The 56944-nt window shown below is 55.3% G+C and carries 59 protein-coding genes and 1 riboswitch (2 of these 60 only partly in view); of the genes, 11 read left to right on the top strand and 48 right to left on the bottom strand.

From position 1 onward, the window contains the following. Window positions 1-144, bottom strand: the beginning of a protein-coding gene (locus PSAB_RS03355; RefSeq protein WP_025333184.1) for a sirohydrochlorin chelatase. It extends 648 nt beyond the left edge of the window; the window shows 144 of its 792 coding nt (coding positions 1-144); it begins with the start codon at window positions 142-144; its stop codon lies beyond the left edge, outside the window. 3 nt (window positions 145-147) lie between these two features. Further along, window positions 148-438 carry a YerC/YecD family TrpR-related protein gene (locus PSAB_RS03350; RefSeq protein ID WP_025333183.1) on the bottom strand — a complete coding sequence of 97 codons (291 nt, stop codon included), beginning with the start codon at window positions 436-438 and terminating at the stop codon, window positions 148-150. A 365-nt stretch (window positions 439-803) separates the two neighbouring features. On the opposite strand from PSAB_RS03350, the gene PSAB_RS03345 reads away from it, so the two are divergent. Beyond that, the gene (locus PSAB_RS03345; protein ID WP_025333182.1) at window positions 804-1349 is read left to right on the top strand and encodes a hypothetical protein; all 546 of its coding nucleotides are present in this window, start codon (window positions 804-806) and stop codon (window positions 1347-1349) included. Window positions 1350-1401: 52 nt separating this feature from the next. Here the strand turns inward: PSAB_RS03345 and corA are convergent, their stop codons facing one another. The 25 genes from corA to PSAB_RS03220 all read right to left on the bottom strand — a co-directional run bounded on the left by corA (window position 1402) and on the right by PSAB_RS03220 (window position 23622). Continuing rightward, entirely contained in the window at window positions 1402-2361 is a 960-nt protein-coding gene (corA, locus tag PSAB_RS03340) for a magnesium/cobalt transporter CorA (protein WP_025333181.1), read from the bottom strand. Continuing rightward, on the bottom strand, window positions 2358-3257 hold the full coding sequence (locus tag PSAB_RS03335; RefSeq protein WP_025333180.1) for a response regulator: 900 nt from the start codon (window positions 3255-3257) through the stop codon (window positions 2358-2360). Before PSAB_RS03335 ends, corA begins: the two co-directional genes overlap by 4 nt. A gap of 3 nt (window positions 3258-3260) precedes the next feature. Then, on the bottom strand, window positions 3261-4544 hold the full coding sequence (locus tag PSAB_RS03330) for an ATP-binding protein (RefSeq protein WP_025333179.1): 1284 nt from the start codon (window positions 4542-4544) through the stop codon (window positions 3261-3263). A 95-nt stretch (window positions 4545-4639) separates the two neighbouring features. Continuing rightward, on the bottom strand, window positions 4640-5290 hold the full coding sequence (locus tag PSAB_RS03325) for an amino acid ABC transporter permease (RefSeq protein ID WP_025333178.1): 651 nt from the start codon (window positions 5288-5290) through the stop codon (window positions 4640-4642). Between the two features lie 219 nt (window positions 5291-5509). Further along, window positions 5510-6154: an amino acid ABC transporter permease gene (locus PSAB_RS03320; protein WP_025333177.1), complete on the bottom strand. Its 645-nt coding sequence runs from the start codon at window positions 6152-6154 to the stop codon at window positions 5510-5512. 235 nt (window positions 6155-6389) lie between these two features. Next, the gene (locus tag PSAB_RS03315; protein WP_025333176.1) at window positions 6390-7223 is read right to left on the bottom strand and encodes a glutamate ABC transporter substrate-binding protein; all 834 of its coding nucleotides are present in this window, start codon (window positions 7221-7223) and stop codon (window positions 6390-6392) included. 31 nt (window positions 7224-7254) lie between these two features. After that, the gene (locus PSAB_RS03310; protein ID WP_025333175.1) at window positions 7255-7983 is read right to left on the bottom strand and encodes an amino acid ABC transporter ATP-binding protein; all 729 of its coding nucleotides are present in this window, start codon (window positions 7981-7983) and stop codon (window positions 7255-7257) included. Window positions 7984-8272: 289 nt separating this feature from the next. Continuing rightward, window positions 8273-9262 (bottom strand): inorganic phosphate transporter, encoded by a 990-nt coding sequence (locus PSAB_RS03305; protein WP_025333174.1) that lies wholly within the window; start codon window positions 9260-9262, stop codon window positions 8273-8275. Window positions 9263-9275: 13 nt separating this feature from the next. Beyond that, window positions 9276-9890 carry a DUF47 domain-containing protein gene (locus PSAB_RS03300; RefSeq protein ID WP_025333173.1) on the bottom strand — a complete coding sequence of 205 codons (615 nt, stop codon included), beginning with the start codon at window positions 9888-9890 and terminating at the stop codon, window positions 9276-9278. A gap of 226 nt (window positions 9891-10116) precedes the next feature. Then, window positions 10117-11205 (bottom strand): DUF3048 domain-containing protein, encoded by a 1089-nt coding sequence (locus tag PSAB_RS03295; RefSeq protein WP_025333172.1) that lies wholly within the window; start codon window positions 11203-11205, stop codon window positions 10117-10119. A 297-nt stretch (window positions 11206-11502) separates the two neighbouring features. Then, a complete protein-coding gene (locus PSAB_RS03290) occupies window positions 11503-12420 on the bottom strand; it encodes a hypothetical protein (protein ID WP_025333171.1) in 918 nt (305 codons plus the stop codon). After that, window positions 12417-13256 carry an ABC transporter permease gene (locus tag PSAB_RS03285; protein ID WP_025333170.1) on the bottom strand — a complete coding sequence of 280 codons (840 nt, stop codon included), beginning with the start codon at window positions 13254-13256 and terminating at the stop codon, window positions 12417-12419. The genes PSAB_RS03290 and PSAB_RS03285 overlap by 4 nt, the downstream gene beginning before the upstream one ends. Continuing rightward, entirely contained in the window at window positions 13253-14443 is a 1191-nt protein-coding gene (locus PSAB_RS03280; protein ID WP_025333169.1) for an extracellular solute-binding protein, read from the bottom strand. Before PSAB_RS03280 ends, PSAB_RS03285 begins: the two co-directional genes overlap by 4 nt. A gap of 24 nt (window positions 14444-14467) precedes the next feature. Then, window positions 14468-15505, bottom strand: a complete 1038-nt coding sequence (locus PSAB_RS03275; RefSeq protein ID WP_025333168.1) for an ABC transporter ATP-binding protein — start codon at window positions 15503-15505, stop codon at window positions 14468-14470. A gap of 51 nt (window positions 15506-15556) precedes the next feature. Then, window positions 15557-16381 (bottom strand): ABC transporter permease, encoded by an 825-nt coding sequence (locus PSAB_RS03270; protein ID WP_025333167.1) that lies wholly within the window; start codon window positions 16379-16381, stop codon window positions 15557-15559. A 128-nt stretch (window positions 16382-16509) separates the two neighbouring features. Beyond that, on the bottom strand, window positions 16510-17511 hold the full coding sequence (locus PSAB_RS03265; protein ID WP_025333166.1) for a LacI family DNA-binding transcriptional regulator: 1002 nt from the start codon (window positions 17509-17511) through the stop codon (window positions 16510-16512). A 2-nt stretch (window positions 17512-17513) separates the two neighbouring features. Then, on the bottom strand, window positions 17514-18245 hold the full coding sequence (locus tag PSAB_RS03260) for a glycerophosphodiester phosphodiesterase (RefSeq protein ID WP_025333165.1): 732 nt from the start codon (window positions 18243-18245) through the stop codon (window positions 17514-17516). 81 nt (window positions 18246-18326) lie between these two features. Next, entirely contained in the window at window positions 18327-19316 is a 990-nt protein-coding gene (locus tag PSAB_RS03255; protein ID WP_025333164.1) for a CehA/McbA family metallohydrolase, read from the bottom strand. After that, window positions 19304-19777, bottom strand: coding sequence for a hypothetical protein (locus PSAB_RS03250; protein ID WP_038595507.1), 474 nt, complete (start codon window positions 19775-19777; stop codon window positions 19304-19306). The genes PSAB_RS03255 and PSAB_RS03250 overlap by 13 nt, the downstream gene beginning before the upstream one ends. Window positions 19778-19981: 204 nt before the next feature. Then, the gene (locus tag PSAB_RS03245; protein WP_025333162.1) at window positions 19982-20758 is read right to left on the bottom strand and encodes a DODA-type extradiol aromatic ring-opening family dioxygenase; all 777 of its coding nucleotides are present in this window, start codon (window positions 20756-20758) and stop codon (window positions 19982-19984) included. An 84-nt stretch (window positions 20759-20842) separates the two neighbouring features. Then, a complete protein-coding gene (locus tag PSAB_RS03240) occupies window positions 20843-21673 on the bottom strand; it encodes an alpha/beta hydrolase (protein ID WP_025333161.1) in 831 nt (276 codons plus the stop codon). A gap of 174 nt (window positions 21674-21847) precedes the next feature. Beyond that, window positions 21848-22042, bottom strand: a complete 195-nt coding sequence (locus tag PSAB_RS03235) for a hypothetical protein (protein ID WP_025333160.1) — start codon at window positions 22040-22042, stop codon at window positions 21848-21850. 127 nt (window positions 22043-22169) lie between these two features. Continuing rightward, entirely contained in the window at window positions 22170-23054 is an 885-nt protein-coding gene (locus PSAB_RS03230; protein WP_226991757.1) for an IS3 family transposase, read from the bottom strand. Then, the gene (locus PSAB_RS03225) at window positions 23003-23320 is read right to left on the bottom strand and encodes a helix-turn-helix domain-containing protein (RefSeq protein ID WP_025333158.1); all 318 of its coding nucleotides are present in this window, start codon (window positions 23318-23320) and stop codon (window positions 23003-23005) included. The genes PSAB_RS03230 and PSAB_RS03225 overlap by 52 nt, the downstream gene beginning before the upstream one ends. A gap of 110 nt (window positions 23321-23430) precedes the next feature. After that, window positions 23431-23622, bottom strand: a complete 192-nt coding sequence (locus tag PSAB_RS03220) for a hypothetical protein (RefSeq protein WP_025333157.1) — start codon at window positions 23620-23622, stop codon at window positions 23431-23433. Window positions 23623-23884: 262 nt separating this feature from the next. Between PSAB_RS03220 and PSAB_RS03215 the strand changes: the two genes are divergently transcribed. Then, entirely contained in the window at window positions 23885-24547 is a 663-nt protein-coding gene (locus tag PSAB_RS03215; protein WP_025333156.1) for a DUF1129 family protein, read from the top strand. 33 nt (window positions 24548-24580) lie between these two features. After that, on the top strand, window positions 24581-25528 hold the full coding sequence (locus PSAB_RS03210) for a hypothetical protein (protein WP_025333155.1): 948 nt from the start codon (window positions 24581-24583) through the stop codon (window positions 25526-25528). Window positions 25529-25618: 90 nt separating this feature from the next. Here PSAB_RS03210 and PSAB_RS03205 read toward each other — a convergent pair whose 3' ends face one another. Beyond that, window positions 25619-25993, bottom strand: coding sequence for a hypothetical protein (locus tag PSAB_RS03205; protein WP_025333154.1), 375 nt, complete (start codon window positions 25991-25993; stop codon window positions 25619-25621). Window positions 25994-26131: 138 nt separating this feature from the next. Between PSAB_RS03205 and PSAB_RS03200 the strand changes: the two genes are divergently transcribed. Beyond that, window positions 26132-26431 (top strand): LysM peptidoglycan-binding domain-containing protein, encoded by a 300-nt coding sequence (locus tag PSAB_RS03200; RefSeq protein WP_025333153.1) that lies wholly within the window; start codon window positions 26132-26134, stop codon window positions 26429-26431. A gap of 129 nt (window positions 26432-26560) precedes the next feature. On the opposite strand, the gene ilvA is transcribed toward PSAB_RS03200, so the two are convergent. The 15 genes from ilvA to purE all read right to left on the bottom strand — a co-directional run bounded on the left by ilvA (window position 26561) and on the right by purE (window position 46229). Next, window positions 26561-27823: a threonine ammonia-lyase IlvA gene (ilvA, locus tag PSAB_RS03195; RefSeq protein WP_025333152.1), complete on the bottom strand. Its 1263-nt coding sequence runs from the start codon at window positions 27821-27823 to the stop codon at window positions 26561-26563. 150 nt (window positions 27824-27973) lie between these two features. Further along, on the bottom strand, window positions 27974-30241 hold the full coding sequence (locus PSAB_RS03190; RefSeq protein WP_084266417.1) for a methyl-accepting chemotaxis protein: 2268 nt from the start codon (window positions 30239-30241) through the stop codon (window positions 27974-27976). Window positions 30242-30576: 335 nt separating this feature from the next. Beyond that, window positions 30577-31905 carry an SEC-C metal-binding domain-containing protein gene (locus tag PSAB_RS03185; RefSeq protein WP_025333150.1) on the bottom strand — a complete coding sequence of 443 codons (1329 nt, stop codon included), beginning with the start codon at window positions 31903-31905 and terminating at the stop codon, window positions 30577-30579. A 277-nt stretch (window positions 31906-32182) separates the two neighbouring features. Next, complete coding sequence (gene purD / locus PSAB_RS03180) at window positions 32183-33451, bottom strand: phosphoribosylamine--glycine ligase (protein WP_025333149.1); 1269 nt, start codon at window positions 33449-33451, stop codon at window positions 32183-32185. Window positions 33452-33475: 24 nt separating this feature from the next. Further along, window positions 33476-35023: a bifunctional phosphoribosylaminoimidazolecarboxamide formyltransferase/IMP cyclohydrolase gene (purH, locus tag PSAB_RS03175; RefSeq protein ID WP_025333148.1), complete on the bottom strand. Its 1548-nt coding sequence runs from the start codon at window positions 35021-35023 to the stop codon at window positions 33476-33478. A gap of 275 nt (window positions 35024-35298) precedes the next feature. Beyond that, on the bottom strand, window positions 35299-35913 hold the full coding sequence (purN, locus tag PSAB_RS03170) for a phosphoribosylglycinamide formyltransferase (RefSeq protein WP_025333147.1): 615 nt from the start codon (window positions 35911-35913) through the stop codon (window positions 35299-35301). Continuing rightward, window positions 35913-36956: a phosphoribosylformylglycinamidine cyclo-ligase gene (gene purM, locus PSAB_RS03165; protein ID WP_025333146.1), complete on the bottom strand. Its 1044-nt coding sequence runs from the start codon at window positions 36954-36956 to the stop codon at window positions 35913-35915. The genes purN and purM overlap by 1 nt, the downstream gene beginning before the upstream one ends. 573 nt (window positions 36957-37529) lie before the next feature. Then, a complete protein-coding gene (purF, locus tag PSAB_RS03160) occupies window positions 37530-39026 on the bottom strand; it encodes an amidophosphoribosyltransferase (RefSeq protein WP_025333145.1) in 1497 nt (498 codons plus the stop codon). Continuing rightward, window positions 39011-41257 carry a phosphoribosylformylglycinamidine synthase subunit PurL gene (gene purL, locus PSAB_RS03155; protein WP_025333144.1) on the bottom strand — a complete coding sequence of 749 codons (2247 nt, stop codon included), beginning with the start codon at window positions 41255-41257 and terminating at the stop codon, window positions 39011-39013. Before purL ends, purF begins: the two co-directional genes overlap by 16 nt. Next, the gene (gene purQ, locus PSAB_RS03150) at window positions 41235-41924 is read right to left on the bottom strand and encodes a phosphoribosylformylglycinamidine synthase subunit PurQ (RefSeq protein WP_025333143.1); all 690 of its coding nucleotides are present in this window, start codon (window positions 41922-41924) and stop codon (window positions 41235-41237) included. The genes purL and purQ overlap by 23 nt, the downstream gene beginning before the upstream one ends. Before the next feature lie 5 nt (window positions 41925-41929). After that, a complete protein-coding gene (gene purS, locus PSAB_RS03145) occupies window positions 41930-42175 on the bottom strand; it encodes a phosphoribosylformylglycinamidine synthase subunit PurS (protein WP_025333142.1) in 246 nt (81 codons plus the stop codon). Between the two features lie 83 nt (window positions 42176-42258). Continuing rightward, a complete protein-coding gene (locus tag PSAB_RS03140) occupies window positions 42259-43152 on the bottom strand; it encodes a phosphoribosylaminoimidazolesuccinocarboxamide synthase (protein ID WP_025333141.1) in 894 nt (297 codons plus the stop codon). 27 nt (window positions 43153-43179) lie between these two features. Next, window positions 43180-44475: an adenylosuccinate lyase gene (purB, locus tag PSAB_RS03135; protein ID WP_025333140.1), complete on the bottom strand. Its 1296-nt coding sequence runs from the start codon at window positions 44473-44475 to the stop codon at window positions 43180-43182. A 6-nt stretch (window positions 44476-44481) separates the two neighbouring features. Beyond that, window positions 44482-45717 (bottom strand): 5-(carboxyamino)imidazole ribonucleotide synthase, encoded by a 1236-nt coding sequence (locus PSAB_RS03130; RefSeq protein ID WP_025333139.1) that lies wholly within the window; start codon window positions 45715-45717, stop codon window positions 44482-44484. Window positions 45718-45743: 26 nt separating this feature from the next. Beyond that, on the bottom strand, window positions 45744-46229 hold the full coding sequence (gene purE / locus PSAB_RS03125; RefSeq protein ID WP_025333138.1) for a 5-(carboxyamino)imidazole ribonucleotide mutase: 486 nt from the start codon (window positions 46227-46229) through the stop codon (window positions 45744-45746). A 230-nt stretch (window positions 46230-46459) separates the two neighbouring features. Further along, window positions 46460-46561: riboswitch (purine riboswitch) on the bottom strand. A gap of 324 nt (window positions 46562-46885) precedes the next feature. On the opposite strand from purE, the gene PSAB_RS03120 reads away from it, so the two are divergent. The 6 genes from PSAB_RS03120 (at window position 46886) to PSAB_RS03095 (ending at window position 51515) form a co-directional block, all read left to right on the top strand. After that, window positions 46886-47653, top strand: coding sequence for a hypothetical protein (locus PSAB_RS03120; protein WP_025333137.1), 768 nt, complete (start codon window positions 46886-46888; stop codon window positions 47651-47653). Further along, a complete protein-coding gene (locus PSAB_RS03115) occupies window positions 47650-47850 on the top strand; it encodes a hypothetical protein (protein WP_025333136.1) in 201 nt (66 codons plus the stop codon). Before PSAB_RS03120 ends, PSAB_RS03115 begins: the two co-directional genes overlap by 4 nt. A gap of 25 nt (window positions 47851-47875) precedes the next feature. Beyond that, window positions 47876-49318: an NAD(P)/FAD-dependent oxidoreductase gene (locus PSAB_RS03110; protein ID WP_025333135.1), complete on the top strand. Its 1443-nt coding sequence runs from the start codon at window positions 47876-47878 to the stop codon at window positions 49316-49318. A 22-nt stretch (window positions 49319-49340) separates the two neighbouring features. Then, a complete protein-coding gene (locus tag PSAB_RS03105; RefSeq protein WP_025333134.1) occupies window positions 49341-50369 on the top strand; it encodes an NAD(P)/FAD-dependent oxidoreductase in 1029 nt (342 codons plus the stop codon). Further along, window positions 50366-50776: a DUF1667 domain-containing protein gene (locus tag PSAB_RS03100; protein WP_051529707.1), complete on the top strand. Its 411-nt coding sequence runs from the start codon at window positions 50366-50368 to the stop codon at window positions 50774-50776. The genes PSAB_RS03105 and PSAB_RS03100 overlap by 4 nt, the downstream gene beginning before the upstream one ends. Window positions 50777-50942: 166 nt before the next feature. Beyond that, on the top strand, window positions 50943-51515 hold the full coding sequence (locus PSAB_RS03095; RefSeq protein ID WP_025333132.1) for a nitroreductase family protein: 573 nt from the start codon (window positions 50943-50945) through the stop codon (window positions 51513-51515). 134 nt (window positions 51516-51649) lie between these two features. Here the strand turns inward: PSAB_RS03095 and PSAB_RS03090 are convergent, their stop codons facing one another. From PSAB_RS03090 to PSAB_RS03080, 3 genes are all read right to left on the bottom strand, one after another. Beyond that, complete coding sequence (locus PSAB_RS03090; protein WP_025333131.1) at window positions 51650-52084, bottom strand: universal stress protein; 435 nt, start codon at window positions 52082-52084, stop codon at window positions 51650-51652. A gap of 43 nt (window positions 52085-52127) precedes the next feature. Next, window positions 52128-52391, bottom strand: a complete 264-nt coding sequence (locus PSAB_RS03085) for a DUF1294 domain-containing protein (RefSeq protein ID WP_025333130.1) — start codon at window positions 52389-52391, stop codon at window positions 52128-52130. A 136-nt stretch (window positions 52392-52527) separates the two neighbouring features. Further along, on the bottom strand, window positions 52528-52905 hold the full coding sequence (locus tag PSAB_RS03080) for a winged helix-turn-helix transcriptional regulator (RefSeq protein WP_025333129.1): 378 nt from the start codon (window positions 52903-52905) through the stop codon (window positions 52528-52530). A gap of 142 nt (window positions 52906-53047) precedes the next feature. Here PSAB_RS03080 and PSAB_RS03075 point away from each other — a divergent pair, with 142 nt between their 5' ends. Further along, window positions 53048-54088, top strand: a complete 1041-nt coding sequence (locus PSAB_RS03075; RefSeq protein WP_025333128.1) for a zinc-binding alcohol dehydrogenase family protein — start codon at window positions 53048-53050, stop codon at window positions 54086-54088. A gap of 197 nt (window positions 54089-54285) precedes the next feature. Here PSAB_RS03075 and PSAB_RS03070 read toward each other — a convergent pair whose 3' ends face one another. Then, window positions 54286-56424: a DNA topoisomerase III gene (locus PSAB_RS03070; RefSeq protein ID WP_025333127.1), complete on the bottom strand. Its 2139-nt coding sequence runs from the start codon at window positions 56422-56424 to the stop codon at window positions 54286-54288. 177 nt (window positions 56425-56601) lie between these two features. After that, window positions 56602-56944: the 3' end of an acyl-[acyl-carrier-protein] thioesterase gene (locus tag PSAB_RS03065; protein WP_051529706.1), read on the bottom strand. 407 nt of this gene lie beyond the right edge of the window; the window shows 343 of its 750 coding nt (coding positions 408-750); its start codon lies beyond the right edge, outside the window — the gene reads right to left on this strand; it ends in the stop codon at window positions 56602-56604.

Below are 56944 nucleotides of genomic sequence, written 5' to 3'. Positions count from 1 at the left end.
GGAGCGCCCCTCCACCAGCTCCAAAAAAGAAACCGCCACGGGAACAGCTTCCCGCAGCGATAAACCGTTAACGGCTTCATCGACGATCGCCACCCAGGACGTATCGCGAGAACCGTGACTGATGATGAGAACGCCCGCTTTCATACGTTAGCGCCCCAGGCGTTCCAGAGTCAGCTTGTAACCGTCGTTTCCATAATTAAGGCAGCGTTTGACCCGCGAGATCGTCGCCGTGCTCGCTCCGGTCTCCGCTTCGATCTGGTTATACGTGCAGCCCTTGCCCAGCATGCGCGCCACCTCAAGCCGCTGGGACAGCGACTGGATCTCGTTCACCGTGCACAGATCATCAAAGAAAACATAGCATTCTTCCATATTTTTTAAGGTTAAGATAGCTTCAAATAATTGATCGATACTTTTATCGTTCAGCTTCTTCAGCTGCATAAAATGATCATCCCCTAAAATGGCTTTTCTGCCTTTTACTATATTGCACCAGAGCGCATTTTTCAAGCATTAACGATTTCACGCTGTAAAGAATGAAAAGGAAGGACAACTGTCCACTCCCAGCGTACAAATTAGTTAAGCCTGCCCGCGCTCCGCTCGCCTCTCCCGTGAGATAGCGCCCTTCCTATATTACTCCATTAGCGTGCTAAAAACAAAGCCGGACAAGGATTTTTCAAGATTTCCAGGTACCGCTGGGCAGCTGCCCTTTTCCGCTCCTATCCCTGTTACCCCGGGCATACGTCCATACCTTATGTTCGCCCATGACATACAGTATAGCAAAATCACCGACAAAGGAATGTGATATCATGCCGCATCATTACTATAATCATTCCCGCCGGAACAGCCGCGCTTTGACTGAACCGTTTAATGGCTCCCCTTATCCGGGAATCAGCCCATACGTACAGGTGCCGGGACCCGGGACGGCGGGGGGGCTCTCCACTGTGGGTGCGGAAGCGGCGGAAACCGCGCTTGCGGTTCCGGCAGAGGCGGAGACGGCAGCCAAAGGAGGCGGACTGTTAGGAAACCTCGGCGGGCTTGCCAATATGGCGAATATGGATCAGATCAAGGGGCTTATCGACAAGATGGGGGGAATCGACGGAATCGTCAGCTCCATGGGGAAAGTGCAGAAGATTATGCAGAGCTTTCAGCAGATAGCCCCAATGTTCAAGCTGGTTATGGCCGGGCTTGGCAAAGGTAAGGGGAAGGGCGGGGCGGGCCTGCTTGCCGCGGAAGAAGACTCCGCTTCATATGGTCCTTCCCGGCGCAGAAAAAGAACCGCCCCGAAAAGCCGTAGATCAGGCTCTTCGGGACGGCGGCGTTCAGGTTCCTCCGGCAAGCGGCGCCGCAAGTAAGCGGCGCCGGCTCTATGCCCAGCGGAAGAAAGTCATGCGGGCTGGCGTTTATTTAGCTAAACCAGCCCCGTTTTTTAAACCACAGCACCATGCCTGTGCCCAGCAGCACCATGATCATCAGGACCAAAGGATAGCCGAAGAGATAGTCCAGCTCGGGCATTACCCTGAAATTCATCCCGTAAATGCCGGCGATCAGCGTCAAGGGCATGAAGATGGTGGTGATTACCGTCAGTGTCTTCATAATCGTATTCATCCGGTTCGAATTCAGGGATATGTAACTGTCGCGCAGGTCCGACGTCATTTCACGGTCGGCTTCGATCATATCGGTCAGCTTGAGCAAATGGTCGTAAATATCGCCGAAATACATGCGCTCCACCGAATTGCTCTGAATGTGCTGCGAATTGAGCACCCGGTACATCAAATCGCGCATCGGCACAATCGTCCGGCGAAGCTTCAGGAGACGCCCGCGGACATCGAACACCTGGGTCATCAGCTCCTCAACCGATTCATTGCTCCCCCTGTTCTCCAGTTCCGCCAGTTCGTCCTCGATCATATACAAGCTCGGAAAATAGTGGTCCACCAGCTTGTCCATCACCGTATAAGCCGCCAGGATCGGGCCGCCGGACCAGCCCTTTCGGTTATGGATTTCCTTCACGATCTTATTCCAGGCTTCATCCAGCTCCGTCTGCCTCTGAAGATGAAAGGACACCAAAAAAGATTTGCCGACGAACAAATCCACCTCTTCGGCCTTCAGCGACGATTCATTCAGCGCATGCAGCACCAAAAACTGCACTTCCTCATAGTAATCAAGCTTCGGCCGCTGAAGCACATGCATGCAGTCTTCAATCGCCAGCGGATGAAAATGAAAATAGGTATCCAGAAGCTCCGTCTCCTCCGGAGTCGGCTCCGAAAAATCCGCCCATATCCACTTGTACTCCTCTATCCTGATCTCCCGCAGCGGCATATCAATCAGCACTTCCCCCTGAGGGGTGACCGCCAGCGTCCGTATCATAGCCTTCCCTCCTGAAGCTCAAGAACCATGACCTGCAAAAACTTGCGGATATTCACCTTGGTCTTGCCGGATTCCCGGCCCTGCTCGATTTCCTTCATTTTGGCGCGCACATCTTCGAAATCAAAATAAAGCGGCGCGTAATATTCAAACTTGGGATGGCTGTAATCGGTCAGTCCGATGGAAGCCAGATGGGCCAGCCCGGTCGCGAGCGCCCGGCGCAGCCGCTGCTCGATGGCCTTCGTCTCTTTGGCGATGTCGCTTGTGCTCTCCTTGTAGCGTGCGGCGACGGTTTCATACAGCTCCTTGAGCGGAGGCAGATTCCCCGCATCCTCCCGTTCCATCAGGATTTCCATAATGGCCAAAATATCTCGTCCGCCGCTTTCGCCAATCATTCCCATGTTCATCAGAATCGCCTGGACGGCATCCTTTACCGTACGCCGGGCCGGAATCGCCGGGGCCGCTCTGAATTGAAGCCCCTCCAGCTTCTCCAGGCTCGATTTGATTTCATCGAGGTAACGGCTCATCGCATAGCGCTCGTTCACTCTCCGCAGCACGGTCTCCACTTCGATCCGGTTGATCGGCTTGCGGATGAAAAATTCGATGCCGCTCTCATACGCCCGCCCGACCATATCCTGATTCTCGATTTGCGAAATCATGACGAACTTGGACCTGCAGCCCTGTGCCTGAAGGGAGCGGATCGTCTCGATCCCGTCCTGATCGGGCATCAGCAGATCCATCAGCACGATGTCGGGCGATTCCTCCAGAATCAGCCTGACGCCTTCCTGCCCCCCTTCGGCAGTTCCCGCCACTTCGCCAAGGCCGCTGTCCTCAATAATATGCTGCAGCATCCTCCGTGCGCTCCGGTCGTCGTCTACAATACAGAAAGAAAGCGGCATGCTCTACTCCTCCTTTTGCAGCTTCTTCGTGGGAACCGAGATCTTGAACATGGCCCCGCCCGCGTGAGGAGCATTGTTAACCGTTATTTCGCCTTCGAATAAACGGACAATATCCTTCACATGGGACAGGCCGATCCCCGTAGCCGCCACACCCTCTTCATCGAATTTGGTCGTAAAGCCGGGCTCGAACAGCAATTCCCGGTCGCGCTCTTTCACTCCGCCTCCGCTGTCGGTGACGGTGAACACGGTCATGTCTTCTTTTTCATATACGTTCAGGTAGATCGTTCCTTTATCTTTGATCGCTTCAACGGCATTGGCAGTGAGGTTGTTAAGCAGCGTGAGCAGAGGAATATAGCTGACGGTGGCATAATCGGAGGTAAGCTGCCGGGTAAACATGATGTCCTTGCCCAGCATATCGGCATACTTCTGGTTGCTCTTGACGGTAAAACGGAGAATGCCCGACAGCGGCATATCGCCTGTAACCTCACGGTCCACCAGCTTCGTCAGGCCTGCGAGAATCCGCTGCGAATCCTTCTTCACCTCATGGATTTGCTGCGTGATATGCAGCACCCGGCGGCTGTGGGCTTCATCCTCGTCATCCTTCAGGCTGCGGTACAGCTCATAGCTGTCCAGGGTTGCCTGTTCGAGTGTGCCGATCGATTTCCTCAAATAAAATACTTCCCCGTAGAGGCCCGAGCCGAACCCGAGCATCTGCTCCATCCGTCGGTTCTGTTCCTTCTGCACCAGCCGAAGCTGGCTGACGGATATGCTGCTGTACAGTCCGGTTGTAAAATAAGTCCTCAGCATGGCGATCGCCATCAGATACGTCCACTCGTTCAGCCGGAACGAGGTCGTTCCCAGCACCAAAAGCCGGGTCAGCAGCTCCATCTCATTGGATAGAAGGTCGATGACGGCCGCCACGGCTCCCAGCACCAGCGGATGGAAACGGTCCACCCGGCCTTTTATGACGCTCATCAGCACCGCAAAGACGATATAATACACCATTGCCGAGCAGTGTCTGGCCATACTATCCCGCACGGTTAAATCCGTTACCGCCAAATCAAGGCCCGTTCGGAACAGCAGGATAAATACTCCCGTTACTACACCCGTGAGCAAAAAGGGAAGATGCCGAAACAAAAGCAAAAACAGCAGAAATGCACTGCTGCCCAGACCGATTCTGAAGATGTCGCCGGCGAAGGGATTGATCTTGAACTCCCCGGCAATCGCGGTTATGACCGCGACCAGCAGAATCTGAATATATGGATGTCGGTTAAGCGGCTGCCCCATTAGCCATGCTCCCACGCGCTAGTATTAGCCATTATAGTACCATAAACCGCTATGAATTCCTACACAATACTACAAAAGAACGCCTGACGGGGGCGTCAGGCGTTCTTTGTTTCCAGGCGTTTGGACAATTGGGACAGCAGGAAATTGACGGTGAAATAAATCAGTGCGACGAGCAGCAGAATCGGAATCGTATAGTTATAGCCATGTCCGATAATGATTCCGGCGTTGTGCATCAGATCCGCCAGAGAAATAATCACCGCCAGCGACGTATCCTTCAGCAGAGAGATAAACTGGCTGACCAACGGCGGAACCATCCGCCGGAGACCTTGAGGAAGCACGATATGCCACAGCGTCTGCATTCCCGTAAGTCCCGATGAGCGCCCCGCTTCAATCTGCCCTTTATCGACCGAGGTCAGTCCGCCGCGTACAATCTCCGAAATCATCGCCGCTTCAAAAATCGTCAGCGCCGCAATCGCCGCTGTCACCAGCCCGAGCTTGATGCCGACCTCTGGCAGCGCAAAACGCATGAAGAAAATAATGAGCAGCAGCGGCAAATTGCGGATCAGTTCCACCAGCACGAGGCAGATCGGCGACAATACCGGAACCTTCGCGTAGCGGATCACGCCGATGATGCAGCCGAACACGAAGCTGAGAATAATCGCCAATAAAGCGACGAACAGCGTAATATACAAGCCGTCCAGCAGAAATTTGAGATTTTCCGCCGAATAAGCGCCGGCAAAATCCATCGTTCATCCTCCTTTCAAACTCACAAAGTCTCGGAGTTTACTCCGTCAGCATTTGCTTCACTTTGTGGGGCTATGTTCTCTTCCGGGGTCCCCGCAAAGTATTCGGAATTCGCTTCGTCAGCATTTGCTTCACTTTGTGGAGCCATGTATCTTTTTCGGGGCCCCCGCAAAGTACTCGGAGTTTACTCCGTCAGCATTTGCTTCACTTTGTGGGGTGCTTTAGCGCTGAAGTCTGCGCTCCCATACCCTCATGCCATAGCTGAGCGGCAGCGTAAGCACCAGGTAGAACAGTGCAACGAATACGTAAGTGTCGAACGTGCGGAACGTATCGCTGTTAACGATATCCGCGAAATACATCAGATCAAGGCCGGCGACGATCGTCAGCACCGACGAGTTCTTGATCAGGTTGATGAACTGGTTGCCGAGCGGCGGAATAACCAGCTTGATCGCCTGCGGCAGGATGACATGGATCATCGTCTGAACATAGTTCAGGCCTGATGAGCGCGCGGCTTCCGTCTGTCCCTTGGGAACGGCCGCGATCCCTGCGCGAAGCGCTTCGGCGATAAACGCCGACGTATACACCGAAAGACCGATGGTCCCGGCCGTAAATCCGTCCAGAGACATTCCGAACGCCGAGGGACCGTAATAAAAAATATAAACGACGAGCAGGAGCGGAATATTGCGGATGAACTCGACGTATCCCGTCCCGAACCAGCGCAAAGCTCTTACGGGCGTGATGCGGAATACGGCGATCAGGACCCCCAGCAGGAAGCTGCCGGCCAGCGCTATCAAGCTGGAAAGAATCGTACCGCGGAATCCTTCCATATAAGTGCCGAAATAATCCGTCAAAATGGAAAATTGCATCTTGATCACCTGCCTTTTTTATATATAGCGATGGGTTTCATTCTGTGTTCTAACTCTCTCTTCGATTGGCGTCCATCGACAAGCACGAAAGGATGGCCGGCGGAATGCGCCCGTTCCATCCTTTCGCTGCCGCCGGCTTTGGAGCCGGTCTTTTATATATATCCCCTCATTGTACATCCCCATGTACATCAGGCGGAGTGCCTGCCAATCCAAAACTTCGGACCTTTAGATTAACTTACTCGGCCGGTTTTTTGCCGATCCATTTTTCATAGATTTTGTCGTACTCGCCGCTCGATTTCAGCTCGGCCAGTGTTTCGTTGATGGCTTTAACCACTTCGCTGTTGCCCTTTTGCACGGCAATGCCGTAAGGCTCGTCGGTGAACGGTTTGCCTACAACTTCATAGTTCGAATCTTGAGCCGCCATACCGTACAGGATCGAGTCGTCCGTCGTCAGCGCATCGCCCTTGCCTGTTTTCAGCGCAGTGAAGGCATCCTGATAGTTGTCGAATTCCAGCACGTTGATGCCCGGAACCTTCTCCTTGATGTTCTTCACGGAAGTGGAGCCCTTGGAGCCCAGTACCGTCGAATCCTTCGTCAGGCTTTCAAGACCGGTAATAGGACTGCCTTTCTTCACCAGCAGCGATTGTCCAGCCTGGAAGTAGACGTCTGAGAAGTCAACTTCCTTCTTGCGCTCTTCCGTAATCGTCATCGTCGCAACAACCATGTCGATTTCGCCGTTGTTCAGCATCGGAATCCGCGTCTTGGAGGTTACTTCCTTCAGCTCAATCGCGTTCTCGTCGCCGAGAATATGCTTTGCGATCGCTTTGGAAATGTCGATGTCAAAGCCTTCAACCTGACCGCTCGCAGGGTCCTTCAGACCGAACAGCTTCGTGTCGAACTTAACGCCGACCTGCAGCTTGCCGCGCTCTTTGATTTTGGCAATGCCGCCTTCTCCCGCAGCCGCGTTGCTTCCACCCGCATTGTTGCTGTCCTTACCGCAGCCCGCCAGCGCAGCTATGAACAGTGCGACGATCATCATTACGCTTAACAGCTTCCAGCTCTTTTTCATGTACAAATTCCTCCCCAGTGTCTCTTTATAATTAATGGCTTAATACCCGGCTGAGAAAAGTCCTTGTGCGCTCCTCGCGCGGACTTGCGAAGAACTGCTCAGGAGCAGCTTCCTCCACGATCTGTCCCTGGTCCATGAAGATGACGCGATCCGCTACCTCGCGGGCAAAGCCCATCTCATGGGTAACGACAACCATCGTCATGCCTTCCTTCGCCAGCGTGCGCATAACGTCAAGCACCTCGCCGACCATTTCCGGATCAAGCGCCGAGGTCGGTTCGTCGAACAGCATGATTTTCGGCTTCATTGCGAGCCCTCTGGCAATGGCGACCCGCTGCTGCTGTCCGCCGGACAGCTGGCTTGGATAGGACTGCGCCTTGTCCGCAATGCCGACCTTCTCCAGATAATACATGGCCGTCTTCTCGGCCTCTGACTTGGATACGCCCAGCACCTTGACCGGAGCCAGCGTAATGTTGTCGATTACTTTTTTATGCGGATACAGATTGAAGTGCTGGAACACCATCCCGATATCCCGCCGCACCTTGTTGATGTCGGTCTTCTTGTCATTGATGGCAGCCCCGTTCACGGTAAGCCCCCCGCTTGTGATCGTCTCCAGACGATTGATGCAGCGGAGCATCGTACTCTTGCCGGAGCCGGACGGACCGACCACGACGACCACTTCCCCTTCATCAACATGCAGATCGATGCTCTTGAGCACATGGAAATGTCCGTAATGCTTCTCTACCTTTTGAAAATCGATCAACGACAGCCCCCCCTTGCTCTATGTTGTCCGACATTCGGAATCTCTTTAAAACGCCCTCTGTCAGCTATGGTAACACTTGAGAACAACCTTACTTTAACGACTATAAAAAACTACAAATTCCTACACCGACCTTCGCATAAAAAACCCAAATTCCTTTGCAAACTGTGCGATATTTAATTTTCTTTCTCTATTGATTAATGTTTTTTATCAGATTCTTGTAACCTTTTATGACATAAAAAAGAACCGGGTCGACGTTGTCGATCCGGTTCTATGCCGCCCAAGCGGCGAATTAAAATATAATTTTGAAAAGGAGTCCTGCCAGCACGGCGCTGATCGGTATCGTAATAAACCAGGTGACGACGATCCGGCCTGCTACACCCCATTTGACTGCAGAGAAACGCTTCGCCGAGCCGACGCCGAGAATCGCGGATGTAATCGCGTGGGTCGTACTGACCGGCAAATGCAGCATAGTCGCCGAGAAAATAACGGAAGCGGCCGAAATGTCGGCGGCAAACCCGTTGATCGGTTCGATTTTGAAAATCTTGGTGCCCATCGTCTTGATGATCTTCCAGCCGCCGATCGAGGTGCCAAGCGCCATTGCCGTGGCTGCCGAGATTTTTACCCAAAGGGGTACTTCCATCGTATCCAGGCGTCCGCTGGTCAGCAGCGCAAACGTAATGATCCCCATCGCCTTCTGCGCATCATTCGTCCCGTGGGTGAAGGACTGGAACGCGGCGGTCAAAATCTGCATCGTACGGAAGCCCTTGTTGACGGTATGCGGACTTCGTCTTGCAAATATCCATTTGAGTATGGTCATAACAATATATCCGATGACGAAAGCAATGATCGGGGAGAAAATAAGCCCCTCCACAATTTCGGAAAATCCGCTCCATTTAATATGATCCGAACCCGCCCCTACGTAGACCGCTCCGGCCAGCGCTCCGATGAGCGCATGGGAAGAGGACGAAGGGATACCGAACCACCAGGTTATGAGGTTCCAGATAATCGCAGCCAGAAGCGTCACGATGACGATCTCGATCCCGTTATCCAGCTTCGTCGGATCGGTTACACTGCCGCCGATTCTTTTGGCCACGCCGGTAAACAGAATCGCGCCGACAAAATTCATGCACGCCGCCATAATAATCGCGGTCCGCGGCGAAAGCGCCCGGGTCGAAACCGAGGTTGCAATCGCGTTGGCTGTATCATGGAAACCGTTGATAAAATCAAAGGCGAGTGCGAGTAGTATAACAATGCCTAGCACTAATAAAGATGTATCCATAGTAACTTGCCCCTTATGAGTTGCGCATAATGATCGATTCCAGCATGTTCGCTACGTCTTCGCATTTATCCGTAGTCGTTTCGAGCCGCTCATAGAGCTCCTTGCGTTTGATCAGCTCAATCGGGTCTTTAACCTGCTCGAACAATGCCTTTGTGCAGTGGCGCAGCACCTCATCGCCCTGGTTCTCCAGATCGTTCAGCCGGATGGTATGTTCGCGGATGGCCAGCAGCTTCTTCTGGGACAGCAGATGAACGGCTTTTTGAATTTCGTAGGAGCTTTGGCGCAAAATCTCGGCGAACTGGCTGATATACTCGTCCGTCTCGGTCATGTTGTACATATAGAAACGGGTAGCAGAGGAATCCAGACCGTCGATAACGTCGTCCATGCTCGTAGTCAGCGCCATAATATCGTCGCGTTCCAGCGGGGTAATGAAGGTCTTGTTCAGCTCTTTGATTATCGTATGCGTGTAGGTGTCACACTGGGATTCATATTTCTTCATCTCCCCGGCAAACAGCTCCAGATCGCTAAGATCGGAAAGGTGCTGGGCAAAGTAATCGGCAGCCTGTACAATCGTGTCGGCCATATTCTCAAGCGTCTCGAAGAAGATGTCCTTTTTTCTCAACTTCATATTATAGACTCCTTTTAAATAAAGTTCCTTGGAACGGCGGCGGCATCCATATGTAAACGCAGTATTAAAATGAATGACGACCTTTGTTATCTTAACATATCGTCAAGAGGGATAGATAGCAAATCCACCGAACTTTTTTACACCTTAGGTAATAGTTTGTCGAATGTTACGAAAAGAATGCGCTATCTTCGGAATGTTTGGAACGATATGGGACTTATCTAAAAGACTAGGATACTGATATCGATACGTGGCTGTCAAAGGAAGGGGTGTTCGGCACAATGAGAATATGGGTGATCCCCGGGTACATTGCCGCTTCCTTCCCGTCCTGCACAAAGCGGACGATATCGCCGGCTTTCCGGGCCCATCTGCCCCTGATGACCTGCCCCCGCTGGAACAGCAGCGCCTCCCCGCCCAGCTCCAGATTGACGGACAGCCGCCCGGCGCTGTCAAGCACCGTATGGTCGGCCCCCATCACGATCACGTTAGCCGCTGCAACCGGCGTTCCGTCCTCCCGGTCCAGATGCGGCTTCCCGTTAACCCATCTTGCATAGGTGCGCGAAGCGGCATCATATTTGTAATCCACCGCATAGCTTTTGAGCAGAAAATGGACATTGAATCCGGCCGCGGGTACTCCGCCAACCGGAACATAATCCGGATCGGTAAATGTATAGTCGGGAACATTGACCGCTCCGGCATATCCGAGCTTCTCCGCGCCCTTCCGAAGCTTCTCTTCGCTCGTGTACAGATTATGGGGGGCCTTCCGGTCCTTGTCCCGCCAGAAATAAGCGCCGGCCCGGCCGATTTCATCCATATCGTTCTTCTTCCCGCTCTGCAAAATCGCATAAGCGGCCGGACTGCCGCCCGCATGCACGGTAATGCCGCCGTAAGATTCGCCGATGTCGATCAAATACGGGCGGATACTTCGGACAGGCCCGATTTTGCCGATGCCGGACTGGCTCTGGTAGATCGCGACCAGCCGCGTAATTCCGCCCTCCGCCAGCACCTCGTACAGGATGTCCGCCCGGCTGATTCCGGACTGGGGACGCGCCGGCGGCGCATTGTTAATCATCACGGCAAGCGGCCGCGGAAGCGGCGTTTCCGTGACGGGAAGGCCGGTGAGTCCCGACAGGGCCACCGGTGAAGGATCGGCGGCGGGCGACGGCTCAGCCGAAGCGGCAGGCTGCGGAGTGGCAATGGCCGGCACGGACGTAGGGAGAGCGCCGCCGCCGCCCTCATCCTGCGGACCGCAGGCGGTGAGGAGAAGCGAGGCCATTAGAATGCTCCCGAGAAGCCGGGAGCCGTTACGATTCATCATAAAGGATGTGTTCCTCCTTAACTGGTTAACATGTCTAATGTTCATATCATCCCCGAGTGAGAAGAATGCATGACGCTACGAAACATTTTCAGGGCCCCCCCTATAATAGAACAGACCCGGAATAACAACAACCTGTACAACAAAAAGAAACGCCTGACGGCGTCCCGAAAGACGCAAGTACGTTTCTCGTAGATATCTTATATTTTAAAAAGACACCGCCGTTCCCCCCCCCGTGATGCATGAGTTGCATCGTCAGCGGGCGGCACGGCAGTGCCTGCACAAGTGTGCGATATTTCCCTAATCAAGCAATGCCCGGGCGAACCGGTCCGGCCATTCCATTTTTGGGTGGAAATTGTAAGGGATCGCCTCCGTGAACAGAATCGCATTCACATGAAGCGATTTGAATATAAGCGGCTTGCGCTCCAGATAAAGCAGCGGATCGATCGGAACGGAGAAGTCGATGTAAGACTCATAGGAGCCTTCGAACCCCCGGGGCCAAAATCGCTTCAGCGGATGCTCCGGCAGACGCCCGCCATTCTTGACATGTTCGTACGTTTGCCGTATCCAATCCTGCATGGTCATGTTCTTCATCGGAATGTCGATAGTTTCCCAGCCCTTGAGCAGCGACCCGTGTTTCCCCCACTCGATCCGGATAATCGGCCGTTCCCCACGCTCCCTGGCTTCCCGGACCGCCTCCTCCGAGGAGATTACCGAGCTGTGGAAGAACGTCATGACCTGGGTGACCGTCTCCTCTACAGGATCATACTCCACCCATATCTCTTCATGATCGCAGGGCTCGTAATCGTCCGGAAAGTCGAAGTCGTCCTCCCAGAACAGGTGATACCCGATCAGCGGCCGCGTCGGATGATGGACGGCAGCGATATCCTTCAGGGGAAAGCATTCCGCCTCGGTTGTGAGCAGCAGCGGGCAGTGGCGGCGGATAGCGGCGGCTTCCTGTTCCGTAATCGCAAGCGGAGGTTCCAGCGCAAGCGTCCTCTGATAGGCCTGTCCCGCCCGGCGGAGCTGCCCGTCCAGATGATAATATTCTCCCTGCCTTGCCGGGTACTCGGCTTCATCCGGAAACACCTTGCGCAGCAGATCAAGCACGGGGATGATGGCTGCGCATGTGTCTTCTACACTGACTTTTCCATCCAGCATCGCCTCGGCCAAATTCGCGCCAACCGTCTTCCATTCATGCGTATAGATTTCAATCATGGCCGGGCCGTCTCTTCTTTCACCATCGAACGGATGTAGAAGTAGCCGAGCACCGAGCACAGCAGGAACGTAAAAAAGGATATCGCCGCAGCCTGCTCGCGCTCCTGGAAGACGCTGAATACCTGCTCCATCGACACGCCGAGCATTTGGGGAGCATTTGGACCGACCAGAAACGGAGCGGTAAACGATCCGATGACACCCATGAATACGAAGGTGACCGCGACGAGAAACGTTTTGTACGATAGCGGCATGATGATACGGAAGAAGATGCGCAAGCGACCCGCCCCGATATCCTTGGCGCTCTCAATAACAGCGTTCGGAATTGCCGCCAGCGCCGAGCTGAGCAGCATCGTCGTAAACGGGATATTGAACCAGAGATTCGCAATGATAATGCCCTTCTGATCAAAAATAATCCGCGGAAGCGTCCCCCCGAACAGCAGCAGCCAGCGGGACAGCCAGCCGTGGTTCCCGAGCAGGTTGATCAGGCCATAGGTAGCGATAACCCCTGGAATAAAGATTGGAATCATATAGGTTTTGCGGATTAAATCGACCAGCCTGCCGGTGCTGAAGCGCATGTATACCGCAAGTGCGTAGCTGACAGCCAGCACAATCACACAGGAAATAATCGTCACCTGAAGGGTAAATACGATATTCGCGCGCATCCCCTCATCAGTAAACAAATACACATAACGGCTCAGCCCGTACCCGCCACTTTCATCGCGCAAGCTTTCGAAAAAAGATAATATAATCGGAATGATTACGATCACCGACAACAAGAGAAAGGAGGGGATAACCAGACAAAGTCCGAATATCCCCATTTTTACTTCCTTCCTCATTGAGCCGCCACGTCGCTCTGCCAGCGTTTGTTGATCTCTTTGCTCAGTTCACCGACGTTGAAATTACGGAAGCCTTCCGACACGCCTTTAAACGAATCCTGAATATCCTGTGGCATGTTCGTAAGCTCGATTCCCGGGAAGCCGTGCATCGTCTTAATCATGACAGTTTGCGCTTCCGGCGACAGGACGAAGTCCAGGAATTTATAGACGGCTTCTTTCTTGTCGGACAGCTTCGGCACCATCAGATAAGTCGGTCCGCCGTTGAAGCCCGGTGTAATCTGCTGCATTTTTGTCGTTGCCGGCAGTTGGCCTTTATCCAGTTGTTCAAGGACCATGTCCGACCAGGCCGGAATCATGTCGACCTCTCCGCTCGTCAGCAGATCCAGCGTGCCCTGATTCTTTTTCGGATAAATGCCTTTGCCGTACAGGTAGGGTCCCAGTTCCTTCAGCGTCGCAAAGCCTTTGTCCCAATCCTTCATGATGGCCGGATCGTCGTTATGGATAGCCTCTTCAGGCAGATCTTTATAAAGTGTCGTCGTTACGAAGGAGCTGCCGGAGCCCCCGGTGGACGGGTCGTTATAAGCAAAACGCTCAGGATTCTTCTTAATCCAGTCGAACACCTCGTCCAGCGTGCGCGGAGGCGTAGTCACCTTCTCACTGTTATAAGCGAGCACGACGGCTGACGAACGGTAAGGCACCGCCAGATTGGCGACATCCTGCATCGTTTTTGCATCCACTTTGGCGAGATTCGGAACGGAGCTTGTGCTCAGCGTATCCCAGAGGTCGTCTTTTTGACCTTGAGTGACAACGGGCAGACCATCTTCATAAAGGTCGATACCACCCGATCCCTTGCCTGCTTGCTTGGCGGCCAAAATACGGTCATAGGTCGGTTGCGCGCCGGTTCCGGAAGGAATGTACACGAGTTTCACTTTGACGTCCGGATTTTTTTCTTCGAACATGGGTGTGAGCTGATCCCACAAGTTCTTTACGTTCTGGGAGCCTGTAAAATAAAACTGAATTTCGACCGGTGCGCTGGAAGAGGCGGAATTGCTTGCTGCCGGGGATGAGGAACCGCCAGCGGCGGCGGAGCCTGCTGAATTGTTATTCGCTGTACCGCAACCGGCCAGAATACCGAACGACAACGCCAGAGCTGACAGTACAGTAAAACGTTTTTTCATACGAAACATGTAAAATTTCCTCCTTGTTAGTCCTTACTTGTTCGGATAAGCAATCACTTTGGCAAAAGCAACGGTTACACGCTGACCCACCCTAAGCTCCTTCACGGAATCTCTCGGCTGAAACGCCCTAATCGGGCCGTACCCGTCAAGTTCAACCGACACCTCGGCATAATGGCCGAGCACCATCACTTGCTTGATTGTTCCATACAAGCCGTCTCTTTCTCCGGAATCCGGACCGATCATGACATCCTCCGGCCTGACGGCGATAACGACTGACCCCGCAAGACGCTTCGTATTCGGAAACACCAGACCTCCCACACGCAGCTTGTCCTCTTCCACCACCCCCTCCAAAAAGTTCATTTTGCCGATAAACTGAGCGACAAACAGCGTATCCGGCGAATCGTATATATCCTGTGGCGCCGCGATTTGCTCGATATTACCCTGGTTCATCACGATGATCCGGTCGGACAGGGACAGGGCTTCCTCCTGGTCATGGGTGACGAACACCATGGTCAGGCCGGTCTCGGTCTGAATCTCGCGCAGCTCTTCTCTCATCTCGTGGCGAAGCTTGGCGTCAAGCGCGGAGAAAGGCTCGTCGAGCAGCAGTACCTCTGGCTTCAGCAAAAGGGATCTGGCAACGGCAATCCGCTGCTGCTGCCCGCCCGACAGCTGGCTGGGGAATTTCTTCTCCACACCGGGCAGCCGCACCAGCCGAAGCGCGTCCTCGACGGCTTTCTTGATTTCCGCCTTGGGCGTCTTGCGAATCTTGAGCCCAAAGGCCAGATTGTCATAAATGGACATATGCGGCCACAGATTGTACCCCTGAAAGACCATCGAGGTCGGCCGTTTCTCCGGCGGGAGCTTTATCACGCTTTTGCTTGCGATCATAATCTCGCCCGAATCGGGCTCAAGAAAGCCGCCGATGCTTCTCAGCACCGTCGTTTTGCCGCAGCCGGAAGGGCCAAGCAGGGTGACCAATTCACCTTTCTTCACATCGAGCGAAATACCGGTTACGCCTTCTCCTGTCTTGTAACGTTTGGTCAAATTGCGAATCGAAAGCTGTACACTCATGACATTCCTCCGTGATCCGGAAATTGATCCGGTTATTGTCCCGGGACTAAGTTACTTAACTTGGAAACCGCTGGCCATAATATCCGCGCTGACCAAACGCTGGGCGGCTAACAGCAGAATAATGGTCGGAGCGGTAAGAATGATTGAGAATACGGCGCCGGCGCTGCTCGGAAAATCAGCGATGATCGAGTACATAACGATCGGCATCGTCTTGAAATCGGGAATTCCGACCAGGAAAGTGCCTTGTGCCTCGTCCAAAGAGTTCAGAAAGGTGAAGATGGAAGCGACCAGAATACCCGGCATCGCCATCGGCAGCGTAATGCTGCAGAATACGCGGAACGGCGTGGCGCCCACATCTCTCGCCGATTCTTCCTGAGCCGTGTGAACGTTGCGGAAGGCTGCCGTCGGAATCCAGGTCATAAACATCAGAACATTAATCATATGAACGAGGACCACGCCGAGCAGCGTATTCATCAGCCCCAGTTTATAAAAGAGGACGGCAATCGAGACATACAGCCCCATTTTTGGAAAAGCGTGCGTAAGCAGAAAAGAGAACAGAAAGAAACGGCTCAGCGGAAATCGAATCCTTGCAAAAGCATAGGCGGCCGGGATGCAAATGACGATGGACAATGCCGTGACTAACGCGGCGATCAGAAACGAAAGCCCGATGGATTTGGCGATATCATCCTCCTGAAGTACGAAATGCCACCACTGTAAAGACCACTGCCGCGGCAGCAGGTCGGGATAATTCCACTTGCTGCTGAAGGCAAGAACGGCGAGATTCAAGAGCGGGCCGACAAAGAACACGACAAAAGCGACAAGCAGCAGGAACTCGAATATTTTTCGAAAACCGATTGCTCTGAAATACCAACTCATGCGCCTGTAAAGCCCCTTTCCGGGATGGGCAGCCTTAATATGAGACCGTTCCCATGTTCCCGTTATTACTTTAATTTTTTAATATTTGAACAGTATTATCTGAGATTACATGAATCGTAAAGGATAATTTAGGTAGACTGGCGGATAATCAGCTCACTGGCATACTCGTTCAGCTTTGGGAGACCGTCCTCATTCCGGATTAACCGGTCCAGCATCCATATGGCGTCATGTCCCATCTTTTCCTTCTCCACCCTCACCGTTGTAAGCGAAGGGGAATACATGGAAGCAAAGTCGATATCGTCAAAGCCCATCACGGCGATTTGCTCCGGCACAGGGACCGACCGTTCGGCCAGAAGCTTCATGGCCCCAAGAGCAAGCATGTCGTTCGTTGCAAATAAAGACGTAAAGCCTCCCTGCATGAACAAGTCCCAATGCTCGAGCATCACCCGGTATCCCATATCAAAGCTGGATTCGGGCGAGAACACGACAGACAGCCCTTCCTTGTTGCCCAGCTTCTCCATGCTGCCGCTAAAGCCCTGCAGGCGTAAATTATGGCTTCGGTGCTCCTGCGGACCCGCGATCACAAAGATCCGGCGATGCCCGAGCTGGTACAGATAGGAGGCGGCGCGCTCCCCTCCTTCTTCATCCTTGCTTACGATCTGGACGACTTCGGGATCGTCGGTCGATCCGTTGACCATCAAATACGGAATTTGAAATGATTTCACGTAATCGATGACATTTTGCCGGAGCCGGCTGATCAGAATTAATCCGTCAACCCGCTTTTCCAGCATAAAATCAGTGGAACGCAGCGACATTTCATGATCTGTGGTCAGGAACACCGAATAACCTTTCGCCCCGGCGGCCATCAGGATCGCGTCAACGATTTTGCCGTACAGCGGATGGGACACGATGGGCTGCTGCTCCCGAAAAATGATGACGCCGATATTGTGCGTCCGCTGCGAAACCATCGCTCTCGCCACCGCGCTCGGCTTGTACTGAAGCGTTTCGATCACCTTCATGACGCGTTCACGGGCCTCCTGGCTGGCATAGCCCGAGCCCGAGATCACTCGGGAAACCGTAGATTTGGAGACGCCGGCAAGTGCGGCGATTTCTTTTATGTTATAGCCCACGTTCAACTTCCTTCCGCCAACATTTCCTTTTTAATCCGGACGAGATCGGTAACATTTCTTGTGGTGATGGAATGTACGCCCATACCCGCGTATAACCTCATGTCCTTTTCCTCATCAACGGTCCAGATGTAGATTTGAAGCCCGTATTCAGCCGCTTTCTCCAGCAGGTACGGCTCAACCAAACGGTAGGGCACGTTAATTCCGAAGCAGCCGGCGCTTTTGGCATCCTGAACGGTTTGCAGGACCGCTTCCGTAAAGTCCCCGGCAAGAAACCGTACAGCATTCACATTGAGCAGCTTGCGCAATCTGGCGTTGCTGTGCTTGGCTTTGCGGGCCCTGTCCGCCTCGCAGCCCGACAGAAAGACGCGGTCGATGAGGCCAAGCCGCTTCACCAATTCCGACACCGGCTCTATGCACTCATCCGTCTTCAGGTCGAGATTCATCGTCTTCCCCGTGCACCGCACCAAATGCAATGCCTGCTCCAGCTTGACGACCGGAATGGACAGATTCTCGTACAGCTCCGAAATCGTCATGTGGGAAAGGCTGCCCATGGAGCCGTCCGCCAGGCGAACCGCATCGTCATGGCTGAGCACGGGTACGCCATCGCGGGTAACCCGAATGTCATCTTCAATAATATCCGCCCCGTTCGCAAGGCCCGTCTCGATGGAGAGCAGGGAGTTATCGGGCGTGTTCATGCATCCGGTATGCGCGGTAATAAGCGGAACAGCGTTCACTATTTTTCCTCCTTATTCATCGGCGGGAAGTCCAAACATTCCCCGCAGTTACGACTGAATCTGATGAAAAAAATCTCAAGTTCAGCTTATATATATGGCATTCGTAAAAGCGACCATCGTCCGCATGCCTTTTACAATCCCCCATAATTCAGCCCTTGCCCAGATCAACCCGTCCGCCGGGATACTGAATTCGCGGCTCTGATCGGCCGAACCTATGGCGCACTGCTCGAGGATGCCGGAATTGCCCGTGATTTTTAATGTAAAATCCTGTTTCGGCAGCTCCCATAGTGTCTGTCTAACGGAAAAGTCGATCTTCACCCGGAAGTGGATTGACTCTGCTCGATTTGGTGTGGAGACGGATTCGCCGATGCCGTACAATCTGCCGCCGGCCTCCGCCTCCAGCGTTACCAGCGGACCGATCGTTACCGCGGCTCTTCCCTCGGCAAGCGCCCGAACCGCTTTTTCCGAAGCCGTCCCTGGCCCGTCATCCACTCCCAGATACGTGACCGAGAGAGGGTCGTCCGTGTCCGCCTGCTCATGCCAGTCCCGTCCGGATGTTGCCGCGATGCGGTTCCCGGCGTTCAGCCGGTCCGTCCACAGGTCGAATGCCCGCCGATTCTCGGGCTTGACGGGTGCGAACGTTCCCGACCATACCTCGATGTAATCGAGATCGTTCCAGTCCCTGATTTCGTATTCCCAGTAGCATCCGGTACAGACAGGACTGCCGATCCGAAAGGGATGCGCCATTCCGGCCAGCCCGCCCTGCCCGTGAACCATGGAGATTCCTTCGTGAATGTCCGATTTTTCCGCTCTTCGCCAATCTACAAAATTGTGCAAGCCAATCGTCACCATATGCCCGTGGAAGGTCGTCCACTCCATGCCCGGGATAATGACGATCCCTGTTTCCCGCTGGATCTGCTCACCGTCCCGGAGTCCCGACATCGTATTATGATCGGTAAGCGCGATGCAGTCGAAGCCCAGCTTCGCCGCGCCCTCGGCCAGTTCCCGCAAGGACTGTCTGCCGTCGCTGTGAAAGGTATGCGTATGCAGTTCGCAAGCTAGCCAGCGCATCCGGGTTCCGCCTCCTCCGTCCAAACCGACAATTCATACGAGCAACGCTCCGTAACGACAGCGTGAGCGCTGATCGTTATGCTCCACTCTCCTAAAGCCATTTTTCCTGACATTAACCCTTCGGACGCTTCCTGCTCGGACAGAAAAAGATTCTGCTCGGCATCCTGCCTATGGCACGCTCCTCTGTATCCGTCAGGATCGTCTACCGAGAGGGTAAGAAGATTTTTGAGCGGTAAATATCGTCTCCAGCCTTCCCGGACTGGACTTTGATGCTCCGGAGTAATATAGGAATCAATGGCTTGCATGATTAAATCCTTGGCTTGTTCGTCGTCCTTCAGCAGCTTGGGCCCATAGGCGAACCGGATCTTGATGGCTGCCGCAGGCTTGTCCAGCCGAAATTCATAGGTGATATGACGCTTGGAATCGGAAGGAGCAAGCTGTCCGCTGACATTTAGCAGCATGATAGGCCTCCCCTCAGACATGATGTAGTCGTGGGAACGGTCCCACAGCTACAACTTTACCGGCCGATTGTTTAGCGGGGATTAACGGGGGAATTAAGCTTTGTAAAGAGTTGAGGTAAAGAATTCCAAACGGCGGAAATATAAAAACCCGTAAAAGGATCGCTTTTTCAAGCGCCCCTCTTACGGGTTACCGTTTATGCTATATTATTCAAACTTCCAGCAGTTCAGGCTCAGCGTTCCGTATTGGTATGCCTGAAACATCCGCTGCGCCTTCGTACCGCCCGCAGCCGTCCCCAGCACATAGAACAACGGAACAAAATGCTCCTTGCCATAAGACGGGACCGCTTCTCTGGCGTGCGGCGCCTTCTTGTCATATTGGAACAGCTCCTGAAGATTCCGGGACTCCAGCGTCTCTGCAACCCAGGCGTCGAAGCTCAGCGCCCATTCTTCGGGCTCGTCGCTATGGATAAGCAGCCGAAGATTATGGACCAGACCTCCGCTGCCGATGAACAGCACGCCTTCCTCCCTAAGAGGTGAGAGCATTCGGCCAATCTCATACTGCTCATTGGGAGAGCGCAGCGAATCGACGGACATCGCAATAACCGGGACGTCGGCCAGCGGGAACATTTTTCTCAAAATGACCCAGACCCCATGATCAAGCCCTCTACCCGCCACGGGCTGATGAGGCAGGTTATGGCTCTTGAACAGCTCACTGATCCTTCGGCTCAACTCCGGGTCTCCCGGAGCGGGATAAGTCAGCCGGTACATATCTTCGGGGAAACCGTAAAAGTCATGCTGGGCTTCATAACGCTCGTCGGCCGTAAGCTGCTGCTGCGGACTGTCCCAATGCGCCGAGAAGACGACAATGGCCCGGGGTCTGGGCAGATCTTCGCCGAGCCGCTCCAGGAAGCGGGTATATTCGTTATCCTCGAGGGCGAGCAGCGGGGAACCATGCGCGATAAAAAATGACGGGGTTTTCATCGATGCCTACCTCCGTAACCAGTATGTGGCCTGCATCAATATTTTACCCCTTCTTGCCAGCTATTGCGAGCGGGCAGCCCCGCCTTAAATCATCCAGTTCTGCCATTCCTGCTGGATCTGCTCCTGCCGGTTCATCCAGTCCCGCGTCGCTCCGATAACCTTAGACTGCGCTTCGCCCGAGGAGAACGTGTGGTCCGCCTGGAACACAATCTCCTTGTCGCACCGGCCTTCCGGGCGTTTCCAGAACAGCTTCTGGTACAGGAAGGCGTAATCCACCGGGATCACTTCATCCGAGGTGCCGTGAACGAGCAGCACATCGCCGCTGAATTTGTCGGCCTCCTGAAAAGGCTGATAGTCGGCCAGCGAGTTGAAATATACCGGGGTAAAGCCAAAGCCCGCATAATCCGCAGAGCCCGTCTTCACCGCCTTGTCGTAGGCTTCGCGGCCGACGATCTTGACGATATCGTTGAATGGATAGCCGACAGCCGACCACATGACGAGATTCTTCACCCGGCGGTCGCGGACTCCGGTCAGCAGGGCCACCGCTCCGCCAAGGCTGTGGCCGATCAGCGTCACGCGCGTCGGATCGACATCGGCGCAGCTCAGGCCGTAATCAAGCACGGTTCGGGTCTGCGCGATCATCGATTCCAGACCCTCGCTGCCGTAGCTTCCGCTGCTTTCGCCGCAGCCGATATAATCAAAGCGGATGACCATATAACCGTCCTTCGCCAGCTCGCGGGCAGCCTTGACGAATAGACGGTCCACACCGATACGGCTGCCGACGAATCCGTGGCAGATGACGGCAAGCGGGACACGGTCCTTGCAGCGTCCGGTCGTCCCCTGCGCCTTGGACGGATAATGTATGCTGGCGGTCAGTTCCTCCTGGTTATGTCTGATGACGATAGCCCGTTCCATTTCAAAATCCTCCTGTATATAATATATTTCAATTCCACACAAATCCGATTAATTTAGTATGAATTATATATTCCCATCTTACTCTTTGATTCCTGTTGTTGTCAATAGAAAAGACCCCCTTTATCCTGACGGATAAAAAGGGTCTTCACGGGACGTCCCGTCTTGAACGGCCAGCTATTCATAGCTGTATTTGAACATGTCGTGCGTTTCCTGTCTGCCCTCCCAGCCCTTCAGCCACTCCTCGGGAGCGCCGGGAGCACATTCCCACAAGCTGGCCGCGCCGTCTTCGGACATTTCCGCCTGACTAACCGACATCTCTGCGGCAGGGCTGTTCTTCGGCTGCCCCGCTTTGTTACGCCGCTCTTCCACGTTTCATCCCGCCTTTCTGCCTGAACGAACCTTTTTAAGGTGCGTTCAACAGTCAGTGTGCGCCCTTAGAGAAGAGACTATTCATGGGGCTGGTCAAGACCCCATTTAGTGGACATTGAAAAAACACCTAGGCTGCAAACTGGCGCCGGTACTCTACCGGCGTCAGTTTATTTAATTTACGTTGCGGCCGTTTTCGGTTATAAAATCGTATGTATTTCTCAATTCGGCTTTGTGCCTCTGCCAGATTTCGGATATCATAGGGATAGAGTCCTTCCGTTTTGAGATGCGAGAAGAAGCTCTCCATGGAGGCGTTGTCTAGGCAATTGCCCCGGCGAGACATGCTGATTTGGGCGCCAACCTGTGGCAGCATGTCGTGGTAAGCATGAGACGTGTACTGGAATCCCTGGTCGCTGTGAACGACCAATCCGGTCACGTCTTTTTGCTTGGCAAAAGCTTTGGTGAACGTCTGTAGAACCAGCTCATTGTCGTTGCGTTCACCTAGCTGGTAGGCCACTATCTCGTTGTTAAATAAGTCTTTCACCGCTGAAAGATACAGCCAGCGATCCCCGACACGGTATTGGGTGACATCGGTGACCCATTTCTGGTTTGGTTTTTCAGCTGTAAAGTTTCGTTTGAGCAAGTTCTCAGCTACACGCTCACCTGTCGGGTACGTCACGTTCAAGCGGCGTTTTCGGCGGATCTTAGCTTGAAGGCCAAGCTGTTGCATGAGACGCAGTATCTTCTTGTGGTTCATCCATATCCCCTCGTCCTGCCATATCATAAGTTGGAGCTGCCGATAACCGTACTTCCCCTCATAGCGCCAGTAAGCTCTACTGATGAGTTTCTTGGCATCTGCATCCCGATCGGTCTGTTTTCGCTTCAGGTATGCGTAATAACCGCTTCTGGAAACGCCGAATAACTGGCACAATTCTGTGATCCGACCTTGGGCAGACGCCTTCTCTACAAGGACATACCTTTCTTCCTTACCTCCTGTATCCAGATTTCCAAGCACTTTTTTAGCATTTCGTTTTCCCGCTTGAGCTTTTGAACATACCGGTCTTGATTGATGTATTCCTCTCGTCTGCCTCGCTGATCCAGGAGTCCAAATTCGCCTTGTTCCCGGTATTTGCGCATCCACTTCTTCATCCTCTGCGGGTCTTGAATGCCTAAATGTTCGTTAATCTTTCGGTAGGTCCATCCTTCCACAACATGCAGGCGAACGGCCTCTTTCTTGATCTCTTCGGAATACGTTTTAAACTTTTGCCCTTTGATAGCCATACAAAAAATGCACCCCCAAGAACTTCATCGGATAAACCAGGGGTTTATTCCAATGTCCATTCTAAGGGGTGCACTTCAGGGCGGGGGAAGGTCTTTTCGCCTGATGGGCGTTATTCGTAGCTGCCGCCGGCGGTATCGCCGGTCTCTTGTCCGGATTCCGGACTCCGCAGTGTCTCTCCCGGCGCATCGTCGGCTGAGTTCAGCAGACTGAACCCGTCCGAGCCTCCCCAATCGGTGACACCGTTCTGGAACGCATCGCCACTCTCCGCCTGCTTTTTCTTATCCGGATTCACGGGCTCCATAAGCATCCTCCTTAGGCCGTCATCGCCGCCTGCACGGCGTCCTATCAGTGTTCACCTTACCGGTGACTTTATACTCGGGTTCGCGTCAGGAAATCGGCTCTTCCAGCCAATCCCCGCTCTCTGCAGCTGGCGAAGTTCTCTCCCCAACCGGTAAGCGAAAACGGCTGCAAAGCGCATGTCTTGCACTGCCTTGCGGCGGGGCCGTATACTTTGAGTAGCAAGTGACAATCCGATTCATCTCACGGAGGTTGGCGGCAAGAACATGAAAGTGAAGGATATGATCAAAGAAAATAACCGTTTGCGCGAACAGATGACACCCTTCAACCGGTCCTATATGGAAGATATGATTATCTCTCTGCGGGCCAGCCGGATCGATAAGCTGCGCACGGAGGATCTTCTGCTGGAAGCCGCCCAGACCCTGCTCAAAGCACAGGCCAAGGGAAAAAACGCAAAACAAGTATTTGGCGATTCACCCGAAGAGTATTTTAGAGAGGTCATCAATGAAACGCCGGAACGCCCGGGCCTTAGCGGGCGAAGAATAGCGCTGATGATTCCCTGGGTTGCCCTGACCTGGCTGTTCGGGGTTCTCGCGGCCGGCGGCCTGATCTCCGAATGGACGACCGGAAGCGCAGGCCTGTTCGGACAAATCAGCCTGTTCACGATCGCCAGCGTCGGTCTCGGGTCGTTTATTTTTGTCGGACTGATTATGAAATGGCTAGGCTCCTTGTCGGAAGACGATGCGCCCAAACCTGGACAATTCGACCTGAAGTCGCTCGGCATCTATATCGGAAGCGCCGTCATCATCGTTGCCGCCGGTCTTCTGCTCGGCAGATGGCTGCCGACGTTCACCTTGTCCCCATGGGTCAGTCTGATTCTATTCGCGGCAGGACTGATCGGACAGAGACTGTTGTTTCGCCGCAAATAACCTCTGCCTCACGCATAGACTGGAGGAGTTCAATTGACGAAGAAATATTCCATCGTGACGGCGGCTATGGCCTCCGTCCTTACCCTGCTCCTGACCCTGCCCGAACCGGCCTCTGTCCTTGGCGCGGGCTCTTCCTCGGAGAAGGCCGCCGCGCCTGCAGCGCTTACGCCGGGAACAAGCCATGCGGAAGCCGTATACAAAGCTTCACTGCCTCTCCTCCTGTCCCCAAGCAAGCTGCCCGAGGCCATTTCGTATCTGAACGCCAATATGTACGCGGTTGGTTCCTACCGGGCCACGATCATGACATTGAGCCTGGAAAATGCCCAGAAGGCCGCGCTGTCGGCTTGGGAGGATAAATTTTACAATTCAATCGTTCAGCGCAAGCTGACGGACATGTATGAGCCTGGAGACAGCCTTGCGCAGCTGGCGGACAAGACGAAGAACGCAAATCTGCGACTGATGCTGCGGCGGGCGGCCGCCTGCGGATACAAGCTGGAGACGGCCGAGGGGTCTTTTTTCCCGGTTATTGATTACGAAGCTTATCGGAAATACAAGCCGTATGTCACAGATGATATCCGCGACTATATTTCCATCATGGCCGTCGAATCGAATTTCCCGTCCAATAAGGATAATGGTCTTGTAATAGCCTGGGCGGAGGTGGCGTCCCGGGCGTTGGCCCAAGAAGCTTTCATTGCCGACTACCCGCGATCGAACCGCATAGGAATCGTGAAGCAGCTGTACAAGATGTACGAGACCGATACGTTCTATGGATTGAACAATACGCCGCTGTTCCATTACGACAATCTGGAGATGGATCTGGAGGCACAGAAAGCCTACGGCGCAATTCTGGCCAAAAGCACCGGAAAAAGCGCTTATCTGGAGAAGCTGGACGGCTTCATGAAGCTGGCTAAGGAGCATGACTTCAAGCTGACCGATGAGATCGAGCTCTACCGCAGACAGGCGGCTCCGTCCCAGGAGTAGTCTGCCTGCCGGCATTAGACTGCCGGAAATCGTTCACCTCTCTCGAAACCGTCCAACGGGGCGGTAAAAACAAAGTTGTTTGAATCCGTTTTAAAGCCCCTGGAGTTTCTTTTCGGTTTCCCTTTTCTTGTCGAGACTAAGCTTCACAAAAATGGTCGACATTTTGCATTCGGGATTGTCGATTCTAATATTCCGGTTGTTGAAGTGGACATGATTAATGCCCAAGCTGTGAAACAGAAGCTTTCCCTCTTCATCCAGCCCTGAAAAAGACAGGTCGCCGATGTAACGAAACACTTCCTGGTCCTTGATCAGAATATCCAATCTTTTAGCGGCGATATGAACGTTAATTAACAGGGTATCCGACAATTCGATCATAAAAGCAGGCGTCTCAATTCCTTTTTCCAAGCGATGCTGTTTCCCGGTAATTGCTTCGTAGAGCAAGCTTCCGTCAGGTTCATTGCTCACACTGTTCCCTTCTTTCACTGATTAAGGATTTGAACGAGCTTGGATTGGAAATGGGCGGAAAACCATGGACGATTTAAATATAGGGCACATATCTTGATATCAGATTGCAAATCAAGATGGACTGCGAGGGATTATTTCATGTATTACACTGTTCAAGCCGGCGATAATTTATACTCCATTGCCTCACGATTCGGCACTACCGTTCAAGCAATTCTGCAAGCCAACAGCCTGGCCAATCCCAATAACATTTACTCGGGATTAAGACTGTACATCCCGGTTCCAGTTCCGGTCCCGTCCCCGGGACCTGGGCCGTATCCTCCAGCTCCGGACCGTGAGCTGGAGCGCCGGGTCAACCGTCTGGAGCGTGAAGTGCAGCGGTTGTCCAATGAAGTCAATCGGCTGGACCAGCGGGTGGACCGTCTGGAACGCGAGAGATGACGCTTCGCATGTATCGTTGAAGGAATGCCTTCATTCGCTGCTTCAACAGATACGCGCACGAACAGCCCCGCGGTAAAGATCCGCGGGGCTGTTATGCATCTGATTCGATTATCCGTTTGATTGAAGCGGCTAGATTAGCATATTGAACAGATTCAGGTCCTTGTTCAGTTCGATATAATCCACACCCTTGAGCTTCATCCGTTCAAGAAGCGGCTCGTAGGCTTCCTTGGACAGCAGCTCGATGCCGACGAGGGCCGGACCGTTCTCCTTGTCGTTCTTCTTCGTGTATTCGAACCGGGTAATATCGTCTTCGGGGCCGACCACCTCCGACACAAATTCGCGCAGCGCTCCCGCCCGTTGAGGGAAATTGATCATAAAATAGTGCTTCAAGCCTTCATAGATCAGCGAGCGTTCCTTGATCTCCTGCATCCGGTCGATGTCGTTGTTGCCGCCGCTCACGATGCAGACGACTGTCTTGCCCTTGATCTGATCGCGGTAGAGATCCAGTGCCGCGACCGGCAGCGAGCCGGCCGGCTCCACCACGATCGCGTTCTCGTTGTAAAGCTCCAATATAGCCGTGCAGGCCTTGCCCTCCGGCACCTTGAGGATGTCATCCAGCGTGCGGGAACAGATATCGTACGTCAGTCCTCCCACCCGCTTCACCGCCGCGCCGTCGACGAATTTGTCGATTTCCGGCAGCGTCACAACCTCTCCCTTCCGGAATGCCTCGCTCATGGAGGCGGCTCCCGACGGTTCCACGCCGATCACCTTGGTCGATGGGCTGACTGTCTTCACATAGGCTCCCACGCCCGCCGCCAGACCACCGCCGCCAATCGTCACGAATACAAAATCGGCCGGTTCACTCAGACTCTCCATCACTTCCATCGCGATCGTCCCGTTACCGGCAATGATCTTGGGCTCGTCGAACGGATGGATGAGCGTCATTCCATACTCAATGCAAGCCTGCATCGCTTCCTCGTAGGCGTCATCGAACGTATCTCCCTTGAGCACCACCTCAACGAATTCTCCGCCGAACCGGCGAACCTGCTTCACCTTCTGATTGGGCGTGGTGCTGGGCATGTACACCTTGCCGTGAATGCCAAGCGCGCGGCAGGAGAAGGCGACGCCCTGCGCATGGTTGCCCGCGCTGGCGCAGACGATCCCCCGGCTTCTTTCCTCCTCGGACAAGCTGCGGATCATATTGTAAGCCCCGCGGATTTTGAATGAGCGCACGACCTGAAGGTCCTCGCGCTTTAAATATACATTGCAATCGTATTTGGCCGACAGCACCGCGTCGCGCTGCAGCGGAGTCCGTACAATGACTTCCCGCAGCCTGTGATGCGCACGCACGATATCTTCCAGCCCCACGATCCGGTTGTCGCTTTCCTTCATGAATTCTCCTCGCTTCACTGTCTTGTTAGCATTTTCGTAGCCTTCTTGTAACATACTCCCCCGGCGGCATTTTTTCAAGCATTCACGCGCAAAACGGCCCCGGCGCTTCTGCAAACGCCGGGGCCGGACTGCGGCATATCATTCCATGTTCTACGCCTTAAAGCGGGACACGGTACCCAGCAGCGCAGACGAGCTCTGCCGGATCTCTTCCATCTCCGTTATGATGCCTCGGGATTGGTTAATAATCCGCTCCGATCTTTCGGCGATATTGCCGGCGCCCTCGGCGCCTTCGTTCGTTGCAATCGTCGTTTCGCTGATGGCGCTCAGCATATTTTGGATGGAGGCAAGCAGTTCCTCCGTCGTGGCGCTGAAATCCGTCACCAGATCTTCCACATACTTCGCGTCGTCACTGTACTGGGAGCCCGTCTGCTGCATGGCGTCATAATCACGCAGCACCTGTTTGTCCACGAACTGCAGGATATCCTCCGCTCCTTCGACGAGACTGCCCACGGCCGTAACGACCGAGCCGGTGACCTGCATAATTTCCCCTACAGCCTCGCGGGAATGTTCCGCAAGCTTCCGGATTTCCTCGGCGACCACGGCAAATCCGCGCCCGGCTTCTCCGGCCCGCGCCGCCTCGATGGAGGCGTTCAGCGACAGCAGATTCGTCTGCGAGGCAATCTCCAGAATAGCCGTCGTCAGAACCTTGATCTGTTCAATCGACCGGGACTCCTCGATCGCGTTCCGAAGCTTCTCCTCACTCTGCCCGAACAGGCGGTCCGCCGCCTGGCGGGAATCAATGGCCGACTGCTTCAGCCGCTCGGCACGCGCGTTAATATTCCTTGCCGACTCCGCACCCTCCTGGGCCTTCAAGGCGATGCTGTTAATGGCGCTCTCGATTTCCAGCGTGCTGGCGTTCATTTCCTCCATGGAAGCGGCCGTTTGCTGCATCCCCGCCGACAATTGTTCCGTTGTGGCCGAGACGTCCGCGATATCTTCATCCAGGGCAAAAATATTTTTCTCCGTATTTTCCACCGCACTCGAAATGCTTCGCGACGTCCGCATGATTTCACCGATCATTCTCTGCTGGGAAGCGATCATTTCATTGAAGCCTGTAGCCAGAAGCTTCATCTCCCCGATGGCCTTGAAGTCGGCGCGCACCGACAAGTCCCCGTTCATCGCGGTTCCGAAGGCGGAGGTCAAGACCGGAATCGGCTTCAGCAGATTGCCGGAAACGAAATACAGCAGGAGGCCCAGAATGACAATGGACGCAAGAATCGACACAATAAAAATAAGCTGGAAGCTTTTCAGGGCGCTCTCCGCATCCCCCGAAGGTACGACAAGCGCTACAGCCCATTGATGGTCGACGGCGGGAGCATATGAAACATAATTGGAACGTCCCTCAATATCCGTCTTCATAACACTGGAGCCCCACTGCAGCATTTTGTCGCTGACGGCTTTCCAGTCCGTCCCCAGCTCGCCGATCTTCTTCAGCAGAATGTAGTCGTTGTTCGGATGGTAAATGAACGTGCCCGTCTTATTGATCAGCAGCGCGAATCCGCTGCCCTTGTAGTTGAAGCTCTTCAGCTCCTTCGTCATCTGATCGATCGAAATGTCCGCACCCGCCACGCCAAGCAGCTTGCCGTTGTCGTCCACAATTGGAGCGCTGAGGGTAACAACCAATTTGCCGGAGCCGGCGTCAATATAAGGATCGGTCACCGTAAGACGGTTGTTCTTGACCGTTGTGGCATACCACGCGCGTTCCTTCATGTTGTAATCGGCCGGAGGCTCGAATTCATCCTGGGTGATGACCTTGTTAACGCTGTCCAGACCGATATAGACGTTCAGCAGATTTTTATTGCTGTCCTTGGTCAGATTCAATGTGCGAACCAGCCCGGTATAGCCTTCCGTCGTCTTGACCTGGTCCGGAGAAGACACGCTTGCGATGAAGTCTCTCACAAAAGCGTTGGCGCCCAGCAGCTGCACACTGTCTCCAGCCGGCATCAGCAAATCATTCACCTTCGAGGAAATCTGGCCCTTTTCATAATCAAGGGATTGAAGCAGGTCGCTCACGATCACTTTCTTCGCATTGGTGTAGATGACGGACGCCATGACCGTTAAAATGATCACGACCGACACAATCACGGCCAAAAACAGCTTGCCTCTGATTCCCATATCGGAGAACATGTGCAGCACCTTGCCAGCCAAGGCTTTGAAACCCGCCCGTTCTTCCGTGCGTTCTCCGGACTGCACCGCCACCGCCACAGGTTTTGACGACGCTGTAGACTTCCGGCGAAGCTTCAGCTTTGACGGGAACATTCCTTGTGACCATGGTCTGCGATTGGTTGTGGAGCCGCTTTCCTCTGACCGTTTGTCAACCGGCTCATTGTGTTCATTACGAGGTGATTTTTGTACCATGATGATCCCGCCTTCAACATTAATTAATAAACTTGCTTATTGGTTTTCTGAGAAAAAAGCTTCTCTCTTATTTCGACTTTTTTCTACAAAATTCCGCTTTACTCCTTCACCGTTTAACAACGACAATCGAACAAAGTGTGAAGAAATGAAAATCTGTTTCAGAAAATGCCTTTAATATTTGCTATCGGATTTGCATTTCGAGTTATGTAGGGGATGTTAGCTTTTCTATCGAAAATTTTGGCAGCTATGTGTCGATGTCGAAATTTAAACATTTTTGCAGCAAAAAAGCCTTCACTCCCAAGGAGAAGGAGCAAAGGCTTCGGTGAAAGTCCACCTTACTGCTTCAGCATCCATTTCAGCAGCTCCGGCACATTCGCCCACAGCCGCGAGTGCATGATCACGTACTCCACCGCTTCGTTGGCGTCGCCCCTCCCGATAAAATCGGGCAGATTATGGGGAAGCATTTTGGCGCCGAGCAGATAATCCGGCACATGCTTGTTTACGCCCTTGGCTACGCGATACAACATTTTCAAGCGGGAAGTGACGCCGTGGCGTTTGTATTCCAGCACCATCCGGTCATAGGCAAACGAAGCGGACCCTTCGTCCGAGCCGTAAGCCTTCAGCAGCTCTTCCGCCTGATCCAGCCCATCGCTGTACAAATAAACGGCAAGCAGCAAATAACGAGCTCCCATAGAGTCAGAGGGGTTAAGCTCCAGAATATGCTCAAGCGTATGGGCCGCCTCTTCCGAAGCTCCACCGAACCAACAGGATTCCGCATAGCTCATGCAGACGCGCAGGTATGGTCTTGTCTCCTGGATTAGCCAGAAGTGCCCTTTGTTCTTAGCAAAAAACTCGGCTCCCAGTTCCCGGCGCCCGGCTTCCATCCCGGATTTCAGCAGCGTCCGAACTTCCTCCTCGTTCACGGCCTCTTCAGCCAGCACCAAATAGGCCCCGGGATTGTCGGGATCCAGATCAAGCGCCGCTTTCGCCAGCTGAACTCTGTTCTTGGAATTGCCCGATTCCATCGCTTTATGTACGATCTGTTGCGCCTTTTCCTTGGCGCTTCCGCGGAGCGTTCCAACCAGGACGTCCGGAGAGAGCGAATCGTTCGGGCTTCCGATGCCATATTCCACGGCATATGCTCGCAATTCTTTGACTCTGCGGGCAATCGTGGCCGGCGATACCTCGTACTTCCGGGCCAGGTCCGCCTGACTCAGCATAAAGCCATACTCCTCGGACAGCAGATATTCAATCGCCGCGCAGAATACGCCTTCCTTCTTCACCATCGGTTTAACCACACGCGAATAGCCGTTCCACAACATCAGCGCTTCCGCGATCAGTTCCTTGTCATACTCATATCTCATCTGCTCAATCAGCGTGAGACCCAGGCTTTCATGCGCCGGACTCTCCCACTGCAGGTCACGCGAGACTAATTTTCTAAGCTTCGGAAGCGTCAGCTTGTCCTTTTGGGAAGCCGTCTTCCCCTCTATAGCGGGGGGCTCCTCCATGGGGGGCTGTACGATCGTTCCCTGCACGGCCGATCCGGCTCCAGAACCTACCAGGCTAAGTGCGGGAACGGCGTCCCGTTCTTTGCCGAGACAGCACTTTTTATATTTTTTGCCGCTCCCGCACGGACACTGGTCATTTCTTCCAATCTTGATCAAAACCTATTCCTCCTTACATCTGTACCACGCCAAGAAGTAAACAGCCCGCACTTATGCTCAAGCTACACTTCGCATGACTGTTCAACGATATTATAGCATTTCCGGCATTTAAAAAGGGTCCCTCCGTCACCGGAAAGACCCTTTCTTCTGTATATATTCCGTACATTTTCCCCCGTACGAGTTGTATTATAGCACTTCTCTCACGCCTTGTCAGTCCTTTTTTAGGACATTTAACATAAAAATTTGTGGATTCTCCCGAACGAATCTAAGGCTATGGTCACAGTAACGCTTTGGCCGCGATATCGGTTCGGTTCTGCTTGCCGTCAAAGGAAATCCGGCCGGCGTTCGCATAGGCCGCATCCCGCGCTTCTGCGATGCCTGCACCGAGCCCGACAACGCCGAGCACCCGTCCGCCGCTGGTTACAATGCCCCCGTCAGGACCGAGTGCCGTACCGGCATGAAAAACAAGCCCTTCCCGTCCGGCTTCGTCCAGCCCGGCGATCGGAACGCCTTTCGGATACGAACCCGGGTATCCTTGCGAAGCGAGCACGACGCATACGGCGGCCTCGTCGCTCCATTCAATCTCGATTTCATCAAGCCGTCCGTCTACAGCGGCAAGGAAAATCTCGAGCAGATCGCTCTTTAATCGCGGCAGGACGACCTGGGTCTCCGGATCGCCGAAGCGGGCGTTGAACTCGACCGTTTTGGGCGTGCCATCCGGCGAAATCATCAGTCCCGCGAACAGGACGCCGCGGAAAGGCCGGCCTTCGGAGACCATTGCCTTGGCCGTCGGCTCCACAATCGTCTCAATAGCCTTCTGGATGATGGCGTCGTCGATGTGCGGCAGCGGAGAATAGGTGCCCATTCCGCCGGTATTGGGGCCTTTGTCGCCGTCAAAGACCGGCTTGTGGTCCTGCGCCGCCGGCATCGGGCGCACCGTCTCGCCGTCAACAAAAGCCAGAATCGACATCTCTTGCCCGGCCAGAAACTCCTCGATCACGACCTGGCTGCCGGACTCGCCGAATACGCGCGATACCATCATATCCTCCAGCGCCTTCTCCGCCTCCTCGCGGGAGTAGGCCACGGTTACCCCCTTGCCGGCCGCAAGGCCGTCCGCCTTAATGACAATCGGCAGCGCCTGCTCCTTCAAATAAGCCGAAGCTTCGGTGTAGTCGGTGAACTTCCGGTAAGCCGCCGTCGGAATATTGTATTTATGCAGCAGGTCTTTCATGAACGCTTTGCTGCCCTCGATCTCTGCCGCGTTCTTGCGCGGTCCGAACACCTTGAGCCCCTCTGCCTCAAGAACGTCTACAATGCCCGCGGCCAGCGGGTCGTCGGGTCCGACGACTACGAGCCCGACCTCTTTTTCCTTCGCGAACGCCGCCAGCTTGTCGAACTCAAACACGCCGATCGGCACGCACTCCGCTACCTGCGCGATCCCGGCATTGCCGGGTGCGCAGTAAATTTTATCCGCTTTGGGGCTCTTGGACAGGCTCCAGCAAATTGCATGCTCCCGTCCGCCGCCGCCAATCACCAAAATATCCATGCCTAATAAAACCTCCGGTCCGTTCTAGTGTTTGAAATGACGGACGCCGGTGAATACCATAGCGATTCCGTGCTCGTTCGCAACCTTGATCGATTCCTCGTCCCGGACAGAGCCGCCCGGCTGGATGACCGCCGTAATGCCCGCTTTGGCCGCGATTTCAAGCGTATCGCCCATCGGGAAGAATGCGTCGGAAGCGAGTATCGCGCCCTTGGCCTTGTCGCCCGCCTGCTCGATGGCGATCTTTGCCGCGCCCACGCGGTTCATTTGTCCCGCGCCTACGCCGATCGTCATGTCGTCCGCCGCGAGCACGATAGCGTTCGACTTCACATGCTTGACGACCTTCCAGCCGAATAGAAGCTGCTTCAGCTCTTCTTCGGTCGGCTTGCGGTCCGTTACAACCTTGAGATCGTCTTCGTTGACGGAGTGAACGTCACTTTCCTGCACGACCATGCCGCCCTCAACCGTTGTGACGACAAAGCTGCTCTTCCGCGCTGCAGCCTCGCCAAGCCCTCCGATTTTCAGCAGGCGGATGTTCTTCTTCTTCGTGAGGATCTCCAGCGCTTCATCCGTAAAGCCCGGAGCGAGGATGATTTCCAGGAAAATGTCCTTCAGCAGATTCGCCGTATCGGAATCGATATAGCGGTTCGCCGCCACGATGCCGCCGAAGATGGAAACCGGATCGGCGTTGTAGGCTTTTTGGTAAGCCTGCAAAATGCTCTCGCCGACGCCTACGCCGCAAGGATTCATATGCTTAACCGCAACTACGGCCGGCTCGTCGAATTCCTTGACGATTTGCAATGCCGCATTGGCGTCATTGATGTTATTGTAGGACAGTTCCTTACCGTGCAGCTGCTCGGCGCCGGTCAACGTGTCCTGCGCCGCCAGAGGCGTGCGGTAGAATGCCGCCTTCTGATGCGGGTTCTCGCCATAGCGCAGATCCTGAATCTTCTCGTAAGTTACCGTGTAGCGCTCCGGCAGCGGTTCGCCGGTCACCTTGGACAGATAGTCGGAAATCAGGGCGTCGTAAGCCGCCGTATGGCGGAATACTTTTGCCGCAAGCCGTTTGCGGGTTTCCAGTGTCGTGTCGCCGCCCGCGCGCACTTCTTCAAGCACCTTGGCGTAATCGTCGGCGTCCACCACTACGCTTACAAACGCATGGTTCTTCGCCGCCGAACGCAGCATGGTCGGACCGCCGATGTCGATGTTTTCAATCGCTTCCTCGTAAGTCACATCGGGCTTGGCGATGGTCTCCGCGAACGGGTACAGATTTACAACGACCAGGTCGATGTAATCCAGACCAAGCTCTTTCATCTGGCGCGTATGCTCCTCGTTGTCCCGAACGGCCAGCAGGCCGCTGTGAACGGCAGGATGCAGTGTTTTGACGCGTCCGTCCATAATTTCCGGAAAGCCCGTTACATCGGAGATGCCGATGACCGGTACGCCTTCTTTGGCCAATAGGGTGCTCGTTCCGCCCGTGGAGATGATTTCTACGCCCAATGCCGACAGCTCGCGGCAAAAATCCACGATGCCCCGTTTATCCGATACGCTGACCAGCGCTCTTTTGATACTCACTTTGTATAGTCCTCCTCCATTTTGACTTGCCGTTTATTGGGTAAAACATTGACTGCATGAATGATTCAGGCGCTGAACGTCCTGTTCCTCGCTTCCGGCAGCCATCCTACGCAAAAGGATGCTCTTGCTTTTTAATATATCCCGATCCGGTCCGGAAGCCCGCTTATCCGACATTTCTCACCGCTTGTGCAATATTTCCCGAGAAATATCATAACTCCCGGCGTTCATCGTTCAAATGTCGAATGAAGCTGACTTTGAGAACCGTCCTGCCGCCATTATTGCCGAACCGTTGCTTTTCTTCCGTCCAGCTTGATCTTTCCGGCCGCAAAAGCGGCGACCACTTCAGGATAAAGCTCGTACTCGATGCGGTGAATACGCTCAGCCAGCGAATCGGCCGTATCTCCGTCCTCTACCGCAAGCGCGCGCTGGGCAATGACCGGTCCCGTATCCATGCCGCCATCGACAAAATGCACCGTAACTCCCGTCAGCTTCACGCCGTAGTCCAACGCCTGTCCGATCGCGTCCTTCCCGGCGAAGGCCGGCAGCAGCGACGGATGAATATTAATGATGCGTCCCTCGTAAGGGGCCAGCAGCACCGGGGTGATGAGCCGCATATATCCGGCCAGCACAATGAGCCCGATCTCTCGCCGCTTGAGCTCCTCTACAATCCGCGCTTCGTACTGCTCGCGGCTGTCAAAATCCTTGGGCCGCAGCAGCAGGGATGCAATCCCCGCCTCCTGCGCGCGCTGCGCCACAGGTGCTTCCGGCCTGTCGGACACCAGCAGTTCGATGACGCCGCCGCCAAGCCGCCCTTCACGCTGCGCCTGCGCCAGCGCCGCAAAATTGCTGCCCTGCCCCGAAGCAAACACAGCGATCCGGCTGTAGTTCATCATACATCCGCTCCCGTAAAGGTGACCTTGCGTTCTCCTTCCGTGACCTTGCCGATGACATACGCTTCCTCGCTGCTGTCTTTCAGCAGCTGGAGCGCTTTGTCCGCGTCGTCCGAGCCCACTACGAGCACCAGCCCGATACCCATATTGAAGGTCGTGAACATATCGCGGTTGGTCACGCTGCCTTTACGCTGAAGCAGCTCGAAAATCGGCAAAATCGGCCAGGAGCCGTACTGGATGTCCACATTGACGTTATCCGGCAGCACACGCGGAATGTTCTCGATGAAGCCTCCGCCTGTAATATGCGCCATGCCCTTCACCGGAAGCTGTTCCAGCAGTCCGAGAAGCGGTTTAACGTAGATTTTGGTCGGAGCGAGCAGCACGTCGGAAAGCGGTGCGCCCAGTTCCGGCAGCACCTCATCCAGGCTGTATCCGCCTTCTCCGTCAAGCAAAAGCTTCCGCACCAGCGAGAACCCGTTGCTGTGCACACCGCTGGAAGCAAGTCCGATCACTGTATCGCCTGGCGCGATATGTTCGCCGGTTACCAGCTTGGCTTTATCGGCAACGCCCACGGTAAATCCGGCGATATCATACTCACCTTCCGCGTACATGCCCGGCATTTCCGCCGTCTCTCCGCCGATCAGCGCGCAGCCCGCCTGATGGCAGCCTTCCGCGATCCCCGAAACGATGGCTTCGATCTTCTCCGGCACCACCTTGTCGCAGGCCAGATAATCCAGGAAAAAGAGCGGCTCCGCGCCCTGCACGACAATATCGTTCACGCACATGGCGACCGCGTCGATGCCGATCGTATCGTGGCGGTCCGCCGCGAAGGCGATCTTCAGTTTCGTGCCGACTCCGTCCGTTCCGGATACGAGCACAGGCTCCTCGTACTTGTCTTTATTCAAGCCAAACAGCGCACCGAAGCCGCCGAGATCCGTCATGACCTCAGGGCGAAACGTGCGCTTTACATGCTTCTTCATTCGTTCTACCGCTTCATTGCCCGCCGCAATATCCACACCGGCGTTTTTGTAAGCTTCCGACACTTGGACACCTCTTTTCATGTAGTTAAGCAAAAGATTCCGGTTAAGTCGTCATTTCGTGGACAGCTTGGACTTCCGATCGCTGTTATGCTCGGATTTCCTGATTGAACCGCCTCGCGGTTGAAATCCGAGCATAAAGGCGAACGCTATCGCTTCTCCAGTTCCAACCTTCCCCTTCATGACGCCTTCCCGGAATCGAGGGGGAGCGGGATAGGCCGGGCGCCTAGGAACGGCGCCCGTGCCCGGGGCGAGGCCTGCCGCGATTTCGCATAGCGAACAGCACGGGGCGGTCGAGCCCTCAATGCACCGCTATGCGAAGCAGCGGTGCCAACGCGCCCCGGCGGCGGCCGCAGGCCGGATGCCGGGGGACGCAGCGCCGTAAAGCGTGTCCCGCCGACCGCGAGGAGCGGAAGGGACGATAAGCGTCTACCCGCACTAGCCCCCGCTTAGCAAGTTCAAACTAAACTCCGTTACTCCGAGCTTTCGGGTGGCCGGAGGGCTGGCCCTCCGGGGTCCCCCTTGGCAAGGGGGATTTAGGGGGATGGACCCACGGATGGACCCACGGATGGACCCACCTTAGCAGCCGCAGCCTTCCTTCTCCGCCCCGCCAAAGTCAACCTGCGTCGGATAATCGTTATCGAAACAGGACAGGCACAGCCCGCCTTTGTATTCTCCGCCGCTCAGGCCGCCGATGGACTGGATTAGCCCTTCGGGCGACAGGAACGCCAGCGAATCCGCGTTGATTTCGCGGCGGATTTCTTCAATCGACTGATGCGAAGCGATCAGCTCGCGGCGGTCCGGCGTGTCGATGCCGTAGAAGCACGGGTTCTTGAAAGGCGGCGAGGTGATGCGCACATGCACCTCGGTCGCACCCGCTTCGCGCAGCAGATTGACGATCCGGCGCGAGGTCGTGCCCCGCACGATGGAGTCGTCGATCATGACGACGCGCTGGCCTTCCACGACGCGGCGGACGGCGCTGAGCTTCATTTTGACGCCCTGTTCACGCAGCTCCTGGCTCGGTTGGATGAATGTCCGGCCAGTATATTTGTTCTTGATCAGCCCAAGCTCGTAAGGAATGCCGGTCTGCTCCGCGTAGCCAATCGCGGCGGAGATACTGGAGTCCGGCACGCCGGTCACGATATCGGCGTCGACAAAGCCTTCAAGCGCGAGCCGGCTGCCCATCCGCTTGCGGGCGGCGTGCAGGTTCGCTCCGTTCATATCACTGTCCGGCCGGGCGAAATAAATATACTCCATCGCGCACAGCGCCTTGCGCTGCGGCTCAGCGAACCGGTCCTCGGTCAAGCCGTTCTCGTCCAGAATAAGCAGTTCGCCCGGCTGAATATCACGGACAAGCTCCGCGCCGATCGTCTCCAGCGCGCAGGATTCGGAAGCGAAAATATACGCTTCCCCAACGCGCCCCATCACGAGCGGCCGCAGGCCGTTCGGGTCGGAAGCAACCAACAGCTTGTCGTTGGTCATCAGCAGAAAAGCGAAGCCGCCGACGAGCTGCTGAAGGGCCTCTTTGGCCGCTTCCACAAAATCCTTCGGCGAGCGCGCGATCAGATGCGCCAGCACCTCGGTATCGCTTGTCGTTTGGAAGATCGAGCCGCTGCTCTCAAGCTGACGCCGGATCAGCGGCTCGTTCACGATGTTGCCGTTCGTGGCAATCGCCAGATCGCCATCGCGGTATTTAAAGATGAGCGGCTGCGCGTTCGTCAGCCGGCTGTCGCCGCTGGTGGAATAACGCACATGCCCGATGGACATGTCGCCGACCAGTGACTGGATTTTATCCTTGTCGAATACTTCTTTGACAAGTCCCATACCGCGGTGGTAATTGAAATCCCGGCCGTTCGCCACGCAGATCCCCGCGCTTTCCTCACCGCGGTGTTGAAGCGCGTGAAGGCCGTAATAAGACATGGAAGCGGCTTCCGGGTGTCCGAAGACCCCGAAAACGCCGCATTCTTCTTTTAATGTATCAAATATATCTCCCGAGCCCGTTCCTTCGTTGTAAAAGTCGCCGGTCCACAGGAGGGGTTCCGCCTGCTTGTTCCCGGTCTTTATTTCATAAGACATGGAATAGCATCCTCCCAAATGGTTGTAAACTCCGCCACCGGTTCGTCCAAGGCGGAAGAACCGTCAAGATTTACGCGCAGACGGTCGCCGCCTACGCTGCCGATAACCTGAACCGGCACGCCCGCAGCGGCGATATACGCACGCAGTTCCTCAGCCTTGTCGCTCGAAGCGGTAAGCAGAATGCGCGACTGGCTCTCGCTGAACAGCGCCACATCGCGGCGCAGGCCGTTCGAAGCCAGTTCAACGTTAGCGCCGATCCGGCCGCTGATGCAGCTCTCGGCCAGCGCAACCGCCAGACCGCCTTCGGAGAGGTCATGCGCCGAGCGGACAAGGCCGCTGCGGATGGCGCCAAGCACGGCGTCAAGCAGCTTGCGCTCAACCGCAAGATCAAGCTGCGGCGGACGGCCTTCCGTTACGCCGTGCACGGCATACTGGAGCTCGCTGCCGCCAAGCTCCGCGCGCGTTTCACCGAGCAGCAGAATAGCGTCGCCTTCGCTCTTGAAGGCTTGAGTCGTAATATGATCCGTATCTTCTACCAGTCCCACCATGCCGACTACCGGAGTCGGATAGATAGCACCCGTTGCGTTCTCGTTGTAAAGGCTGACGTTGCCGCCGATAACCGGCGTATCCAGCACACGGCAGGCTTCCGCCATGCCGTCAACGGCGCGCTCCATCTGCCAGAAAATATCCGGCTTCTCCGGGCTGCCGAAGTTCAGGTTGTCCGTAATCGCCAGCGGCTGCGCGCCGGAGCAGACGATGTTCCGCGCCGCTTCGCCGACCGCGATTTTGCCGCCGACTTCAGGGTCAAGGTATACGTAGCGGCCGTTGCAGTCCGTCGTCATCGCAAGGCCTTTGCGCGTGCCGTTAATCGTCACGACCGCAGCGTCCGAGCCGGGGCGAACCGCCGTGCTGGTGCGAACCATGTAGTCATACTGGTTGTAAATCCACGCTTTGCTTGCCACCGTCGGGGAAGCCAGCACTTTCTTCAGTGCGCCGCCAAGGTCGGTCACTTCTTCATAGCGAAGCGTATCGACAGCCGCGTTTTCCTCGTAATAAGCCGGTACGGAAGAAGGCTTGTCGTACACCGGACACTCATCTACCAGCGCCGTTACCGGCATATCACCAACTACTTCACCGTGATGGAACAGCTTCAACCGGCCATCGTCCGTTACCTTGCCGACTTTGCAGCAGATAACGCCCCAGCGGTCGAAAATCTCCTGTGCCTGGGCCTCATCCTTCGGCTCGACAACGAACAGCATCCGTTCCTGGGACTCCGACAGCATCATCTCGTAAGGCGTCATGTCTTCCTCGCGCTGCGGCACCTGGTCGAGATACAGTTCCAGACCGTTGCCCGCCTTGCTCGCCATTTCTGAGCTCGAGCAGGTCAGACCCGCCGCGCCCATGTCCTGAATGCCAAGGACGATGCCGGTGTCGATCAGCTCGAGGCAGGCTTCCATAACCAGCTTCTCCATGAACGGATCGCCGACCTGCACCGCCGTCTTCTTCGCTTCCGACTCCTCGCTCAGCTCCACCGAAGCGAAGGTCGCACCGTGGATGCCGTCGCGTCCCGTAGGCGGTCCAACGTAGAATACCGGGTTGCCTACGCCTTTGGCGACACCGCGCTGGATTTTGTCGTGGTCAATGAGACCGACGCACATGGCGTTGACGAGCGGATTGCCGTCATAGCTGTTGTCGAACATCACTTCGCCGCCGACGGTCGGGATGCCGATACAGTTGCCGTACCCCGCAATGCCGGACACGACATGCTCGAACAGATATTTTACCCGGTCGCTCTCAAGCTTGCCGAAACGAAGGGAGTTCAGAATGGCTACCGGTCTTGCACCCATCGAGAAAATATCGCGGATAATCCCGCCCACGCCCGTTGCGGCGCCTTGGTATGGCTCGACCGCCGAAGGGTGGTTGTGGCTTTCGATTTTGAATACAACGGCCTGGTTGTCGCCGATATCCACGATCCCTGCGCCTTCGCCCGGTCCCATCAGGACGCGGGGTCCGCTTACCGGGAAGCGGCGAAGCAGCGGCTTCGAATTCTTGTACGCGCAGTGTTCGGACCACATAACGCTGAACACGCCGATCTCGGTATAGTTCGGAAGGCGTCCCATGAACGAGCAGATCAGCTCGTATTCGCTGTCCGACACGCCGAACTGGCTGTAAATTTTCTGGTCCTTGATTTGCTCCGCGGTCGGTTCCTTAGCGGACACTTGCTGTGCCATGAGTATCCCTCCAGGTTTTCAAAATGGAACTGAACATTCTCTTGCCGTCTTCCGAGCCGAGCAGGGTATTGACCGCCCGCTCCGGATGCGGCATCATGCCGACGACGTTGCCGCGCTCATTGGAGATGCCCGCAATATCGGCGACAGAGCCGTTAGGATTGTCCGTATAAGTAAATACGATCTGGTTGTTCGCTTTAAGCGAAGCCAGCGTCTCTTCGTCGCAGTAATAGTTGCCTTCGCCGTGGGCGATCGGAATGACGATTTCTTCGCCTTCCGCATAGTCCTTCGTGAACGGCGTTTTATAATTAACGACCTTAAGCGTCGTATCGTGACATCGGAATTTGATCGATTCATTCCGGCGCAGCGCGCCCGGCAGCAGTCCCGCCTCGGTCAGAATCTGGAAGCCGTTGCAGATGCCGAGCACGTACTTGCCCTGCTCAGCCGCTTTGGCTACCTCGTTCATCACGGGAGCGAACTGCGAAATCGCGCCGCAGCGCAAATAGTCGCCGTAAGAAAAGCCGCCCGGAACGATAATGCAATCATAATCGGACAGGTCGGTCGCCGTATGCCACACATAGTCAACGGGCTCGCCAAGCGTTTCCTGTACCGCTTTGTAGCAGTCGATATCGCAGTTGGAGCCGGGAAAGACAAGGACAGCAAATTTCATGACATTCACGCCTCCAATTCGTATCGGTAATCCTCGATTACCGTATTTGCGAGCAGCTTCTCGCACATTGCCTTAAGCCGTTTGCCGGCCTCTTCACGGTCGTTCGTATCCAGAGTCAGTTCGATATACTTGCCGATGCGCAGACTTTCAACTTCCTGGAAGCCTACAGAATGAAGCGCCCCTTGTACAGCTACACCCTGGGGATCAAGCACACTTTTTTTAATGGTGACATATACCGTCGCTTTTAACATACCCTTGTCGTTCCTCCTAAATGTTCATGCCGTTAAGCATTTTAATTTATATTGAATTTCCCAATATCCAAATATCCAAAAAATCAGTTCAGCGAATGACCGGTAATCCGGTGGTAAATATCCAGGTAGCGGCGGCTCGTCTCGGCAACGACTTCCTCCGGAAGCGGGTCCGGCGTGCTGTTCTTGTCCCAGGAAGAGGAAGCGAGATAAGCCCGCACCGGCTCCTTGTCCATGCTGTCGATTTCAACATCCAGAGCGTACTTGTCTTTGGCCCAGAAACGGGAAGCATCCGGCGTAAAAATTTCGTCAATCAGGATGACCTTGCCATCCAAGATACCGAACTCGAATTTGCAGTCGGCCAGCAAAATGCCGCGCTCCGCGCAGTAATCTCGTGCGAATCCGTACAGCTTCAGGCTTTTCTCCTTAAGCTCGTTCGCCAGCTCTTCGCCGATCAGCTCCTGCATTTTGGCAAAAGGAATGTCCTCGTCGTGTCCGACGTCGTTCTTGGCCGCCGGGGTGAAGATCGGTTCGTGAAGCTGCCCGTTCTTGCGCAGACCCTCCGGAAGCTTGATGCCGTTCACTTCGCCGGTCGCCTGATACTGACGCCAGCCGCCTCCGGTGATGTAGCCCCGAACGACGCATTCCATATCGATCCGCTGCGCCTTGCACACAACCATAATGCGGTTCCTCAGCAGCTCCGGCTCCTTCGCAATGCTTCCGAGACGGTCAACATCGATATGCACGACATGGTTCTCCAGCAGGTCCTTCGTCTGGCCGAACCAGAACGCGCTCAGCCGGTTCAGCACATTGCCCTTCTCCGGCACCGCCGGTTCCAGCACATAATCGAACGCGGATATCCGGTCGGTCACGACGATCAGCATATGCTCTCCCAAATCGTACAGCTCGCGCACTTTGCCTTTATACAGCAGCGGTGCGTCGATCAAATCCACCGCAGTCGATACGGCAGGGTGTGTCATGGTCTTTCCTCCCTTGAAGAAATGAGTTTAGATCAAGCCCAGCTTACGGAAAATCGTATCGACATTTTTGAGGTGCCACGACGGATTGAACGCGTCTGCGATCTCATCAGGGCTAAGCACCGCCGTGATTTCCGGCGTATTCTCAACGATCTCACGGAAATGCTTCTGCGTCTCCCAAGCCTGCATGGCTCGCGGCTGCACCGTGTCGTAAGCTTGTTCGCGGCTGAAGCCTTTGTCGATCAGCTTCGTCATAACGCGGCCGGAGAACGGCACACCGAAGGTACGCTCCATGTTACGCTTCATATTTTCCGGGAATACGGTCAGGTTCTTCACGATATTGCCGAAGCGGTTCAGCATATAGTTAAGCAGCATCGTCGCATCCGGGAGAATAACCCGTTCCACCGAGGAATGCGAGATGTCGCGTTCATGCCAGAGCGGCACGTTCTCGTAGGCGGTGATCATATGTCCGCGAATGACCCGGGACAGGCCGGAAATGTTCTCGCAGCCGATCGGGTTGCGCTTGTGCGGCATCGCCGATGAACCTTTTTGTCCTTTGGCAAAAGCCTCCTCGACCTCGCGCACCTCGCTCTTTTGCAGAGCGCGGATTTCGGTCGCGAACTTGTCGAGCGAAGTCGCGATCAGCGCCAGCGTCGCCATGTACTCGGCATGCCGGTCACGCTGAAGCGTCTGCGTCGAGATCGGCGCGGGGCTTGTGCCCAGCTTGCGGCAGACGAACTCCTCTACGAACGGGTCGATGTTGGCGTAGGTGCCGACCGCGCCGGAGATTTTGCCGAATTGCACGCCGTTTGCGGCATGGCGGAACCGCTCCAGATTGCGCTTCATTTCCTCATACCACAGCGCCATCTTCAGTCCGAACGTCGTCGGCTCGGCGTGCACGCCGTGCGTGCGGCCCATCATCGGAGTATCTTTGTAGGCAACCGCTTTGTCTTTTAGAATCTCAATGAAATTCACAATATCCTTCTCCAAAATCTCGTTGGCCTGGCGCAGCAGATAGCCGAGCGCCGTGTCAACGACATCGGTGGAGGTCAGGCCGTAATGCACCCATTTGCGCTCCGCCCCGAGGCTCTCCGATACCGCGCGCGTAAACGCGATAACGTCATGGCGTGTCTCCAGCTCAATTTCGTAGATGCGGTCAATATTGAACTCTGCGTTCTCCCGCAGCTTGACCGTATCCTCTTTCGGGATGACGCCAAGCTCCGCCCACGCCTCGCATGCGCACAGCTCCACTTCGAGCCAGGCTTTGAATTTATTTTCTTCGGTCCAGATGGCACGCATTTCCGGTCTGCTGTAACGTTCGATCATGTGATTTCAGTTCCTCCAAAGGTTAGTTTGCTCCACCCAGGCCAGCGCATCCGCCGTATCCTTGCAGAGCAGGTTGATATGGCCCATTTTGCGGCCGGTCTTGCTTTCGGTCTTGCTATATATATGAAGCTTGGGGATGACTCCAAGCCGATTGGCCTCTTCATCGCAAAAGCGTCCGACTGCACCCTCCAGATGCTGGCCCAGCACATTGACCATGACGGCGGGGGTCAGCAGCTCCGTGTCGCCAAGCGGCAGATTGCATACTGCCCGCACATGCTGCTCGAACTGCGAGGTGGCGCAGGCATCCATCGTGTAATGGCCGGAGTTATGCGGCCGGGGCGCCAGTTCATTGACGAACAGTTCGCCGTCCCCGGTGACGAACATCTCCACCGCCAGCAGCCCGACAGCGTCCAGTCCCGCGATGAGCTTCTCGGCCAGCTCGCGGGCTTTGCGCTGGATGGCTTCCGGCACCCGGGCAGGGACGATGGACAGATGGAGAATGTTATTCACATGAATATTCTCCGCTGCTGGAAAGCTTTTCACCTCGCCGCGCGGGCTGCGGGCGGCGATGACCGAAATTTCGCACCGGAACGGCACGAATTTCTCCAGCACCAGCGGGGCGTCCTCTTCCGCTCCTTGGGAGCCGGCGTCTCCTGCTGCCGGCCCGCCTTGCGGCGAAGCGGCCGAGTCGGCCCGCTCCGGCGCTAGCCGCCGGAACGCGTCCTCCAGCTCGTCCTCCCGGCGGAGGACGGCCTGTCCCTTACCGTCATATCCTCCGGTGACGGTCTTCAGCACCGCCGGCAGGCCGAGCTCCGCGGCTGCCGTCTTAAGGTCCGCAAGGCTTGCCACCTTGCGGTACGGGGCCACCGGGACGCCAGCAGCTTCGATGGCGGCCTTCTCGCGCAGCCGGTGCTGCGTCGTGTGCAGCAGCGCGCTGCCCTGGGGCACGTACGATTCCTCCGCCAGCAGCGCGGCTACGCCCGCGTCGACGTTCTCGAACTCGTACGTGATCACGTCCGCGCGGCGCGCAAGCTCACGCGCCGCGTCGATGTCGTCGTACGCCGCGACGATCTGCGGCGATACCTGCCCGCAGGGCGCATCCGGCGCGGGGTCGAGCGCCACGAAGCGATAGCCCATGGCGCTGCCGGCCAGCGCCATCATGCGCCCGAGCTGCCCGCCGCCGAGCACGCCGACGGTCGATCCCGGCCGAAGCGTCCGCGGCTGCGCTTTACGGTCCGGCATGTCCGCACCACCGCTGATTCCGCCGCTCATAGGTCGTCGCTGCCTTCCAGCACTTCGTCGCGGATGGCGTCCCGGCGCCGCTGCGCCCGGCGCTGCACCTCGGGATCGAACGCCCCGATGATCTGGGCCGCCAGCAGCCCGGCATTGACCGCGCCGGCCTTGCCGATGGCAACTGTCGCGACTGGAATGCCTCCCGGCATCTGCACGATGGAGAGCAGCGAATCCAGCCCGTTCAGCGCCTTCGACTGCACCGGTACGCCGATGACCGGCAGGATCGTCTTCGCCGCGACCATGCCCGGCAGATGCGCAGCGCCTCCGGCGCCGGCGATAATGACGCGGATGCCCCGGTCCGCGGCCTCCTCCGCAAAGCGGAACATGAGATCCGGGGTGCGGTGGGCGGACACCACTTTTTTCTCATAGGAGATCTCAAGCTCTTCCAGCACCGCACACGCATGCTGCATTGTTTCCCAATCCGATTTGCTGCCCATGATGACAGCTACCTGCACCGACATTGTTCAACCTGCCTTCCGTTCATGAATGGTTAATCAGCTCCAGTTTCTATCTTGACCCATTTCTCTATAGTTTTCCATAATTCGCACAAAAAAAGCCCGATTCCCTAACGATATTGCGGGAATTTCGGACTACGGAGGAAAAAATAGACATTTTTCGACTTCTCCACTCAAGGAGCGACAGAAAAAAGGACAGCATCGTTTCTGACGGACGGGCCGCAAGCGATGTCGCCTGATGTCTTTTAATTCCCCGTAGTCCGGAAATTTACGGTTCCCGGGTAGAAACTTCCGGGCCCTATCCCCGGATTTATACGAGCTGTTTATGCCTTCAGTTTAACAACCCCCTACACCGTATGTCAACTTAAACACGAACATTATCATAGGCTCCCGGTAAAATGTTCGCTTTTTGACAGAATTACTGTGCTCTATCCCGAATGTCTTTCTTCAAAGCTTGTCCATATCCTGAAGAAGTTGAGACTGCTCCCTTAAAAGGCTTGTGAGAAATGCTTCCTTATATAATGGAATATTTATTACATTATTGTGTCGGTTGCATCCTAGCGCTTCTGGGGCAGACGTTTGCTGATATAATTCATATTTAAATATATTAAGATATATTTAGATATAATTAGATGCTAATAATCATGAAAGGCGAGAACCCTATGCGAATATTGGTGAGTATTGACGATACGGACAACTTTACAACCAAAGGAATAAAGGGAACCGGAGATTTGGCCAAAAATATAGCCCGTGCCATTAAGGCGAACGGCTGGGGCACCTCCAGCAGAATTACCCGGCATCAGCTGCTGCTGCATGAGGACATTCCTTACACCTCGCACAACAGTTCAATGTGCTTCGAAGCGGAGATCGATCCTCAGTATCTTCAAGCTGTCATTGATTTCGGCGCCAGGCATTTGGAAACGGAGAGCGAGCCGGAAGCCGATCCCGGCCTCTGCGTCGTCGTCCCGGAACGGCTTGAGAGCCCTGAGCGATTAATTAACTACGGTTATCTTGCCAAGCGGGAAGTGTTGGATAAGGATGGCGCATACGCGCTGGCAGCGGAGCTTGGCATTAATCTGTCGGAACACGGCGGTACCGGACAAGGAATAATAGGAGCGATGGCCGGAGCGGGACTGCGCCTCGGGGGCAATGACGGGTCGTTCAAAGACAAGCATAAGGTCGGAGAGCCTGGAACCCTTCTTACTGCCGCCGAGCTTTGCACCCTTGCCGGAGTTGACGGAATCCGGAGTCTTGACGGAGACGTTCTGGACGGGGAGGCCACTGTAGTTCTCGGAAATATGGTGAAGTCTGTCTTGTGCGAAGGCCGGGCGGTCATTCCGGTTCAGCGGCTGGAAACTGCGGAGCAAGCGCTCGTCTGGCAGACCTGCTCCAAGCAGCAGATTCATCTGCTCCAGAGGATCGGCCAATGACCGGGAGCGATCGCGATCCCTTTTTATCGGTAAGCCTTAAGGCTGCGGAACAAGCATCGCGCTGCGGCTCCTTCCGCCCCGATGTAGAGGAGGAATGGGTGACGGACGAGCCCTTATCCTGCCTGAACTGTTATTTCCGGCGGTGGACAAGCGATTCTTATCATTGTATGGCAAGCAAGACTGAAATCACCGGTTAGCTTAACGGTAAGGAGGAAGGACCGCATGTACGATATCGTCATCATAGGCGCAGGCATTGTGGGAACCGCGGTTGCCAGGGAGCTGTCCAAATATAAGCTTCGCATTGCCGTGCTTGAGAAAAATAATGAAATCGCCTGCGGCGCGACGAAGGCCAACAGCGGTATTGTCTACAATGGTCACACCGCCCGGCCGGACAAGCTTAAGGGCCGCCTGACCCTGCAGGGCAGGCAGATGTTCGAAGATCTGTGCCGGGAGCTTGATGTTGCGTTTAGACCCGTCGACATGCTGATTGCCGGATTCGACGAGGAAGACGATGCCGCCATTGAGGAGCTTCGCGCAAGGGCTGCCGCCAACGGCATTTCCGGTGTTCGCATCCTCAGCAGAGAAGAAGCCTTGCTGCGTGAGCCATCTCTGAATGAAGGCTTGCGATCGGCGCTGCTCAATCCGGGATGCGGGATCGTCGATCCATGGGAGCTGTGCTTCGCACTGGCGGAGAATGCCGCCGCGAACGGCACGGAGTTCAAGCTGAATACGGAAGTGACCGGACTTGCGCCGCTGCGGGACGGAATCACGGTGGAAACTGCCGCCGGATCGCTGCAAGCCAAGGCTGTCATCAACTGTGCAGGGATCAATACGGACGTCATTAACCGCATGGCGGGCTCGGAGTCTTTCTCCATCCTGCCGAAGCGGGGGCAATATGCCGTGCTTGACCGCAGCGCCAAGTTTCAGATCAGCCACATCGTAGCCCACTGCAAATCCGAGAAAGAAAAAAGCGTCTTCCTCATCCCCACTCTCCACGGCAACGTGATGATCGGGCCGAGCATGGAGCCAACCGAAGACCGCACAAGCAAGAAAACAACGGCCGGACAAATGGAAAAGCTGATGAAATCGGCTCATAAAATTTCACGGCGCATTCCGGAGCGCCAGGTCATCCGCTCTTTCGCGGGACTAAAGGCCAAATGCAGCGCTGGCGATTTCCTGATCCGGGAATCGGAGGTAATGAACGGGCTGATCCATGCCGCCGGAATCAACAACCCCGGCTTGACCTGCTCTCCGGCAATCGCCGTCCACATCGCGGGTCTGGTTGCTTCGATGTACGGGCGAATGGGGCTTACGCTTGAACTGAGCCCCGCCTTTGTTCCACATCGCCGCGGCATCGTCTCTTTCAAGTCCATCCCTTACGGCGAGAGAAATCTGTGGGTTCAGCAGCACCCCGGCTACGGCCGCATCGTATGCAGATGTGAGCAGGTCACCGAAGGCGAGATCCGTGAATCCATCGGGCGTATGCCCGGAGCGAGCTCCGTGAACGGCGTCAAGCTCCGGACAAGAGCCGGAATGGGCAGATGCCAGGGCGGCTTCTGCGGGCCGAAGGTTGCAAGCCTGCTGTCTGAGGAACTGGACCGGAGAATGGAACAGGTGTTATACGAAAATAACGGGTCGGAGCTTTTGTCTGATTCAATGCCTTAAAGAGGCGGAAGGGAGGCCATGCATGAAACGGTTTGAGCTTGCGGTCATCGGCGGAGGCCCTGCGGGACTGGCAGCTGCGCTGGAAGCTAGACAAAGGGGCATTAAGCGCATTATCCTGCTGGAACGGGAGCGGGAATTAGGCGGGATTCTGCAGCAGTGCGTACACAGCGGATTCGGGCTGCATCTGTTCAAAGAGGAGCTGACCGGACCTGAATACGCCGAACGGTTCATCGAATCCATAGGGCAGTCGGATATTGTGTGCAAGACGGACACAACCGTGCTTGAAATAACGGATCGGCGAACGGTTACGGCCGTCAATGATACCGACGGCTATATGGAAATTGAGGCGGAAGCGCTCGTGCTGGCGACCGGCTGCCGGGAACGGACACGGGAAGCCGTCGGCATCCCGGGCGACCGTCCGGCCGGAATCCTGACCGCCGGCAGTGCCCAGCGTTTCATGAATCTGGAAGGCTATCGCATCGGAAAGCGAGCCGTCATTCTCGGATCGGGCGATGTCGGCCTGATTATGGCCCGCCGGCTGACGCTTGAAGGCAGCGAAGTTGCCGCTGTTGTCGAAGCCATGCCCGCCCCTTCCGGTCTGCGCCGCAATGTCATTCAGTGCCTGGACGACTTCGGCATCCCCCTCCTTCTCGGCCATACCGTCACTTCCGTGATCGGGAAGAACCGGCTCGAAGGAGTCCGGATTGCGCAAGTGGACAGCCGCATGCAGCCTATTTCAGGCACGGAAACCTTGATCCCGTGCGACGCGCTGCTTCTCTCTGTCGGTCTGATCCCGGAGAATGACCTGGCTCTGCAAGCTGGCATTGCCATTAACGAAGACAACCAAGGACTGGCTGTCGCTGAGCGGATGCAGACAAGCGCCGAGGGAATCTTCGCTTGCGGGAACGCGGTGTCCATCCATAGTCTGGCCGATTATGTCACCATCCAGGGAAGGTTGGCCGGACGCTCCGCGGCAAGCTTCATCCTTGACCGGCAGCGACGGACAGGGCTTGATCCGGATCATCCAGACAGGAGGCATATGGCCAGATGATGAAGCAGAGCACTCTTACCTGTATTGTCTGCCCGAAGGAATGCGCCCTTGACGTGTATTCGCTGGATCGGGTGGTAACCTATATCTCCGGGTATTCCTGCGAGCGGGGGAAGCGCTACGCCCATGACGAGACCCTCTGCCCCTCCCGCATAGTGACCACGACGGTCTCCATTGAGGGCGGTGTCTGCAAGCGGCTGCCCGTCCGCTCCAGCGGACCTCTGCCGAAGGAACGGATGGGCGAATGGATGCGGCTGGTCAAAGAGCTCCGGGTAAAAGCCCCCGTACGGGCCGGAGAGGTACTGATCGCCGGCATTCTGGGAACCGGTACAGACGTCATCAGTTCAAAAAGCGTTGCGCTGGATCAGCAATCATCAGTTGCTCATGACATATCCGGTGCAGGATGTTAATTTACATCGGGACCAATACTGTAATGAAATAGATCCCAGCCTAAATGGAACATGGTATACTGATAGAAATACTAAGAGTATGAAGTGTTCTTTACGAGGACGGGCGGCTAAAGGCCGTCGATTATTCAGACTGAACACGGAGCCGCTAAAATGGAGGTTGTCGAGTGTGATTAAGGAGCTTGTCAAGAAAAACCGAACGTACAGAAGATTTTATGAGGATGTTAAAATTGAGCGGGAAACTTTGGAGGAACTGATTGATCTGGCGCGCCTTTCTTCGAGCGGCGGCAATTTGCAATCCCTGAAGTACATCCTTTCTCATGATGATGAGAAGAACAGCCTGATCTTTCCGCATCTGAGATGGGCGGGCTATTTGACGGATTGGGATGGACCGGAGGAGGGCGAGCGGCCTTCGGCTTATATCGTGGTGCTGGGCGATAAGGAGATAAGCGCCAACCATTTCTGGGATCATGGAATCGCTTGTCAAAGCATCCTGTTGGGCGCTTGTGAGAAGGGCCTCGGGGGCTGCATGTTCGGCGCAAGCAATAAGCAGGCTTTAACAGAGGCGCTGCATATTCCGGAGCGATACGAGGTTATACTGGTTATTGCGCTTGGCAAACCGAAGGAAGTTGTTGTCCTGGAAGAAGTGGCGGACCCGCAGGATATCAAATACTGGCGTGATGAACAAGGCGTCCATCATGTGCCGAAGCGGAAACTGGAGGACATCATCGTTAATTTGTAATTAACTCGATAGAACCGTAACGCGAAAAGAGCAGAGACTCGTTTCCATGCCTCTTTTCGCAAGTACGGGTTGTTATATCCTCTTATAGTTAATAAAAAAGGAACGCCGAAGCGTCCCTTTTTGACTAAAATTATTTATTTTACAACGAGGACCGGAATCCGCGCACTCTGCACCACATTGTGGCTGACACTGCCGAGCACGAACTCGCGAATGCCTCCGAGGCCCCGGCTGCCGATCACGATCACGTCCACCGCCTGATCCTTGGCGTATTTCAGAATCGTCTCCGCAGGCGCCCCCTGCAGCAGCTCTACCTTCGCATTCAGCCCTTCATCCGCAAGCCGCCGCTTCACTTCTTCTGTCGTCTGCACCGCCAAATCGTAATAATCCTTGTTGACCGAAGCCGGGAGAGGCGCGAGAGCTTCCCCGATAAAGAACCGCGGGAATTCAAATGCGTGTACGACATGCAGGGAGGACCCCGGCGTTACCTTGGCCAATTCGACCGCGCGATCCAACGCTTTGTTGGCGGCTTTCGAACCGTCATAGGCGAGCAAGATTTTAGAGAATAACATGTACGCCACCTCTTTTTCCAATTTGTCCTGCCTAATGAAAGATTTATTGCAAAAAATAGCTGTACATCAGGACGTTCAGAAGCACCAATGCCGGAATTCCAATGACAAAGGATAGATGCCGTGTCTTGTGGCGTCTGCGGTACATAGCCGTCATCACGCCGAGAGCCCCTCCGATCGCCGCCAGCAAAAAGAGCGTTTTCTCCGGAACACGTTCCTTTCTGCCGCGGGCTTTATCCTTGTCCTCCGACATGACGATGTAGCCGATAATGTTGATTATTGCAAACCATAGCACCACAATATTGACCATTCCCGGCTCCTCTCCTCCTGCCGCCCTATACCTCTATTATATTACCCTTTCAGGCAAAAAACCAACTAGCGCCCGCCTTCGAATCACCGGTGGTCCTGCCTTTCACATCGCTCACACCTCATGGGCCTGCGGCAAATTACGACTGAGAAGGGAGCTGCCCGTCTTGTACCCGAGGTCTGTTTTTATACGCCTCGCCCCAGTCACGCATCAGCAAAATAATTGGAACCAGCGTCCGTCCGAACTCTGTCAGCGAATATTCGACCTTGGGCGGCACCTGATGATACACTTCCCGGTGAATCACGCCGTCCTCTTCCAGCTCTCTCAGCTGCAGGGTCAGCATTCGTTGCGTAATAGTCGGGCAGATTCGTCTGAAATCGCTGAATCTTTTGGTTCCTTCAACCAGGTGGTAGAGCAGAACCCCTTTCCATTTCCCCCCGATCACATCCAGCGTATATTCAACCGGGCAGCCCTGGTCATTCGGGCATTCACCGTATCCGTTCTTGCGGTTTCTCATGCCAATCCTCCTTGGTATCAAATTCGATACTATATCACATTAATGTGCGTACTTATTATTTTGTAACCATTTGTTTAATATAAACATAGGACATTTTTTTACTTTTGCCTACCCAAAAATGAACCAAGGAGCTGGAGAGCATATGAGCAACAGCAAGCAAACGATGAAAGCCGTAGGATTGTACAAATATCTGGATATCTCGCAGCCGGAGAGCCTGATCGATCTTGAAATCGAAAAGCCGGTTCCCGCCGGCCGGGATCTGCTCGTCAAGGTAGGCGCCATATCCGTCAACCCGGTTGACGTCAAGGTTCGCGCTCCCAAAGCGAAGACGGAGTCGTCGCCGAAGGTGCTGGGCTGGGATGTCGCGGGCATCGTCGAGCAGACGGGACCGGACTGCACCCTGTTTAAACCGGGAGATGAGGTGTATTACGCAGGCGCCATTGACCGTCCGGGCGGGAACAGTGAGTATCATCTTGTCGATGAACGTATCGCCGGGAGCAAGCCCGCTTCTCTCGATTTTGCCCAAGCGGCCGCGCTTCCGCTGACGACGATAACCGCATGGGAGGCACTCTTCGAACGTCTGGGCATCCCGATGTCCAAGGAGGATAATACCGGCAAAACGCTGCTAATTATCGGTGCCGCCGGCGGCGTCGGATCTATCGCCATTCAGTTGGCCAAATATGCGGGACTCACCGTGATCGGCACCGCTTCCCGCTCCGAATCGTCCGAATGGGCCAAGGGCCTCGGAGCCGATTATATCATCAGCCATTACGAGCCGTTCCTTGCTCAAATGAAAGCTGCCGGGCTTTCTTATGCCGATTATATTCTGTGCCTGAACGCCACGGTGCAGCACTGGGGGCATATGGCCGAAGCCATTGCTCCGCAGGGAAAAATATGCTCGATCGTCGAAACCGAAGAGCCGCTTGACCTGAACCTGCTCAAAAATAAAAGCGCCACTTTCACGTGGGAATTCATGTTCACCCGCTCGCTGTATCAAACCCCGGATATGATCAAGCAGCATGAGCTGCTGAATGAAAACGCCCGCCTGATCGACTCCAGAGTAATCCGCACCACCCTGACCGACCTACTAGAGCCGATCAACGCCGCTAATCTGCGCAAGGCACATGCCATGATCGAAACGGGCCGGACGGTCGGGAAGATCGTATTGGAGCATTTTGAATAAATCCGCTTGAGGCGTATCGACATACAAACCTTCTGGCTGCAAAAAAAACTCCCAGTAAAGCCGTGGGCAACCCCACCCGCTTTGCCGGGAGTTTTCTCATTCCTGCTTGGCCCTCGAACGGGATTCCCGTCTTGACTTCTTATACAACCCTTGACCCTTCATATTCCGATTCGTGCTTTTATCGGCTTATCCGGCCCTTATTGTCCCTCTTGTTTGCCTTCCAAGGCCGCTTTGAGCAGATCACCGAGGCTTGTGCCAATGCTCTCTGGCTTGCTGTACTGGTTCACCAGCTTCTGCTGTTCCCGCTTGTTCATATGCTTGCTGTCCTTATTCACGGTCTCCGTAATTCCACAGCTGAGGCATTGAACGTACAGGCCTGCTTTGCCTTCCTTCAGCTCCATCTTCTTATGGCACTGCGGGCAGCGGCGGTTCGACAGCCGTTTCTCTCCGGCCCGGGTATAGCCGCAGTCGTCCGCCGGACATACAAGCAGCTTGCCGCGCTTCGATTTCTTCTCCAGCAGCCGCGTGCCGCACTGCGGGCAGTGGCTGCTCGAAACATTATGCGGCTTGTACTCCGCGCCGCTGTTCTTGACTTCCGCGACTAGCTCCTTCGCCATGCCGCGAATGCCCTGCAGGAACGGCTCCGGCTTCCCTTGGCCGCGGGCAATCCGCTCCAGCTCGGCCTCCCAGCGGGCCGTCAATTCCGGTGTGCGGAGTTGCGGCGACACCAGCTCGATGAGCTGCTTGCCCTCGCCGGTCGGATGCAGGACATTGCCCTGCCGCTCGATCGTATCCGACGATACGAGCTTCTCAATAATGTCCGCCCGGGTGGCCGGCGTACCGAGGCCGTGCTTCTCCATCTGCGTCAGCAGCGCAGCCTCGCTGTAACGTCCCGGCGGCTGCGTCCGGCCGCCGCGCAGCATGCAGCGGCGGATCGATACCGTGTCGCCCTGCCGCAGCTCCGGCAGCGTAATGCCGCGCCCTTCCGCCTCGCCTCCTCCGGACTCCTCATCCTCGTCCGTACTGAGGTCGCCGCCGTAGACTTCACGCCAGCCGGCGTCCTTGACGGTGGTGCCCTTGGCCGTGAAAGTCTCGCCGTCCACCGTAACCGTTACGGATACCGCATCGTAACGTGCCGGGGGATAGAACAGGCTGATGAACCGGCGCACGATCAAGTCGTACAGCTTGCGCTCCTCCGTACTGAGCTGGTTCAGCAGAACCGTTTGCTCCGTCGGAATAATCGCATGGTGATCACTCACCTTGCTGTCGTCGACGATCCGCTTCGTAATATTCAGCGGCTTCCGCACCAGCGGACGGGCAAGCGTCGCATAAGGACCTACCGCTACGCTGTTCAGACGCTCCTTCAGCGTCCCGGTCATATCGGCCGTCAGATACCGGCTGTCTGTCCGGGGATACGTGACCAGCTTATGCTGCTCATAGAGCCGCTGAAGCACGCTCGACGTCTGCTTCGCCGAGAAGCCGAATTTGCGGTTCGCGTCCCGCTGGAGCTCGGTCAAATCGTAAGCGAGCGGATGCGGCTCGATTTTCTCGCTTTTTTGCACCTTTGCCAGCGTGCCGCTCCGTCCCTCCAGGCGCTTGGCCAGCACGGCGCTCTTATCCTTATCAAAAATCCGGCCGTCTCCCCCGCCTGCTCTCCACTGTGCCTGGAAATTCCCGAAGTCCGCGACCAGCGTATCGAATTCCTGTGACCGGAAATTCATGATTTCCCGTTCCCGGTCCATGATCATGCCAAGCGTCGGCGTCTGTACGCGGCCCGCCGAGAGTGGAGCCCCAAACTTCGTGGTCAGCGCCCGGGTCACATTAAGGCCGACCATCCAGTCGGCCTCGGCGCGGCAGCGCGCCGACTCGTACAGCCGGTCGAACTCCCGGCCCGGCTTCAGCGATGCAAAGCCTTCCTTGATCGCCTTATCGGTCTGGGAAGAGATCCACAGCCGCCGGAACGGCTTTTTCCAATGGGACATGGTCATAATCCACCTCGCCAGCAGTTCCCCTTCGCGAGCCGCATCTGTCGCGATAATAAGCTCGCCGACATCCTGACGCTTCATCAGATGCTGAACCGCCTTGAACTGTCCGCCCGTCTCCCGCAGCACTTTCAGCTTCATCCGGTCCGGCAGGATCGGCAGGTCTTCCAGCGCCCAGGTTGCAAATTTATGGTCATAATCCTCGGGCTCCGCAAGTCCCACCAGATGGCCGAGCGCCCAGGTCACAATATACTCCGGTCCTTCCATATAGCTCTTTTGCTTCTCCCGGCAGCCCATCACCCGCGCAATTTCGCGCGCCACCGACGGCTTTTCCGCTAGTACCAATACTTTCATAGCTCGCTCCTTTCCATATACCGGACTATTATACCATTATGTGCAGGGACGGGAACAAGCACGCCCGCTTTAAGGTCTGTCGATCCACCGGTATCGGAGCATCATCCTTTCCGCCATCATAAAAAAACGGCTTCCTCTCACTCACTGGTAAGAATAAGCCGCCCTTATTGACACTCCTTATTCGGAATCGAAATCCAGACTCGCTTCAAAATACACCTTATTTTCCCGTAGCCCTCGCACATAAAATCCTTCACTGGTTTCCGGCGACACCTGAATTATCATTTCTTCCCCATAGGTCGCCTCCTGCAAGTACGAAATCCGGAAGTGCCGCAGCTGTTTCTTTTCAAAAACAGTCAACGGAAGCGCATCACTGCATAAGTCTCCATAGCGCGCATTATTCAAATGTCCGTAATTATCCAGTCCGCTGTATCTGACCTGATACCGGTAAGCCTCGGTTAACGCAATGTCTTGGGGAGTGACGACTTTTTCGGGGATATCCCCTACCGAATCGCCGGTATAG

This window comes from Paenibacillus sabinae T27 (assembly GCF_000612505.1).
Classification (GTDB): Bacteria; Bacillota; Bacilli; order Paenibacillales; family Paenibacillaceae; genus Paenibacillus_AQ; species Paenibacillus_AQ sabinae.
The sequence above is the reverse complement of the archived record's forward strand: the minus strand, read 5'-3'. Positions and strand labels throughout refer to the sequence as shown.

Coding starts and splice junctions, on each gene's coding strand:
- PSAB_RS03350 (WP_025333183.1), bottom strand. CDS start 438: ATGCAGCTGAAGAAGCTGAACGATAAAAGTATCGATCAATTATTTGAA.
- PSAB_RS03345 (WP_025333182.1), top strand. CDS start 804: ATGCCGCATCATTACTATAATCATTCCCGCCGGAACAGCCGCGCTTTG.
- corA (WP_025333181.1), bottom strand. CDS start 2,361: ATGATACGGACGCTGGCGGTCACCCCTCAGGGGGAAGTGCTGATTGAT.
- PSAB_RS03335 (WP_025333180.1), bottom strand. CDS start 3,257: ATGCCGCTTTCTTTCTGTATTGTAGACGACGACCGGAGCGCACGGAGG.
- PSAB_RS03330 (WP_025333179.1), bottom strand. CDS start 4,544: ATGGGGCAGCCGCTTAACCGACATCCATATATTCAGATTCTGCTGGTC.
- PSAB_RS03325 (WP_025333178.1), bottom strand. CDS start 5,290: ATGGATTTTGCCGGCGCTTATTCGGCGGAAAATCTCAAATTTCTGCTG.
- PSAB_RS03320 (WP_025333177.1), bottom strand. CDS start 6,154: ATGCAATTTTCCATTTTGACGGATTATTTCGGCACTTATATGGAAGGA.
- PSAB_RS03315 (WP_025333176.1), bottom strand. CDS start 7,223: ATGAAAAAGAGCTGGAAGCTGTTAAGCGTAATGATGATCGTCGCACTG.
- PSAB_RS03305 (WP_025333174.1), bottom strand. CDS start 9,262: ATGGATACATCTTTATTAGTGCTAGGCATTGTTATACTACTCGCACTC.
- PSAB_RS03300 (WP_025333173.1), bottom strand. CDS start 9,890: ATGAAGTTGAGAAAAAAGGACATCTTCTTCGAGACGCTTGAGAATATG.
- PSAB_RS03295 (WP_025333172.1), bottom strand. CDS start 11,205: ATGATGAATCGTAACGGCTCCCGGCTTCTCGGGAGCATTCTAATGGCC.
- PSAB_RS03290 (WP_025333171.1), bottom strand. CDS start 12,420: ATGATTGAAATCTATACGCATGAATGGAAGACGGTTGGCGCGAATTTG.
- PSAB_RS03285 (WP_025333170.1), bottom strand. CDS start 13,256: ATGAGGAAGGAAGTAAAAATGGGGATATTCGGACTTTGTCTGGTTATC.
- PSAB_RS03280 (WP_025333169.1), bottom strand. CDS start 14,443: ATGTTTCGTATGAAAAAACGTTTTACTGTACTGTCAGCTCTGGCGTTG.
- PSAB_RS03275 (WP_025333168.1), bottom strand. CDS start 15,505: ATGAGTGTACAGCTTTCGATTCGCAATTTGACCAAACGTTACAAGACA.
- PSAB_RS03270 (WP_025333167.1), bottom strand. CDS start 16,381: ATGAGTTGGTATTTCAGAGCAATCGGTTTTCGAAAAATATTCGAGTTC.
- PSAB_RS03255 (WP_025333164.1), bottom strand. CDS start 19,316: ATGCGCTGGCTAGCTTGCGAACTGCATACGCATACCTTTCACAGCGAC.
- PSAB_RS03250 (WP_038595507.1), bottom strand. CDS start 19,777: ATGCTGCTAAATGTCAGCGGACAGCTTGCTCCTTCCGATTCCAAGCGT.
- PSAB_RS03245 (WP_025333162.1), bottom strand. CDS start 20,758: ATGAAAACCCCGTCATTTTTTATCGCGCATGGTTCCCCGCTGCTCGCC.
- PSAB_RS03240 (WP_025333161.1), bottom strand. CDS start 21,673: ATGGAACGGGCTATCGTCATCAGACATAACCAGGAGGAACTGACCGCC.
- PSAB_RS03225 (WP_025333158.1), bottom strand. CDS start 23,320: ATGGCTATCAAAGGGCAAAAGTTTAAAACGTATTCCGAAGAGATCAAG.
- PSAB_RS03220 (WP_025333157.1), bottom strand. CDS start 23,622: ATGGAGCCCGTGAATCCGGATAAGAAAAAGCAGGCGGAGAGTGGCGAT.
- PSAB_RS03215 (WP_025333156.1), top strand. CDS start 23,885: ATGAAAGTGAAGGATATGATCAAAGAAAATAACCGTTTGCGCGAACAG.
- PSAB_RS03200 (WP_025333153.1), top strand. CDS start 26,132: ATGTATTACACTGTTCAAGCCGGCGATAATTTATACTCCATTGCCTCA.
- ilvA (WP_025333152.1), bottom strand. CDS start 27,823: ATGAAGGAAAGCGACAACCGGATCGTGGGGCTGGAAGATATCGTGCGT.
- PSAB_RS03190 (WP_084266417.1), bottom strand. CDS start 30,241: ATGGTACAAAAATCACCTCGTAATGAACACAATGAGCCGGTTGACAAA.
- purD (WP_025333149.1), bottom strand. CDS start 33,451: ATGGATATTTTGGTGATTGGCGGCGGCGGACGGGAGCATGCAATTTGC.
- purN (WP_025333147.1), bottom strand. CDS start 35,913: ATGAACTACAGCCGGATCGCTGTGTTTGCTTCGGGGCAGGGCAGCAAT.
- purF (WP_025333145.1), bottom strand. CDS start 39,026: ATGTCTTATGAAATAAAGACCGGGAACAAGCAGGCGGAACCCCTCCTG.
- purL (WP_025333144.1), bottom strand. CDS start 41,257: ATGGCACAGCAAGTGTCCGCTAAGGAACCGACCGCGGAGCAAATCAAG.
- purQ (WP_025333143.1), bottom strand. CDS start 41,924: ATGAAATTTGCTGTCCTTGTCTTTCCCGGCTCCAACTGCGATATCGAC.
- purS (WP_025333142.1), bottom strand. CDS start 42,175: ATGTTAAAAGCGACGGTATATGTCACCATTAAAAAAAGTGTGCTTGAT.
- PSAB_RS03140 (WP_025333141.1), bottom strand. CDS start 43,152: ATGACACACCCTGCCGTATCGACTGCGGTGGATTTGATCGACGCACCG.
- purB (WP_025333140.1), bottom strand. CDS start 44,475: ATGATCGAACGTTACAGCAGACCGGAAATGCGTGCCATCTGGACCGAA.
- PSAB_RS03130 (WP_025333139.1), bottom strand. CDS start 45,717: ATGCCGGACCGTAAAGCGCAGCCGCGGACGCTTCGGCCGGGATCGACC.
- purE (WP_025333138.1), bottom strand. CDS start 46,229: ATGTCGGTGCAGGTAGCTGTCATCATGGGCAGCAAATCGGATTGGGAA.
- PSAB_RS03120 (WP_025333137.1), top strand. CDS start 46,886: ATGCGAATATTGGTGAGTATTGACGATACGGACAACTTTACAACCAAA.
- PSAB_RS03115 (WP_025333136.1), top strand. CDS start 47,650: ATGACCGGGAGCGATCGCGATCCCTTTTTATCGGTAAGCCTTAAGGCT.
- PSAB_RS03110 (WP_025333135.1), top strand. CDS start 47,876: ATGTACGATATCGTCATCATAGGCGCAGGCATTGTGGGAACCGCGGTT.
- PSAB_RS03105 (WP_025333134.1), top strand. CDS start 49,341: ATGAAACGGTTTGAGCTTGCGGTCATCGGCGGAGGCCCTGCGGGACTG.
- PSAB_RS03100 (WP_051529707.1), top strand. CDS start 50,366: ATGATGAAGCAGAGCACTCTTACCTGTATTGTCTGCCCGAAGGAATGC.
- PSAB_RS03090 (WP_025333131.1), bottom strand. CDS start 52,084: ATGTTATTCTCTAAAATCTTGCTCGCCTATGACGGTTCGAAAGCCGCC.
- PSAB_RS03085 (WP_025333130.1), bottom strand. CDS start 52,391: ATGGTCAATATTGTGGTGCTATGGTTTGCAATAATCAACATTATCGGC.
- PSAB_RS03080 (WP_025333129.1), bottom strand. CDS start 52,905: ATGAGAAACCGCAAGAACGGATACGGTGAATGCCCGAATGACCAGGGC.
- PSAB_RS03075 (WP_025333128.1), top strand. CDS start 53,048: ATGAGCAACAGCAAGCAAACGATGAAAGCCGTAGGATTGTACAAATAT.
- PSAB_RS03070 (WP_025333127.1), bottom strand. CDS start 56,424: ATGAAAGTATTGGTACTAGCGGAAAAGCCGTCGGTGGCGCGCGAAATT.